This is a genomic window from Noviluteimonas lactosilytica, from assembly GCF_020866925.1.
GTDB classification, from domain to species: Bacteria; Pseudomonadota; Gammaproteobacteria; order Xanthomonadales; family Xanthomonadaceae; genus Noviluteimonas; species Noviluteimonas lactosilytica.
This window is the reverse complement of sequence record NZ_JAJGAK010000002.1, coordinates 113656-169584: the sequence shown is the minus strand read 5'-3', so window position 1 is coordinate 169584 and position 55929 is coordinate 113656. Positions and strand designations below refer to the sequence as shown.

56 protein-coding genes (2 of these 56 cut by a window edge) are annotated in these 55929 nt (G+C 67.7%); 29 read left to right on the top strand and 27 right to left on the bottom strand.

The genetic code is table 11. The features are described 5' to 3' along the window. The 3 genes from kynU to LK996_RS09995 form a co-directional block, all read right to left on the bottom strand. Window positions 1-612 carry the 5' portion of a kynureninase gene (gene kynU / locus LK996_RS10005; RefSeq protein ID WP_230527038.1) on the bottom strand. 684 nt of this gene lie to the left of the window's left edge, so only the first 612 of its 1296 coding nucleotides appear in the window; it begins with the start codon at window positions 610-612; the stop codon falls past the left edge of the window. Between the two features lie 13 nt (window positions 613-625). Beyond that, window positions 626-1642: an amidohydrolase family protein gene (locus tag LK996_RS10000; RefSeq protein ID WP_230527037.1), complete on the bottom strand. Its 1017-nt coding sequence runs from the start codon at window positions 1640-1642 to the stop codon at window positions 626-628. A gap of 169 nt (window positions 1643-1811) precedes the next feature. Then, on the bottom strand, window positions 1812-2156 hold the full coding sequence (locus tag LK996_RS09995) for a hypothetical protein (protein ID WP_230527036.1): 345 nt from the start codon (window positions 2154-2156) through the stop codon (window positions 1812-1814). A gap of 104 nt (window positions 2157-2260) precedes the next feature. On the opposite strand from LK996_RS09995, the gene LK996_RS09990 reads away from it, so the two are divergent. The 3 genes from LK996_RS09990 (at window position 2261) to LK996_RS16690 (ending at window position 5799) form a co-directional block, all read left to right on the top strand. Beyond that, window positions 2261-2509: a FitA-like ribbon-helix-helix domain-containing protein gene (locus LK996_RS09990; protein ID WP_230527035.1), complete on the top strand. Its 249-nt coding sequence runs from the start codon at window positions 2261-2263 to the stop codon at window positions 2507-2509. After that, window positions 2506-2916 (top strand): type II toxin-antitoxin system VapC family toxin, encoded by a 411-nt coding sequence (locus LK996_RS09985; RefSeq protein WP_230527034.1) that lies wholly within the window; start codon window positions 2506-2508, stop codon window positions 2914-2916. The genes LK996_RS09990 and LK996_RS09985 overlap by 4 nt, the downstream gene beginning before the upstream one ends. Before the next feature lie 279 nt (window positions 2917-3195). Continuing rightward, window positions 3196-5799, top strand: coding sequence for a winged helix-turn-helix domain-containing protein (locus tag LK996_RS16690; protein ID WP_230527033.1), 2604 nt, complete (start codon window positions 3196-3198; stop codon window positions 5797-5799). A gap of 40 nt (window positions 5800-5839) precedes the next feature. On the opposite strand, the gene LK996_RS09975 is transcribed toward LK996_RS16690, so the two are convergent. After that, on the bottom strand, window positions 5840-6067 hold the full coding sequence (locus LK996_RS09975) for an HAD family hydrolase (RefSeq protein WP_230527032.1): 228 nt from the start codon (window positions 6065-6067) through the stop codon (window positions 5840-5842). A gap of 189 nt (window positions 6068-6256) precedes the next feature. Between LK996_RS09975 and LK996_RS09970 the strand changes: the two genes are divergently transcribed. From LK996_RS09970 to LK996_RS09955, 4 genes are all read left to right on the top strand, one after another. Beyond that, entirely contained in the window at window positions 6257-9733 is a 3477-nt protein-coding gene (locus tag LK996_RS09970) for a cytochrome c peroxidase (protein WP_230527031.1), read from the top strand. A gap of 243 nt (window positions 9734-9976) precedes the next feature. Next, window positions 9977-13462, top strand: coding sequence for a cytochrome c peroxidase (locus tag LK996_RS09965; protein WP_230527030.1), 3486 nt, complete (start codon window positions 9977-9979; stop codon window positions 13460-13462). Window positions 13463-13477: 15 nt separating this feature from the next. Next, the gene (locus LK996_RS09960) at window positions 13478-14056 is read left to right on the top strand and encodes a hypothetical protein (protein WP_230527029.1); all 579 of its coding nucleotides are present in this window, start codon (window positions 13478-13480) and stop codon (window positions 14054-14056) included. Between the two features lie 56 nt (window positions 14057-14112). After that, the gene (locus LK996_RS09955) at window positions 14113-15003 is read left to right on the top strand and encodes a hypothetical protein (RefSeq protein WP_230527028.1); all 891 of its coding nucleotides are present in this window, start codon (window positions 14113-14115) and stop codon (window positions 15001-15003) included. A gap of 217 nt (window positions 15004-15220) precedes the next feature. Here the strand turns inward: LK996_RS09955 and LK996_RS09950 are convergent, their stop codons facing one another. From LK996_RS09950 to asnS, 9 genes are read right to left on the bottom strand one after another with little or no spacing between them, the layout of a single operon-like run. Next, complete coding sequence (locus LK996_RS09950) at window positions 15221-15751, bottom strand: 3-hydroxyanthranilate 3,4-dioxygenase (protein WP_230527027.1); 531 nt, start codon at window positions 15749-15751, stop codon at window positions 15221-15223. 2 nt (window positions 15752-15753) lie between these two features. Further along, window positions 15754-16218 (bottom strand): RidA family protein, encoded by a 465-nt coding sequence (locus LK996_RS09945; protein WP_230527026.1) that lies wholly within the window; start codon window positions 16216-16218, stop codon window positions 15754-15756. Further along, a complete protein-coding gene (gene can / locus LK996_RS09940) occupies window positions 16215-16880 on the bottom strand; it encodes a carbonate dehydratase (protein ID WP_230527025.1) in 666 nt (221 codons plus the stop codon). The genes LK996_RS09945 and can overlap by 4 nt, the downstream gene beginning before the upstream one ends. A 10-nt stretch (window positions 16881-16890) precedes the next feature. Next, window positions 16891-18312, bottom strand: coding sequence for an aldehyde dehydrogenase (locus tag LK996_RS09935; protein ID WP_230527024.1), 1422 nt, complete (start codon window positions 18310-18312; stop codon window positions 16891-16893). 10 nt (window positions 18313-18322) lie between these two features. Continuing rightward, a complete protein-coding gene (locus tag LK996_RS09930; RefSeq protein ID WP_230527023.1) occupies window positions 18323-19108 on the bottom strand; it encodes an SDR family oxidoreductase in 786 nt (261 codons plus the stop codon). A gap of 1 nt (window position 19109) precedes the next feature. Continuing rightward, window positions 19110-19748, bottom strand: coding sequence for an FMN-binding negative transcriptional regulator (locus LK996_RS09925; RefSeq protein ID WP_230527022.1), 639 nt, complete (start codon window positions 19746-19748; stop codon window positions 19110-19112). 8 nt (window positions 19749-19756) lie between these two features. Then, entirely contained in the window at window positions 19757-20059 is a 303-nt protein-coding gene (locus LK996_RS09920; RefSeq protein ID WP_230527021.1) for a hypothetical protein, read from the bottom strand. Window positions 20060-20063: 4 nt separating this feature from the next. Continuing rightward, window positions 20064-20369, bottom strand: coding sequence for a hypothetical protein (locus LK996_RS09915; protein ID WP_230527020.1), 306 nt, complete (start codon window positions 20367-20369; stop codon window positions 20064-20066). Next, the gene (gene asnS / locus LK996_RS09910; RefSeq protein ID WP_230527019.1) at window positions 20369-21766 is read right to left on the bottom strand and encodes an asparagine--tRNA ligase; all 1398 of its coding nucleotides are present in this window, start codon (window positions 21764-21766) and stop codon (window positions 20369-20371) included. The genes LK996_RS09915 and asnS overlap by 1 nt, the downstream gene beginning before the upstream one ends. Window positions 21767-21875: 109 nt before the next feature. Between asnS and LK996_RS09905 the strand changes: the two genes are divergently transcribed. From LK996_RS09905 to LK996_RS09860, 10 genes are all read left to right on the top strand, one after another. Next, window positions 21876-22214 (top strand): HesB/IscA family protein, encoded by a 339-nt coding sequence (locus LK996_RS09905; RefSeq protein ID WP_230527018.1) that lies wholly within the window; start codon window positions 21876-21878, stop codon window positions 22212-22214. Window positions 22215-22377: 163 nt separating this feature from the next. Further along, window positions 22378-22800, top strand: coding sequence for a 30S ribosomal protein S6 (rpsF, locus tag LK996_RS09900; protein ID WP_230527017.1), 423 nt, complete (start codon window positions 22378-22380; stop codon window positions 22798-22800). A gap of 11 nt (window positions 22801-22811) precedes the next feature. After that, complete coding sequence (gene rpsR, locus LK996_RS09895; RefSeq protein WP_036164458.1) at window positions 22812-23042, top strand: 30S ribosomal protein S18; 231 nt, start codon at window positions 22812-22814, stop codon at window positions 23040-23042. 74 nt (window positions 23043-23116) lie between these two features. Next, the gene (rplI, locus tag LK996_RS09890) at window positions 23117-23569 is read left to right on the top strand and encodes a 50S ribosomal protein L9 (protein ID WP_230527016.1); all 453 of its coding nucleotides are present in this window, start codon (window positions 23117-23119) and stop codon (window positions 23567-23569) included. Between the two features lie 186 nt (window positions 23570-23755). Beyond that, entirely contained in the window at window positions 23756-25168 is a 1413-nt protein-coding gene (locus tag LK996_RS09885) for a replicative DNA helicase (RefSeq protein ID WP_230527015.1), read from the top strand. A gap of 41 nt (window positions 25169-25209) precedes the next feature. After that, window positions 25210-25401, top strand: a complete 192-nt coding sequence (locus LK996_RS09880) for a hypothetical protein (protein ID WP_230527014.1) — start codon at window positions 25210-25212, stop codon at window positions 25399-25401. Between the two features lie 482 nt (window positions 25402-25883). Next, entirely contained in the window at window positions 25884-26975 is a 1092-nt protein-coding gene (gene alr / locus LK996_RS09875) for an alanine racemase (protein ID WP_230527013.1), read from the top strand. A 102-nt stretch (window positions 26976-27077) separates the two neighbouring features. Continuing rightward, window positions 27078-27782: a hypothetical protein gene (locus LK996_RS09870; protein WP_230527012.1), complete on the top strand. Its 705-nt coding sequence runs from the start codon at window positions 27078-27080 to the stop codon at window positions 27780-27782. Window positions 27783-27836: 54 nt separating this feature from the next. Next, window positions 27837-29288: a WS/DGAT/MGAT family O-acyltransferase gene (locus LK996_RS09865; RefSeq protein ID WP_230527011.1), complete on the top strand. Its 1452-nt coding sequence runs from the start codon at window positions 27837-27839 to the stop codon at window positions 29286-29288. Between the two features lie 103 nt (window positions 29289-29391). Further along, window positions 29392-30078, top strand: a complete 687-nt coding sequence (locus LK996_RS09860) for a YiaD family glycine zipper/OmpA-like lipoprotein (RefSeq protein ID WP_425493740.1) — start codon at window positions 29392-29394, stop codon at window positions 30076-30078. A gap of 133 nt (window positions 30079-30211) precedes the next feature. On the opposite strand, the gene LK996_RS09855 is transcribed toward LK996_RS09860, so the two are convergent. After that, window positions 30212-32305 carry a M13 family metallopeptidase gene (locus LK996_RS09855; protein ID WP_230527010.1) on the bottom strand — a complete coding sequence of 698 codons (2094 nt, stop codon included), beginning with the start codon at window positions 32303-32305 and terminating at the stop codon, window positions 30212-30214. Window positions 32306-32519: 214 nt separating this feature from the next. On the opposite strand from LK996_RS09855, the gene LK996_RS09850 reads away from it, so the two are divergent. From LK996_RS09850 to LK996_RS09830, 5 genes are all read left to right on the top strand, one after another. Next, entirely contained in the window at window positions 32520-33557 is a 1038-nt protein-coding gene (locus LK996_RS09850) for a diguanylate cyclase (protein WP_230527009.1), read from the top strand. Window positions 33558-33578: 21 nt separating this feature from the next. Beyond that, window positions 33579-34013 (top strand): DUF2946 family protein, encoded by a 435-nt coding sequence (locus tag LK996_RS09845; RefSeq protein ID WP_230527008.1) that lies wholly within the window; start codon window positions 33579-33581, stop codon window positions 34011-34013. Between the two features lie 64 nt (window positions 34014-34077). After that, window positions 34078-36144, top strand: coding sequence for a TonB-dependent receptor family protein (locus tag LK996_RS09840; RefSeq protein ID WP_230527007.1), 2067 nt, complete (start codon window positions 34078-34080; stop codon window positions 36142-36144). Between the two features lie 94 nt (window positions 36145-36238). Then, window positions 36239-36622 carry a hypothetical protein gene (locus LK996_RS09835; RefSeq protein ID WP_230527006.1) on the top strand — a complete coding sequence of 128 codons (384 nt, stop codon included), beginning with the start codon at window positions 36239-36241 and terminating at the stop codon, window positions 36620-36622. 32 nt (window positions 36623-36654) lie between these two features. After that, entirely contained in the window at window positions 36655-37380 is a 726-nt protein-coding gene (locus tag LK996_RS09830; protein WP_230527005.1) for a glycerophosphodiester phosphodiesterase, read from the top strand. Window positions 37381-37442: 62 nt separating this feature from the next. On the opposite strand, the gene LK996_RS09825 is transcribed toward LK996_RS09830, so the two are convergent. Genes LK996_RS09825 through LK996_RS09815 form a run of 3 tightly spaced genes read right to left on the bottom strand, consistent with a single transcriptional unit; the run spans window position 37443 to window position 38607 of the window. Next, entirely contained in the window at window positions 37443-37721 is a 279-nt protein-coding gene (locus LK996_RS09825) for a hypothetical protein (protein WP_230527004.1), read from the bottom strand. Window positions 37722-37724: 3 nt separating this feature from the next. Continuing rightward, a complete protein-coding gene (locus tag LK996_RS09820) occupies window positions 37725-38114 on the bottom strand; it encodes a hypothetical protein (RefSeq protein ID WP_230527003.1) in 390 nt (129 codons plus the stop codon). 49 nt (window positions 38115-38163) lie between these two features. Beyond that, window positions 38164-38607 (bottom strand): GNAT family N-acetyltransferase, encoded by a 444-nt coding sequence (locus tag LK996_RS09815; RefSeq protein ID WP_230527002.1) that lies wholly within the window; start codon window positions 38605-38607, stop codon window positions 38164-38166. Window positions 38608-38651: 44 nt separating this feature from the next. Between LK996_RS09815 and LK996_RS09810 the strand changes: the two genes are divergently transcribed. Then, entirely contained in the window at window positions 38652-39221 is a 570-nt protein-coding gene (locus tag LK996_RS09810) for a hypothetical protein (RefSeq protein WP_230527001.1), read from the top strand. A gap of 3 nt (window positions 39222-39224) precedes the next feature. Here LK996_RS09810 and LK996_RS09805 read toward each other — a convergent pair whose 3' ends face one another. The 3 genes from LK996_RS09805 to LK996_RS09795 all read right to left on the bottom strand — a co-directional run bounded on the left by LK996_RS09805 (window position 39225) and on the right by LK996_RS09795 (window position 41800). Then, the gene (locus LK996_RS09805) at window positions 39225-39986 is read right to left on the bottom strand and encodes a TerC family protein (protein WP_230527000.1); all 762 of its coding nucleotides are present in this window, start codon (window positions 39984-39986) and stop codon (window positions 39225-39227) included. A gap of 168 nt (window positions 39987-40154) precedes the next feature. After that, window positions 40155-41321 carry a zinc-dependent alcohol dehydrogenase gene (locus LK996_RS09800; protein WP_230526999.1) on the bottom strand — a complete coding sequence of 389 codons (1167 nt, stop codon included), beginning with the start codon at window positions 41319-41321 and terminating at the stop codon, window positions 40155-40157. 74 nt (window positions 41322-41395) lie between these two features. Beyond that, window positions 41396-41800, bottom strand: a complete 405-nt coding sequence (locus LK996_RS09795; RefSeq protein WP_425493739.1) for a KGG domain-containing protein — start codon at window positions 41798-41800, stop codon at window positions 41396-41398. A gap of 563 nt (window positions 41801-42363) precedes the next feature. On the opposite strand from LK996_RS09795, the gene LK996_RS09790 reads away from it, so the two are divergent. Then, a complete protein-coding gene (locus LK996_RS09790; RefSeq protein ID WP_425493762.1) occupies window positions 42364-44388 on the top strand; it encodes a catalase in 2025 nt (674 codons plus the stop codon). A gap of 16 nt (window positions 44389-44404) precedes the next feature. Here LK996_RS09790 and LK996_RS09785 read toward each other — a convergent pair whose 3' ends face one another. Together LK996_RS09785 and LK996_RS09780 are read right to left on the bottom strand one after the other, a co-directional pair. Further along, window positions 44405-45301: an SDR family NAD(P)-dependent oxidoreductase gene (locus LK996_RS09785; protein ID WP_230526997.1), complete on the bottom strand. Its 897-nt coding sequence runs from the start codon at window positions 45299-45301 to the stop codon at window positions 44405-44407. Window positions 45302-45313: 12 nt separating this feature from the next. Further along, window positions 45314-45523: a hypothetical protein gene (locus tag LK996_RS09780; protein WP_230526996.1), complete on the bottom strand. Its 210-nt coding sequence runs from the start codon at window positions 45521-45523 to the stop codon at window positions 45314-45316. A 226-nt stretch (window positions 45524-45749) separates the two neighbouring features. Here LK996_RS09780 and LK996_RS09775 point away from each other — a divergent pair, with 226 nt between their 5' ends. Beyond that, a complete protein-coding gene (locus LK996_RS09775) occupies window positions 45750-45989 on the top strand; it encodes a hypothetical protein (RefSeq protein WP_230526995.1) in 240 nt (79 codons plus the stop codon). 31 nt (window positions 45990-46020) lie between these two features. Here LK996_RS09775 and LK996_RS09770 read toward each other — a convergent pair whose 3' ends face one another. From LK996_RS09770 to LK996_RS09755, 4 genes are all read right to left on the bottom strand, one after another. Beyond that, a complete protein-coding gene (locus LK996_RS09770) occupies window positions 46021-46692 on the bottom strand; it encodes a DUF6766 family protein (protein WP_230526994.1) in 672 nt (223 codons plus the stop codon). Window positions 46693-46714: 22 nt separating this feature from the next. Beyond that, window positions 46715-47236 carry a hemerythrin domain-containing protein gene (locus LK996_RS09765; protein WP_230526993.1) on the bottom strand — a complete coding sequence of 174 codons (522 nt, stop codon included), beginning with the start codon at window positions 47234-47236 and terminating at the stop codon, window positions 46715-46717. Window positions 47237-47350: 114 nt separating this feature from the next. Further along, on the bottom strand, window positions 47351-48460 hold the full coding sequence (locus tag LK996_RS09760; protein ID WP_230526992.1) for a PAS domain-containing sensor histidine kinase: 1110 nt from the start codon (window positions 48458-48460) through the stop codon (window positions 47351-47353). A gap of 8 nt (window positions 48461-48468) precedes the next feature. Further along, window positions 48469-49014: a DUF4142 domain-containing protein gene (locus LK996_RS09755; protein ID WP_230526991.1), complete on the bottom strand. Its 546-nt coding sequence runs from the start codon at window positions 49012-49014 to the stop codon at window positions 48469-48471. 194 nt (window positions 49015-49208) lie between these two features. Here LK996_RS09755 and LK996_RS09750 point away from each other — a divergent pair, with 194 nt between their 5' ends. Continuing rightward, on the top strand, window positions 49209-49772 hold the full coding sequence (locus LK996_RS09750) for a cysteine hydrolase family protein (protein WP_230526990.1): 564 nt from the start codon (window positions 49209-49211) through the stop codon (window positions 49770-49772). Here the strand turns inward: LK996_RS09750 and LK996_RS09745 are convergent. Next, window positions 49769-50167, bottom strand: a complete 399-nt coding sequence (locus LK996_RS09745) for a low affinity iron permease family protein (RefSeq protein ID WP_230526989.1) — start codon at window positions 50165-50167, stop codon at window positions 49769-49771. The genes LK996_RS09750 and LK996_RS09745 overlap by 4 nt on opposite strands. Before the next feature lie 143 nt (window positions 50168-50310). On the opposite strand from LK996_RS09745, the gene LK996_RS09740 reads away from it, so the two are divergent. The 3 genes from LK996_RS09740 to LK996_RS09730 form a co-directional block, all read left to right on the top strand. Then, complete coding sequence (locus LK996_RS09740; RefSeq protein WP_230526988.1) at window positions 50311-52077, top strand: YbhB/YbcL family Raf kinase inhibitor-like protein; 1767 nt, start codon at window positions 50311-50313, stop codon at window positions 52075-52077. Window positions 52078-52248: 171 nt separating this feature from the next. Continuing rightward, on the top strand, window positions 52249-55326 hold the full coding sequence (locus tag LK996_RS09735; RefSeq protein WP_230526987.1) for a YadA-like family protein: 3078 nt from the start codon (window positions 52249-52251) through the stop codon (window positions 55324-55326). Window positions 55327-55353: 27 nt separating this feature from the next. Then, window positions 55354-55929, top strand: partial view of a S8 family peptidase gene (locus LK996_RS09730; protein ID WP_230526986.1) — the start only. 1209 nt of this gene lie beyond the right edge of the window; 576 of the gene's 1785 nt are visible here — the first part of the coding sequence; its start codon is at window positions 55354-55356; its stop codon lies beyond the right edge, outside the window.

Here is a 55929-nt window from a genome sequence, read left to right as displayed (position 1 = left end):
CAGGTCGAACGCCTGCCCGGTGCGGTACTGCACGCCGGGCCAGACGATGGCAGCGAGGCGCGGGCCGTGTTCGGCGATCGCGCGTTCGATCGCGGCCATCGAGATCGTGCCGTCGGGTTCGTCGGGCTGCAGTTCGATCAGGTCGGTCGCAGGATCGAAACCGTGGAAGCGCACCTGCGATTCGAGCGCATGCCGGTCGGACGGAAACGCGCCGGCCTCCATCAGGATCGCGGGGCGCTCGCGCGTCGGCCGATAGAAACTCACCAGCATCAGGTGCAGGTTGGCCGTCAGCGAATTCATCGCGACGACTTCCGACGACTGCGCACCGACGACTTCGGCGAGCGCATCGCGCACGAGTGCGTGATACGGCATCCACGGCGCGGGTTCGAGGAAGTGGCCTTCGACCGCTTCGTTCGCCCACTTGTCGAGTACTTCCGTGACCATCGCGCGCGCGCCCTTCGGCTGCAGGCCGAGCGAGTTGCCGCAGAAATACGCCTGCGGCGCACCCGCGTGCACGGGGATGTGGAATTCGTTGCGGAAGTCGCGCAGCGGATCGGCGGCGTCGAGCGCGCGGGCGCGGTCAGCGTCGAAAAGGTTCGAGTGATCGGTCATCGGTGCGAGTGCGTCAGGCGTTGTTGAAGCGCGAGGCGTGCAGCCCCAGCCATTCCAGCGCGGTGCCGTGGTAGAGGCGGGCCTGCTGGGCGTCGTCCAGGTCGAGCGCGGCAATGCCGGCGCCCGGTTCCTGTTCGCCCAACGGGAAGGGATAGTCGGTGCCGAGCATGATGCGGTCGGCGCCGCAGGTGTCGATCAGGTAACGCAGCGCGCGCGGATCGGCGACCCACGAGTCGAAGAACAGTCGCGACATGTATTCGCGCGGGTTGCGGAAGTTGTCGGTGGCGACGAGGTCGGGGCGCATGTTGAAGCCGTGTTCGATGCGGCCGATCGTATACGGGAAGCTGCCGCCGCCGTGCGCCAGGCAGATGCGCAGGTTCGGCAAGCGTTCGAGAACGCCGCCGAAGACCAGGCAACACGCCGCGCGCGATTGCTCGGCCGGCATGCCGACCAGCCACGGCAGCCAGTACTTCGGCATCGATTCGCTGCCCATCATGTCCCACGGATGCACGAGGATCGCCGCGCCGAGTTCGCTCGCCGCCTCGAAGAACTCGAACAGTTCCGGCGCGTCGAGGTTCCAGTCGTTGACGTGCGAACCGATCTGCACACCTTGCAGGTCGAGTTGGTCCATGCAGCGTTCGAGTTCGCGCACGGCGAGCGACGGCGACTGCAGCGGCACCGTGCCGATGCCCGCGTAATGCTTCGGATAGGCGCGGCACGCTTCGGCGGTGTGGTCGTTGAGCGCCTGGTGCAGTTCGAGCGCATGGTGCGGCTTCGCCCAGTAACTGAACATCACCGGCACCGTGCTGATCACCTGCACCTGCACGCCGAAGCGCGCGTAATCGTCGAGGCGGATCTTCGGATCCCAGGTCTTCGGCCAGATCTCGCGGAAGAACTTGCCGTCCTTGTAGATGCGGTGCCGCCCGTCGTCGCCGTGGTGGATCACGGGGAACCGGTTGTCGCCGTACTTGGCGGCGAGGTCCGGCCAGTCGCGCGGCAGGAAGTGGGCGTGGGTGTCGATCTTCAGCATTGCGGCGATTAATCTCTTCAAATCATGCGTTTGCGAGCGCTTTCTCGCGTGGATCGGCATCCAGCTTTCGATCCCGCGGTGCGCCTCGCGTGTCCGCCGCACAGATTACCGGACGCGCGACATCCCCGGCGCGCCCACGGCCGCGATGCCGGCTTCGACAACGCCGGCTTCAACAACGTCGATAGAGGACCGTCTCGTTGCGTTCGCACACGGGCAGCATCACCGCGCTGCGCCAGCGCACCGTGCCCGGGAACGCGGCCGTCATCGCTGCTTCGAGATCGACGAACCCGATGCACGCTTCGCTCACCGCGATGCAGCCGTCGCCGACGAAGAACCCGATGAACGCCTCTTCGGCCTTCGCCCGATCGCACTTCCACGCGCGAATTTCGGCCACCGCCTGCCAGGCGACGAACGCATTGCCGAGCGTGAATCCATGCGCCGTGACGATGACGGGGGCCGCGTGCTGGGCCGTGGGTGATGCGTGGTGGGGCTTGAGGTAGTGGACGGTGCCCATGGGTGTTCCTGCCTTTCGATCCTGTGACGGAATCGGGGCCGCGCATCGGTCAGCCGGTCTGCTAGCATTGCTGTCATCGCTAGCAATGCTTGCCGGAGGCCGCCATGACGACGCTCACCATCCGCAACCTCCCCGATGACGTGAAAACGCGCTTGCGCCTCTCGGCGGCGGCGAACGGGCATTCGATGGAAGAAGAAGCCCGCGCCATCCTGAGGCGTGCGCTGACGACACCCCAAGCCAGTCGCGGCGGTCTCGGTCAACGCATCCATGCGCGATTCGCGAAGCTGGGCGGCGTCGAACTCGAAACACCCGCGCGACGCGAACGCCCGCGTGCGCCACGCTTCGGCGCATGATCGCGCTCGACACCAACGTCGTTTCGGAATTGATGCGTGCGACGCCCGACCCGCGCGTCCTGCGTTGGGTCGACGCGCAAGCGAGCGACACGCTCGTGGTGACCGCGGTGACCGTCGCCGAACTGCTCTACGGAATCGCGCGACTGCCGGCCTCGCGCAAGCGCTCGCAACTGGAAGCCGCCATCGCGGCCACGTTCGACGAAGACCTGGTCATTTTGCCTTTCGACGACGCGGCCGCCGTCGATTACGCGACGATCGCGGCTTCGCAGGAACTGCGCGGCCGCACGGTGTCGATGGCGGACGCGATGATCGCGGCCACGTGCATGGCGGCGGGCGCTGCGCTCGCCACGCGCAACACGAAGGATTTCGCGGACCTCGGCATCGATCTCGTGGATCCGTGGCGCTGAACTGAATCGCGCAACCGAAAAAAATTGGCCCGCATCGTTTCAGGACCGATGCGGGCCAGGGGCCTCCCGCTCGCGACGGCGGCCAAATGACGGCCAGTGGTCCCCCAACCCCTGGCCGTCCGGGGTTCGCCGCCGACCATGCCGCGCGCACGCGGCCCTGGCTCCCCCCCGCGGTGGGGGGTGCGGGCACGCGCGCGTCGCGCGACCGTTGTCGCTTTACCGCGCCTGCCATCGTCGTGACCGGAGTCGCCCACCGTCCCCGTCGTTTGGGACGTGAACGTGTCTGAATTCGTGCTCAAGGCCACCCCGCCGCGGATGCCGCGCGCGGCGCTCGAGCGCGCGCACCTGCACGACGCGTTCCGGCATCGCCACGACCGCACGGCGCTGACCGTCGTCGCGCCCGCGGGCTTCGGCAAGACCACGCTGCTGCTGCAATGGCGGCGCTGGTGGCACGACGCCGGCACGCGCGTGGCATGGCTCACGGCGGGCGAGGACGACCGCCCCGCGCGGTTCACCCTCGCGTTGCAGCACGCGTTGCGCCTGGGCGGCGTGCTCGGTGAAGCGAACGACCAGCATGCACCGCGGCGCGACACCATCGCCGAACTCACGACGCTGCTCGCCGCCATCGCGGCCCTCGGCGTCGACGTGGGCGTGGTGATCGACGAAGCCGAACGCCTGCCCGAGGACACCGTGCGCGGGCCGCTGCAGTACCTGCTGCTCAACGCGCCGGCGAACCTGCACGTCGCGATCGGCACGCGCGTCGCGCTGCCGCTGCTGTTGTCCGAACTCGCGGCGAAAGACCAGTCGTTCGCGCTGAAGACCGAAGACCTGCGCCTGCGCCTGGAAGAATCGCTCGCGATCCTCGATGCGCGCCTCGGCGATCGCCTCACGCTCGACGAACGCGCGCGTGTGCACGGCATCGCCGACGGCTGGGCCATCGGCCTGCAACTGGCGATCAGCGCGATCGAAAGCGAACCCGATCCCGCCCGCGCCGTGCAGCACCTGTCCGCGCGGCACGGGGCGATGCAGGAGTACTTCGTCACGTCGTTGTTCGCGCGCCTGCCGCCCGAGACCTCCGCGTGCCTGGTGCGCGCCTCGATCCTCGAACACTTCGACGCGCGCTTGTTCCAGTCGGTCACCGGTTGTCGCCAGCCGCAGGACATGCTCGACCGCCTCGCGCGCGAAACCCCGATCCTCGCCGCGGGCGAGGGTACGCAATGGATTCGCCTGCATCCGCTCGCGCGCGACTTCCTCCTCGGCAAGTTCGAGAAACTCCCGCCGCGCGAACGCTCGGCGCTGCACACGCGCGCCTCGTCGTGGTACGCCGAGTGCGAACGCTGGCACGAGGCGGCGACGCATGCGTTCGCCGCCGGCGACGACGCGCTCGCGCAAACCTACGCCGCACGCTCGCTGTGGGCATTGAGCACGATCGGCAAACTCGCCGAGGCGCGCGAATGGCTCGAACGCCTGCCGCACGCGATGGTCGCCGGCGACACCGACCTGCGCCTGGTCGCGGCCGCGGTGCTCGCGTTCAGCGATCGCAACGGCGAAGCGCTGGCGTTCGCGCAGGACGTGCTGGCCGATCGCGAAGCGACGGCGCCGGCGCGCGCGCATGCATTGCGCATCGCGGCCGGGTCGGCCGCGTTCGGCGATCGCCTCGGGCTGCTGCCCGCGTTGGTCGATCGATGGCCCATGTCGCACGACGCCGGCGGCGGTCCGCTGTCGACCCTCGCGGGACTGAACACACGGGCGCTGAGCGCGCTGCACACGGGCGACGGCGGGCAAGTGCGCGCGTACGTCGCTGCGCAGCAACCCCATGGCGACGCCGGCACGTTGCGCCTGGCGGCGGCGCTCGGTCGCATGCTCGGCGCGCTGAGCCACCTGTGGGAAGGCCATCCCGTGCGCGCGGAAGCCGCGGTGCTGCCAGCGCTGCTGCACGCCGAACGCGATGGCCGGCGCGGCATGATCGCGTGCCTGTATGCGTCCGTCGTCGCCGCGGCGCGTTACGAACGCGGCGACGCCGCGCAGGCGCAGGCGCTGCTCGCCGATCGCCTGGACGTGATCGAACGCCACGGCTTCCCGGACAACCTGGTCTGCGCCTATCGCACGCTGGCGAACATCGCATTGGAAGCGGGCGACGAAGCGGGCGCGCTCGCGGCCCTGCACACGCTCGAGAGCCTGGGGGCGCGTCGGGGCGCGCCGCGCCTGCAGGCGATCGCGCTCGCGCACCAGGTGCGCGTGCATGCGATGAGCGGCCGCAAGGAAACGGTCGCGCGCACGCTGGACGCGCTCGACCACCTCGACCCCGCGTTCGACGAACCCGACATGCAACCGCTGCGATCCGAATATCGCCTCGCCGTCGCGTTCGCGCGCGCACGCGCCGCGCTCATGCACGAGCGCCTCGACGCCGCGGAACTCCACCTCGCCGACGCCGACCTGCTCGCCGAAACCCTCCAGCGCGGCAACGACGTGCAACGCGTGAAGGTATTGCGCGGCATCGTCGCTTCGCGTCGCGGCGACCCGAAGGCGATGACGCTGCTGCGCGAAGCGCACGACCTCGCCGCGCTTGCCGGCAACGCGCGCCTGGCCGCCGACACGCATCCGCTCGCCGCGCGCCTGCTGGAAGAAGCGCTCGACACGCCGCCGCCGCCCGCGCAACCGAAGTCGCGCGATCGCCACGCCCGCGCCGCGTTGCTCACGTCGAAGGAAGCCGAAGTGCTCGACCTGCTCGGCAAGGGGCTGCCGAACAAGGCGATCGCCCGCGCGCTCGACGTCAGCGGCGAAACGGTGAAGTGGCACCTGAAGAACCTGTTCGTGAAGTTGTCCGCTGGTTCCCGCAGGCACGCGGTCGAGCGCGCGCGGATGCTGGGCCTCGTGACCTGACGACGCCGGCGGCAGAAACAGGGGTCAGCAGAAACAGGGGTCAGAGCACCATTTCGTCGAAATGGTGCTCTGACCCCTGTTTCTGCCCCAAGATCGACGCCCCGCATTCGACATGCGCGAAGCGTGCCATCACGTCTTCGCCGAGGATGCGGCGGCAGTTGTCGGTGCCGTTGGAGGTGACCAGCGCGAGCCGCGCACCGTCGTCGTACAGCCGCTGCAACGCCGATGCGTGCGGAACGATGTTTGCGCGCGAGCGCGTTCTCCGCATCGACGAAGAACGGAAACGAATCGGCGAGCGTGCCGTCGAAGTCGAAGATGATGAGGTCGTAGCGCATTCACGCGCAGATTAACGGTTCACGAAAGCGGGTGTCACCCGCCATTCAGCGTGAACATCAGGCGCCTATGAATTCCAATTGGCGGCAGCGCGTCGGCTGCTTCCGCGCGCAGGAGCGAAGCAATGGAAACCCGGCGTGGCGTGGTCGCATTCTCGATGATGTGCGGCGTGGGCGTGCTGTTGGCGGCGGCGGGCGACACGCTGGTCGCGCCGAGCACCAACCTCGTGGCGGACTTCGTCGTTCGTCCGAGCATGCCGTTCCAGTCGTTGAAGCAAGTACCGACCTGGAACGAAGTCGAACGCCTACTCGATTCGCCGACCGCGATCGGCGCGTGCACGGAGAGCGGCATCAGCGGTAACGCGCAGGGGTATGCCGCGCGCTGTGCGACGGTCGCGCGTCGGCGATCGTTCCTGCCGGCGGGCTGCACGTACGATCCGTCGACCGGGTTGCCGCCTTGCGACGACGCGTTGTTGCCGCGCCTGATCGTGCATCCGCTCACCTACAACCCGATGACGGGCGAACAATCGCGCCTGCTCGATCCCGCGTTCCCGGGCGTGCCGAGTTTCGCGAGCCGCGGGCCCGTGTCGTCGGGTGCATCGCGCATTCCCGACGGCGCGCGCCCCGTGATCGACTACAACAGTCCGCTCGTCGACGACGGTGGCGATCCGGGCGAACCCGCGGGGTATTCGGCGGCGTCGGTGTGCGGCAACGACGCGCTCGCGAACTTCACCGAATCGCGCGCCACGTGCGACAACAACACGGGACGGTTGATCGATCCGACGCGCCTGGGCAACGGCAATCCGCGCGGGCTCGTCGATTCGCTGCGCAAGCCCACGGTCGGCGGCAACTTCCTGGTCAATTCGGTCGCCGCGCTCAACGGCAACCAGGCGGCGCTGGTGCCGTCGAATCCGAACGATTACATTCGCGACCGCGCGATGGCGCAGGTCCTGGGCAAGGCATTGTTCTGGGACATGCAGCTGGGCAGCGACAGTGTGCAGGCCTGTGCGTCGTGCCATTTCTCCGCGGGCGCCGACACGCGCCGGCGCAATTCGCTCAATCCGAACCACCTCGGCGGCGACACCGCGCTCGAGTTGTTCCGCAATCGCCATCTCGCGACGCCGCCGACCGCGGCGGACCAGGACGTCAACCGCGACATCCTCGCGAGCGATTTCCCGACGCACCGCCTGACCGACCAATCCCGGCCCGGCGAACCGCTGCTCAACCCGACCAACGTCATCCGCGAGACGAACGATGTCATCGGTTCGATGGGCATCCGGTTGCGCGGCTTCTCCGACATCCGCATCCCCGGCACGGCGGCCTTCGCGCCCGAAGTCGGCGGCATCCGCGTGTTGTTGCCGGACATCGGGTCCGGCGTGACCGACGAGATCCCGATCTATCGCGGCCGGCGTCGCGTCGAACCGCGCAACACGCCGACGATGGTCAACGCGGCGTTCAACTACGACCAGTTCTGGGACGGCCGCGCGAGCCACGACTTCAACGGCGGCAGCGTGTTCGGTGCGAGCGATCCGCAGGCGCACGTGTTCGTCGTCTCCGGCAGCAACCTTGTCGCGACGCGACAGATGATCCGTTTCTCCAGCATCGCCTCGCAGATCGTCGGTCCGCCGTTGTCGGACTTCGAAATGTCGTTCCGCGGCCGCAGCTGGCCGAAGATCGCCAAGCGCATGCTGCAGGGCGACGGGAGCGCGACGCTGCCCAACGTCGTGCCGCTCGCGAACCAGCTCGTGTCGGTGAACGACAGCGTGCTCGGTCCGTTCTCCAGCCAGGGCGGCAGCCAGTGCGTCGCGCTGAATCGCACCGTCGCCGTGGGCCGGCCCGGCCTGTGCCTGACGTATCGCGAGATGATCCAGCAGGCCTACGACCCCGCGCTGTGGTCGAACACCACGCAGCGCCTCAACGGCGCGATCCGGCGCTGCACGAGCGCGGTGAATGGTGTGGTCTCGCCGGCGGGGTGCGACCCGTTCGACGGATTCGTGCTGACCATCGCCGCGGGCGCGGCGTCGCCGACCAACCGCCTGCAGTTCACCCAGATGGAAGCGAACTTCACCTTGTTCGCGGGCCTGGCCATGCAGGCCTACGTCGAGATCCTGATCTCCGACGACACGCCGCTCGATCGCTTCCTCGACCGCAATCCGCAGGCGTTCCGCGGGTTCAGCCAGACGCTGGTGCTGTGCACGACGAACGGCAACGTGCAGCCGTGCCTCACCCAGGTCGAAGGGTTCCAGCGTGCGACGCCGCCCGCGGGCACGCCCGACCGGTTGCTGGGCATGGACCTGTTCTTCGGCACCAACCTCACGGGTCGCAACAACAACTTCCGGACCGCGCGTTGCGGCAACTGCCACAGTGGCGGCCTGCTCAGCAGCAACAGCTGGCAGCAGACGTCGCGCCTCGTGGTGCCGGACTTCGTGCGCGAGTTCTCGACGCCGGGCACCAAGCTCGCGCGCAAGGGACTCGGCATGCCGCGCCTGGCGACTGGCTTCCTGCTCGAGGACATGGTCAACCGCAACGCGGCAGGCGCGATCCGCCGCGATTTCATCCAGCAGGATTTCACGACGACGCGTCCGACCGGCTCGGCGATCTTCGACACCGGCATGTACAACATCGCGGTGCGCCCGACGTCGGAAGACGCGCTGCGCGGCGGCAACGATGCGTGGGGCTGGCCGTTGTCGGCGACCGCGCTGCAGCTGAAGAACCTCGGCGGCATCAACTTCGTGCCCGGCACCGCGTTGCCGACCTTCGATCCGGAGGCGCAGAGCGACTGCACGCCGCGTTGCACGACCGGCGGGTTGTACGCGCGCACCGCGCAGGACCAGAACATCAACCCCGGGTTCGGTTCGACGATCGTCAATCCGTTGCTGCCGACGACGCTCGCGCGGTGGATCCCGCCGCTCGTGATCGGCAATGCGCATCCGGTCGTCGACGAAACCGACGTCGGCCCCAACACCACGCTCGACGTGCCGATGCAGGATGGCTTCCTCGACGTGCTGGGCCCGTTCAATCCGCAGGCCGACCTCAACCAGCAGACCAACGCGGCGAACGGCCCATTGATGGGCACGTTCCCCAACGTCAACCGCATGGGCGGCACGGGCGGCGCGAAGGTGCCGGGCCTGCGCAACGCCGAGCTGACCGGGCCGTACTTCCACAACGGCGGGAAGCTCACGCTGCGCCAGGTCGTCAACTTCTACTCGCACGGCAGCGACTTCCCGATCACCAACGCCGCGCACCGCGACGCCCACATCGTCGAACTCGACAGTGCGCCGCAGGCCGCGCTCGTGTCCGCCGACCGCATCGCGCTGACCGCGTTCCTGCTCGCGCTCACCGACGAGCGGGTGGCGCGCGAACAGGCGCCGTTCGACCGGCCGGAATTGTTCATCGCCGTCGACGGCCGCGCGCCCGACAACACGCTGGGCCGCGACAACCTGGTGTTGCGGACGACGACCACGAGCACGTGCGGCGCCGCGATCTGTTACCGGCGCCTCGTGCCGATCGGTGCGGAAGGCAACGCCGCACGCCTGCCCGCGTTCCTCAACGTCGCACGCGTGGTCACCGCCGGCGCGAACAACGACCACTTCGACCAGTAGCACCGCAACCGGAGCGACGCGTTCGCTCCGTGCTTTTCGCATTCAGGCGGCGCATGCGTGAGGCATGCGCCGCCGGTCGTCCGCCGTGTCCGCAGGGAACGAGTCGCCCCGTTCGCACTCGGTAGAAGCAGTACGCGCCGAACAAGACGCCGCACGCGCCCCGCGCATTGGGTTTCATCGTGATCCCGTGAATGCCGTCGCCGCGCCTGCGAGCATCGCGCTGGCGCGCGCAAGGAGCACGGCATGGACACCCGACGGAACGCGTTGGCGTTTTGCCTGATGTGCGGGGCGGGGGCGTTGCTTGCAGCCGCGGGGGATACGTTGGTCGCGCCGAGCACGGGGATTCCCGCGGACTTCGTGATGCGCCCCGCGATCCCCTTCCAGTCGCTCAAGCAGATGCCGACCTGGAACGAGATCGAACGTTTGCTCGACACGCCGAACGCCGTCGGCGCCTGTCCGTCGGGGCAGGCCATGCTCGGCAATGCGCAGGGTTATGCGGCGCGTTGCGCGACCGTGCAGCGCAGGCGTTCGTTCCTGCCCGCGGGATGCACCTACGATGCGTCGACCGGGCTGCCGCCGTGCAACGACGCGCTGCTGCCGCGGCTCGTCGTGCATCCGCTGAACTACAACCCGGCGACGGGCGAGCAGTCGCGCCTGCTCGATCCTGCGTTCCCCGGCCTTGCGAGTTTCGCCAGCCGCGGACCCGTGTCGTCGGGGGCTTCGCGCATTCCCAACGGTGCTCGACCGGTCATCGATTACAACAGTCCGCTGCGCAACGACGGCGGCGACCCGGGAGAACCCACGGGCTATTCCGCGGCCGCGGTGTGCGGCAACGATGCGCTCGCCAACTTCACCGAGACGCGCGCGGCCTGCACCGGCAACACCGGCCGCCTGATCGATCCCACGCGCCTGACCAACGGCAACGCGCGCGGCCTGCCCACGAGTTTGCGCAAACCGAGCATCGGCCAGAACTACCTCGTCAATTCGACTGCCGCGCTATCCGGGCGCGCGTCCGCGCTCACCGCGTCGAATCCGAACAACTACATCCGCAACCAGCAGTCGGCGATCGCGCTCGGCAAGGCGCTGTTCTGGGACATGCAGCTCGGCAGCGATGGCGTGCAGGCCTGCGCGTCGTGCCATTTCTCGGCGGGCACCGACACGCGCGTGCGCAACTCTCTCAACCCGAACCACCTCGGCGGCGACACGCAGCTGAGCCTGTTCCGCAATCGACATCTCACGACGCCGCCGACGACGGCCGACCAGAACGTCAACCAGGACATCGTCGCGAGCGACTTCCCGACCCATCGCCTGGTCAACCAGGCGATCCCCGGTGAGCCGCTGCTCAATCCGACGAACGTCTCGCGCGACAGCAACGACGTGGTCGGTTCGATGGGCGTGCGCCTGCGCAGGTTCACCGACATCCCCGTGCCCGGCACGACTGCGTTCGCGGCGCTGAACAACGGCGTGCGCGTGCTGCTGCCCGACATCGGCGCGGCGGTGACGGACGAGATCCCGATCTATCGCAACCTGCGTCGCGTGGAGCCCCGCAACACGCCGACGATGATCAATTCGGCGTTCTACTACGACAACTTCTGGGACGGCCGCGCGAGCCACGACTTCAACGGCGGCAGCGTGTTCGGCGCGACCGATCCGCAGGCGCACGTGTTCGTCGATTCCGGCGGCACGTTGCAGGGGACGCGGCAGCTGATCCGTTTCTCCAGCATCGCCTCGCAGATCATCGGGCCTGCGCTGTCGGACTTCGAGATGTCCTTCCGCGGGCGCAACTGGCACAAGATCGCGAAGAAGCTGTTGCAGGGCGACGGCAGCGCGGCGCGGCCCAATGTCACGCCATTGGCGAATCAATTGGTGTCGACGAGCGACAGCGCGCTCGGGCCGTTCTCCAACCAGGGCGGCAGCCAGTGCCGTGCGCTCGGTCGTCCGGTGGCCGCGGGGCGGCCCGGCCTGTGCATGACGTATCGCGAACTGATCCAGCAGGCTTACTTCCCGACGCTGTGGCAGAACACCGCGGCGCACCTCAACGGTGCGGTGCGCAACTGCACGAGCGCCAACAACGGCATCCTGTCGCCGACGGGCTGCGATCCGTTCGATGGGTTCGTGCTGACGATCGCGGCGAACACGGCGTCGCCGACCGACCGCCTGCAGTTCACCCAGATGGAGGCGAACTTCCCGTTGTTCGCGGGCCTGGGGATGCAGGCCTACATCGACATCCTCATCTCCGACGACTCGCCGCTCGATCGCTTCCTCGATCGCAATCCGCAGGCGGTGCGCGGGTTCAACCAGCTGATCCCGCTGTGCACGGCGAACGGGAACACGCAGCCGTGCCTGACGCAGGTGGAAGGATTCAATCGCGCGGTGAGCACGACCGACCGGCTGCTGGGCCTCGACCTGTTCTACGGCACCAACCTCAGCGGACGCAACGCGAACTTCCGCGCGGCGCGTTGCGCGAACTGCCACGGCGGCGGGCTGCTCAGCACCAACAACTGGCAGATGGTGAGTCGCCTGACGATGCAGGATTTCGTGCGAGAGTTCTCGACGCCCGGCACCAAGCTCGCGCGCAAGGGACTCGGCATGCCGCGCACGGTGACCGGCTTCATGCTCGAGGATCTGGTCAACCGCAACGCATCGAGCGCGATCCGGCGCGACTTCATCAACCCGCGCTTCGACCTCGACGCCGACGGGCGAGCGCGTCCGCAGGGCGCGGCGTTCTTCGACACCGGCATGTACAACATCGGCGTGCGTCCGGTCGGGGAAGACGCGTTGCGCGGCGGTCGGGACGGATTCGGCTGGCCGCTGTCGCACGTCGCGATGCAGCTGAAGAACCTCGGCGGCCGCAACTACGTGGCCGGCACCGCGTTGCCGACGTTCGATCCGAACGCAGAGGCATCGTGTTCGCCGCGCTGCACCACCGGCGGCCTGTACGCGCGCACGGCACAGGACCAGAACATCAATCCGGGCTTCGCGCCGATCGTGCGGCGTCCGTTGTTGCCGACGACCCTGGCGCGCTGGGTGCCGCCGTTCGTGCTCGGGACCTCGCACCCGGTGTACGACGAGATCGACATCGGTGCGAACACCGTCATCAACGTGCCGATCCAGGAGGGCTTCCTCGACGTGCTGGGTCCGTTCAATCCGGAAGCGACGCTCAACATGCAGACCAACGCGGCGCAGGGGGCGTTGATGGGGACGTTCCCGAACGTCAATCGCATCGGCGGCATGGGCGGCGCGAAGGTGCCGAGCCTGCGCAACGCGGAACTGACGGGGCCGTACTTCCACAACGGCGGCAAGCTGACGCTGCGCCAGGTCGTGAACTTCTACGCGCACGGCGGCGATTTCCCGCTGACCAGCGGCGCGAATCGCGACTTCAACGTGGTCGACCTCGACCACGAAATCCAGACGGTGCTGGGTCCGGCGGACCGCGTCGCGCTCACGGTGTTCCTGCTCGCGCTCACCGACGAACGCGTCGCGCGCGAACAGGCGCCGTTCGACCGGCCCGAGCTCTTCATCCCGAACGACGGCCGCGCGCCGGACAACACCACCGGCCGCGCGAGTATGCTGGCGCAGAGCACCGCGACCAGCAGCTGCGGTACGACGATCTGCTTCCGCCGCCTCACCGCGGTCGGCGCGGCAGGTCACGCGGCGCGACTGCCGGCGTTCCTCAACGTCTCGCGCACGGTGATCGCGGGCACCAACAACGACCACTTCGACCAGTAGACGAGGGCAGGGAACATGCGCACGTTGGGGAAAGTGGTCGTCGGGATCGGCCTGCTGGTCGTCGCGCTCGGACTGGCGAATGCGATCCGGACGAAGGACGTGCCGCCATCGCTGGCGTCGCCGCCCGCGGCCACGCGCGATGCAGGGGCGGATCGCGCGGCGCCGGGCGATCGCGCGACGGCCTCGCCGTCGGGGAGCGCGACCGCGGCCACGCCCGCGCGCGAAAAGATCGTCGTCGCCTTCAAGCTCGATCGCGACATCACCTCCGGCCACTACCTCGGCGAACGCTGGGTCTCGCCGGCGACGTTCGCGTTCGCGCAGCCGGGCAAGCAATACACGACCTACGCGAAACTGCAGAAGGTCGGCGACGACGGCACGACCATCGACCTCAGCGGCGACTGGTCCACGAGCGATCCGAAAATGATCGCGATCAGCCGCGACGAACCGGGGCAGGTGACCATCGTCGTGCGCGAGCCCGGCGAAGCGCAGCTGGTCGCGAGCGCGGGCGGCCAGCGCAAGGTCCTGCAGGTGCGCGCGACGCGTCATCCCGACGCGATGGAAGTCGCCTTCGTGCAGTCGCCGCCCGTGCAGTAGACTCGGGTCGCTCGATTCGATCGGGCTCGATCAACCAAGACCCTGGGGAGGGTTGCATGGCGACTCGCATGACTTCGCCGCTGGCCGGATTCGGCTGGCTGCGCAACGCGGTGAACGTAGGTGCGCGCAAGCCGGGCACGTTGCTGCTCGCGGCGTTGCTGTTGTTCCTCGTGTCGATGATTCCTTCGCTGATCACGATGCCGATCCAGCTCGGCATGCCGGGCGACATGATGGCGTTCGTCGGCGCGATGGTGATCGCGTTCATCGCCGGACTCGCGTTGTCGCCCGTTCTCGCCGGTTTCCTGCAGGTGGTCGATGCGATCGAACGTGGCCAGCCCGTGCGGGCGCGCGACGTCTTCGCGGCCTACCGCAACGGTGTTGCGATGCCGAGCATCGTGTTCGGGCTGGTCATGATGGTCCTGTATGTCGTGGTGATCGCGGTGGCGATACTCACCGCGGCGACGGGCATCGGCGATTTCTTCCTGAGCCGATTCACCGACGGCGCGATCGCGGCGCCGCAGCTCGAGCCGGAAGTCGTGCAAGCGGGCATGTGGCGCATGGTCGGCACGATGTTCGCGTTGATGCTCCCGGTGTCGGGCATCTGGGCGATCGGCTTCGGCCAGATCGCGATCGGCCGCCGCGGCGTCGGCGAGGCGCTCGTGGATGGCGTCACCGGCGCGTTCAAGAACCTGGTGCCGATGCTGATCCTCGCCCTCGCGATCACCGTCGGCGGCATCGTGCTGGTCCTGCTGTTCGGACTCGTGCTGATCGTGCTGGGCGCCATCGCCAGCTTCGTCCACGAGTACGTGGCCTTCGCCGTGATCGTGCCGCTGTACTTCGCCTTCGCGATGGCGGTCTACGTGGTCAGCTTCGCGCTCGCGTACTTCTTCTGGCGCGATGTCTGCGCAGCAGACGCCGGCCCGGACCTGGCGACCGCGGAAGTCTGATCAAGCACTGCGCTGTTGCTTGTCACCCGATGAAGTGGGGGCAACGAAACGTCAGTGAGGAGGGGCATGCACACGCATATTCCCCTCCGAGCACGGCCATGGATGGCCGTGCGCACGGGCCTTGGCTGGCCATGGATGGCGCGCGCCAGGACCGGCGGAGGGGAATATGCGTGTGCATGTCCCTCCGCCCTTCCGAAGCTACGTTGCCCGACAGTCGTCAGGTATCAGGCATCACGTACTTGGCAGGCGCAGGATTCAGATGCCCGCACTGCTTGCACGTGCGGTGCTCGGCCGACGAGTAGAAGCGATCGAAGACGACAGGAAAGTCGTTTTCGATGTCGACGAGCTTGAAGAATTCTTCGTACAGCTTCGTGTTGCACTGCTCGCAGTACCACAGCAGGCCGTCGAGCTCGTGGTCCAGGCGCTTGCGTTCGATGACGATGCCGACCGAGTCGGGCATGCGCTGCGGCGAGTGCGGCACGCGCGGCGGCAGCAGGAAGGTCTGGCCGGCGCGGATCGGGATGTCGCGCACGGCGCCATCCTCCTGGATGCGCAGGACCATCTCGCCTTCGAGCTGGTAGAACCACTCGGCGCCTTCGTCCCAGTGATAGTCGGTGCGCTGGTTCGGGCCGCCGACGATCATCACGATGAAGTCGCCGGAGAACACGACCTTGTTGCCGACCGGCGGCTTGAGCAGGTGGCGGTGTTCCTCGATCCAGGCCTGCAGGTCGAGCGGTGCGGGCAGCATGGTCAATCCTCCGGTCGGCGCAGGCTCGCGACGCACTTGAGCTCGATCGCGATCGGCGTCGGCAGCGCGGTGATGCCAAGCGTGGTGCGGCACGGGGCGGTCGACGGGTCGGCGAAGTGTTCGGCCCACACGGCGTTGTACGCCTTGAAGTCGCGCCCCATGTCGGTGAGGTACACGGTGACGTCGACGAGGTCTTCCCACCGCGCGCCGCTGGCTTCGAGGACCGCGCGCACGTTGGCGAACACCGCGCGCGTCTGCGCGGCGATGTCGTACTTGCGCACGCGGCCGTCGGCGAAATACTCGTTGCCGGCGATGTCGTTGGTCGCCGGATCGCGCGGGCCGATGCCCGACAGGAACAGCAGGTCGCCGACGCGGCGCGCGTGCGGATACACGCCGACCGGCTTCGGCGCCGTGGACGCCTGGATCACGCGGTTCTCGATCAAGCCGTTCTGGTTCGCGTCGCTCATGCGCGGGCCTTCGAATTTCGGATGCGGGCGAGGGCGGCGTCGTACGCGGGCTGGAGTTCCTCCGGCCCCGCGACGCCGAGTTCGAGATCGTTGACGCGCCCGTCGAGCAGCGAATAACACCAGCCATGCACGGTGAGCGTCTGGCCGCGCGCCCACGCGTCCTGCACGATCGTCGTCTGGCACACGTTGGTGACCTGCTCGATCACGTTGAGTTCGCAAAGACGCGCATGGCGCATCGATTCGAGTTCGACTTCCTCCAGCAGCGCCGCGTGCTTCATCGCCACGTCGCCGACGTGGCGCAGCCAGTTGTCGGCGAGGCCGACGCGCGCGCCGGTCATGCTCGCGTGCACGCCGCTGCAGCCGTAGTGACCGGTGACCAGGATGTGTTCGACCTTCAGCAGGTCGACCGCGAACTGGATGACCGACAGGCAGTTGAGGTCCGCGTGCACGACCACGTTCGCGATGTTGCGGTGGACGAAGACTTCGCCCGGGTCGAGCCGCATGATCTGGTTCGCCGGCACGCGCGAGTCGGAGCAGCCGATCCACAGGTACTTCGGCGACTGCTGGCTCGACAGGCGCTTGAAGAAGGTCGGGTCGTCGCGGCGGACCTGTTCGGCCCACTCGCGGTTGTTGCGCAGCAGATCGTCGAGTTTGCGGCTCATGGCATCTCCGTCAAAGCGCAATCCCGACGTTGCGGGCTTCGGTAAAGAATCGCATCGCTTCCAGTCCGCCCTCGCGGCCGAGGCCGGATTGGCCCATGCCGCCGAACGGCGTGCGCAGGTCGCGCATCAGCCACGTGTTGATCCACACCATGCCGGTGCGCAGTTGCGAGGCGACGCGATGTGCGCGATTGAGGTCGCGCGTCCAGACCGACGCGGCGAGGCCGTAGTCGCCCGTGTTCGCGCGGGCGATCGCATCCTCGTCGTTCTCGAAGTGCTGCAGCGTCGCGACCGGTCCGAAGATTTCGTCGTGGTTGGTCGCGCAGTCGGGGCCGAGACCGTCGATCACCGTCGGTGCGACGAACCAGCCCGGACGCTTCAATGCGACGCCGCCGCAGCGCACCTGGCCGCCTTCGGCGCGCGCACGCGCGATCGCGCCGACCACCTTGTCGAAGTGCGCCTGCGACACGAGCGGACCGAGGTCGTTGTCCTCGTCGATCGGATCGCCGATGCGCAGCGCGAGCGCGCGTTCGACGAAGGCGTCGCGGAATTCGGCGTAGATGCGCCGTTCGATCAGCAGGCGCGATCCGCACAGGCAGATCTGGCCGCTGTTCTGGAACGCGGAGCGCACGATCGTGTCGAGGTGCCGTTCCCACTCGCTGTCGGCGAAGATCAGCGTCGGGTTCTTGCCGCCGAGTTCCAGCGAGGTCTTCTTCAACAGCGGCGCCGCGAGCGAGGCGATGCGCTTGCCCACCGCGGTGCTGCCGGTGAAGGAGATCGCCTTGGTGCGCGCATCGACGACGAGCGGTTCGCCGACGTCGGGACCCAGGCCGTGCACGATGTTGAGCACGCCTTTCGGGAATCCGATGTCCGCGGCGAGCTCGGCGAGCATCGTTGCGGTATGCGGCGTGATCTCCGACGGCTTGGCGACCACCGTGTTGCCGGCCGCGAGCGCGGGCGCGATCTTCCACGTGAACAAGTACAGCGGCAGGTTCCAGGGCGAGATCGTGCCGACGATGCCGAGCGGCTGCCGCAACGTGTAGTTGAGGCCGGCCTGGCCGTGGTGCGATTCGCTGGAGAACTGCGTCGCGGCGTGCGCGAAGAAGCGCAGGTTGCTCACCGCGCGCGGGATCTCGACGTCGCGCGCGAGGCGAATGGGCTTGCCGCCGTCGCGCGATTCGGCATGCGCGAAGTCTTCGAGCCGCGCTTCGAGCGCATCGGCGAGGCGCTCCATCCACCGCGAGCGCTCGCTGTTGGGCAGCGACGACCACGCGGGGAATGCGCGCTGCGCCGCGGCGAGCGCGGCCTCGACATCGCGTGCGTCGCCGGCGGCGACCTGTGCATAGGGTTGCGCAGTCGCGGGGTCGAAGACATCGAGCCAGCGGCCGCTGGCCGCTGCGCGTGCTTCGCCATCGATCCAGTGCGTCAGCTGCATGCGCGCAAGCTTACAGGGACTTGGTGCGCCCGCCGTCGACCGGCAGGTTCACACCGTTGATGTAGCCCGCCGCGGGCGAGCACAGGAACGCGATCACCGCGCCAAGCTCGGCGGCGTCGGCGAAGCGCCCCGCGGGCACCGTCGCGAGCATGCCCTTGGCGATCGCGTCTTTGTCCTTGCCGGTGGCCTTCGCGCGGTCGCCGAGGATCTGGTCGAGGCGTTGCGTGCGCGTGTAACCGGGCAGCACGTTGTTGACGGTGATGCCGTCGCCGCCGACTTCGGTGGCGAGCGTCTTGGCCCAGCTCGCGACCGCGCCGCGGATCGTGTTCGACACGCCGAGGCCCGCGATGGGTTCCTTCACCGACGTCGAGATCACGTTGACGATGCGGCCGAAACGCGCGCCGCGCATGCCGGGCAGCACCGCCTGCGCGAGTGCCTGGTTGGCGAGCAGATGCTGGCGGAACGCGCGCTCGAACGCATCGCTGTCCGCCGCATGCACCGGGCCGCCCGGCGGGCCGCCGGTGTTGTTGACGAGGATGTGCACCGGCTTGCCGGCGGCGAGCGCCTGCGCCTGCGCGCGAAGGCGATCGGTTTCGAGTGCGTCGGCGGAGAGCCAGCCGTGTTGCTGGCCGTCCCTGCACGGCAGTTCGGCGGCGAGCCTTTCGAGCACGTCGGCGCGGCGCGCGAGCAGCGTGACGTCGGCGCCGAGCAGCGCGAGCTCGCGCGCGGCGGCGCGGCCGATGCCTTCGGAAGCGCCGCATACGAGCGCGTGCTTGCCGGTCAGGTCCAGGTCCATGTCAGTCTCCTGCGGGGGTGCGGTTCGCGTCGAGCGCGTCGCGCATCAGGCGGGCGAGGGCGCGCGCGTCGTCGGACGGTTGCGCTTCGAAGTTCGCGATCACCGCTTCGCGATTCGCGGCGGGGTGGTTCTGGCTGAGCTTCGCCTTGATGTCGAAACGTTCGACGTGCAGGCGGAAGCCGACGATGCCGCGCAACTGCGAGCGGTGCGCATCGTCGTCGATATAGCGCCAGCCCTGGCCGACGCGCGGCTCATGCTGGTCGCCGAGGTCGGACACGATCGACGCGAGGTCGTCGGTGTCGGTGAGTCGTTCGAGCGTGCCGTGGAGATGCGCGACGACGTAGTTCCAGGTCGGCACGCGGTGCTCTTCGACCTTGTCCGGATACCACGACGGCGACACGTACGCGTGCGGGCCGTGCACGATCGCGAGCGCGGGGCCGGTGTGCGTGGACTGCGGATTCGGTTTCGCCCAGTGGCCGCGCAGCGTGACGCGATCGCCGTCGCGGTGGTAGAGCACCGGCAGGTGGCTCACGCAGGGCGCGCCGTCGACGACGGTGACCAGGGTGATGAAGTTGTCGGCGTTGAACAGCGCGTCGAGCGCGGCGGGGTCGTGCGAGGCGAAGGCGCGCGGCAGGTACATGCGGGGCGTCAGTGGCGCGGTGGCAGGACGGTGACCATCAACGGGCGCAACTGCTCGTCGTGTTCGGCGCGCGGCGGAGCGACTTCGTCGATGTCGAAGCCACGCTCGATGGCGTCTTCGCGATCCAGCCCGTCGTATTCGACGAACTCCGCGTCGAGCAATGCAGCACGCGCGCTGTCTTCGCTGTCGTAGGCGAGCGTGTTGCCGTCGCTGTCGAAGACTTCCGCCGTGCCCGCTTCACGCACGCGCAGGCGCGCCCAGACGATCGTGCGGCCGAGCGTCGCCAGCCACCAGTGCGCCGGTTCGTTCATCGACTCACCCATAGGCCTGCGCCCACAACCAGAGCATGCCCGCGAGCGCCAGGCCCGCGATGATCACCATCAGCGAGATGCGCGCGGGCGTCGCGAGCCCGCTCAGGCTGCGATCCTGCGCGTCGCGATAATCGCCGCGCAGCAACCACCCGAGGGCCGCCGGCTTGAGGAACGCGCCGGCGCCGAGCTGCGCACCGATCTCCGGATGCCGGTCGCGCACGTGCACGAGCGCGAGCGGCCAGAAGATCACGAACGCGGTCGCGCCGGCGATGGCGAGCGCGACGAACAACAAAGCGAAGAACAACAGCATCAATACTCCGCGTTGCCCGGCGTACGCGGATACGGAATCGCGTCGCGGATGTTCGACAAACCGCAGACATACACGACGAGGCGTTCGAAGCCGAGGCCGAAGCCCGCGTGCGGCACCGTGCCGTAGCGGCGGAAGTCGCGGTACCAGCCGTAGTGCGCCGGATCCAGGCCGAACTGCGCCATGCGCGCGTCCAGCACGTCCAGGCGCTCTTCGCGCTGCGAACCGCCGATGATTTCGCCGATGCCCGGCGCGAGCACGTCCATCGCGGCGACGGTCTTGCCGTCGTCGTTGAGGCGCATGTAGAACGCCTTGATGTGCTCGGGGTAGTTCATGACGACGACAGGGCGGCCGACGTGCTGTTCGGTGAGCCAGCGTTCGTGTTCGGTCTGCAGGTCCAGGCCCCATTCGACCGGGAAGTCGAACTTCACCTTGCTCGCCTGCAGCAGCTTGATCGCATCGGTGTAGTCGATGCGCTCGAACGGCGCGTTGACGAACGTCTCCAGGCGCGTGATCGCATCCTTCTGCACGCGCTCGGAGATGAAGGCCATGTCGTCCCCGCGTTCGGTCAGCACCGCGCGGAACAGGTACTTGAGGAAGTCCTCGGCCAGCTGCGCGTCGATGTCGAGGTCGGCGAACGCGATCTCCGGCTCGATCATCCAGAACTCGGCGAGGTGGCGCGTGGTGTTGCTGTTCTCCGCGCGGAACGTCGGCCCGAACGTGTACACCTTGCTCAGCGCCAGGCAGAACGCTTCGACGTTGAGCTGGCCGGACACCGTGAGGAAGGTTTCCTTGCCGAAGAAGTCGCGCGTGTAGTCGACCTTGCCGGCCGGATCGCGCGGCAGGTTGGCCATGTCGAGCGTGGAGACGCGGAACATCTGGCCCGCGCCTTCGGCGTCGGACGTGGTGACGATCGGCGTGTTGACCCAGTAGAAGCCCTGCTCGTGGAAGAAGCGGTGCACCGCCTGCGCCAGGCAATGGCGGATGCGCGTGACCGCGCCGAACAGGTTGGTGCGCGGGCGCAGGTGCGCCACGTCGCGCAGGAATTCCAGCGAGTGGGCCTTGGGCTGGATCGGATAGGTTTCCGGATCCTCGACCCAGCCGACGACTTCGATCGACGCGGCCTGGATCTCGTAGGACTGGCCCTTGCCCTGCGAGGGCACGAGCGTGCCGCGCGCGACGACCGCGCAACCGGCCGAGAGGTGCTTCACCTCGTCCTCGTAATTGGCCAGCGTGTTGGTGGCGACGACCTGGATCGGCGCGAAGCACGACCCATCGCTGACGTGGACGAAGCTGAGCGGGCCGGCGTCGCGCCGGGTGCGCACCCAGCCGCGGACCGTGACTTCGCCGCCGGCGGGCATCTTGCCCGAGAGCGCGTGTTCGACGCTGACCACCGTCATGCCTTGATTCCTCGAGAGTGCGAAACCACCTTCCTGAACCGACAAGTGTATCCGACCGGCACTGTCGATCCGCCCCATCTACAATGTCGCCACGATCCCGGAGACCCGAATGGCCGTCACCCTCGCTCCCGCCGCCCTCGAACGCATCCGCGGTTACCTGCAGACCGCACCGGCCGTGCTCGGCCTGCGGTTCGGCGTGAAGAGGACCGGCTGTTCCGGCTGGGGCTACCTCGCCGACATGGCGAAGGACGAACGCCCCGGCGACACCGTGTTCGAACACGACGGCGTGCGGATCTATGTCGACGCCGAAAGCCTGGCCTTCGTCGACGGCACCGAGATCGACTTCGTGAAGCAGGGCCTCAACGAGCAGTTCGTGTTCCGCAACCCCAACGCGACCGCCGAATGCGGCTGCGGGGAGTCCTTCACGACCAAGGCCGACGCCGCGTAAGTTGGGATTTCGGCGGGGAAGTTGCTCCAAGCCCCTGATTCCCCCATAATTTCGCGCCCCGCGGAAAGCCTGCGGGTTTCTTGCTCCATCGGGTGGCTGTATCGCAACACTCCCCGAGGAGCTGTCCGGCCTGACAAACAGGCCACATCCACAAGGAACGACCATGCGTCATTACGAAATCGTGTTCCTGGTCCACCCGGACCAGAGCGAACAGGTGCCGGCGATGATCGAGCGCTACAAGTCGCTCATCGAAAACGGCAACGGCAAGATCCACCGCCTGGAAGACTGGGGCCGCCGCCAGCTGGCCTACCCGATCGCGAACCTGGTGAAGGCGCACTACGTGCTGCTGAACATCGAGGCCGGCCAGGAAGTGCTCAACGAACTCGTCGACACGTTCCGCTTCAACGATGCGGTGCTCCGCCACCTCGTCATGAAGCGCGACGACGCCGTGACCGAGCAGTCGCTGATCATGAAGAACAAGGACGAGAAGGGCGACAAGCCCGAGCGTGGCGAACGCCGTCGCCGTGACGAAGAAGGTTCGGTCGGCTCGGCCGATACCGACGACAACGCCGCCGAAGCCGCATAAGGAACGCACCCATGTCCAAGTTCTTCCGCCGCCGCAAGTTCTGCAAGTTCACCGCCGAGGGCGTCAAGGAGATCGATTACAAGGATCTCAACACCCTCCGCCAGTACCTGACCGAGACCGGCAAGATCGTGCCGAGCCGCATCACGGGTACGAAGTCGAAGTACCAGCGCCAGCTGCAGTCGGCCGTCAAGCGCGCCCGCTTCCTGGCCCTGATCCCGTACACCGACAACCACAACGCGTAAGCGTCACGTCCATTCGGACAGCAAACAGTTGCGGCGCGCCGGGTGCGCGCCGCTAACGAATCGGAGCAATTGAAATGGATCTGATCCTCCTGCAGAAGGTCACGAACCTCGGCAACCTCGGCGACAAGGTCAAGGTGAAGCCGGGCTTCGGCCGCAACTTCCTCGTGCCGCAGGGCAAGGCCGTGCCGGCGACCGCCGCCAACGTCGCCGAGTTCGAAGCCAAGCGCGCCGAATACGAAGCCAAGGCCAAGGCCTCGCTCGACGGTGCCGAAGGCCGCAAGGCGCGCCTCGAAGGCGCGTCGGTCACGATCGCAGCGAATGCGTCGACCGAAGGCAAGCTCTACGGTTCGGTCGGCCCGCGCGACATCGCCGACGCCCTGACCGCCGCCGGCCTGCCGGTCGAGAAGTCGGAAGTCGTGATGGGCGAAGGCCCGCTGCGCAACATCGGCGAATACGACGTGCTGGTGCACCTGCACGCCGACATCGAAACGACCGTCAAGGTCGTGATCGTCGCAGAAGCCGCGTAAGCCACGCTTCGAAGCAATCGAACGGGCGCCCCTCGGGGCGCCCGTTTTTTTGTGCGCGATGCGCGCACGTTTGCCGTGCGATCTCAACTTGTGCGATTTGCACCGGTTATCCACAGACTTGTCTGCAACGGTCATCGCCCGACCGGGACTAGCATCGCCGGCCAGGGCAGGGGAGATGGATCACCGATGAGCGTACGCCAAGGGTTGCGTTCGGACGCCGCATTCGCGACGCGCAACGACCACCGCATCGAACAACTGCGCGTGCCGCCGCAATCGGTCGAAGCCGAACAGGCCGTGCTCGGTGGATTGATGCTCGCGCCCGATGCGTACGACCGCGTCGCCGACACGCTCGTCGAAAACGACTTCTATCGCCGCGACCACCAGTTGATCTGGCGCGCGATCCGCGAACTCGCCGAACGCAGCAAGCCGTACGACGCGGTGACGCTCGGCGAATGGTTCGAGTCGATGGGCCTGGCCGAACAGGTCGCCGGCGGCGCGTACCTGATCGAACTCGCGAGCACCACGCCGTCGGCCGCGAACATCAAGGCCTACGCCGAGATCGTGCGCGACAAGGCGGTGCTGCGGCAGCTGATCGACGTCGGCACCGGCATCGTCAACGACGGTTTCATGCCCGAAGGCCGCGACAGCAGCGAGATCCTCGCGAAGGCCGAGCAGGACGTGTTCGCGATCGCCGAAGCCGGCGCGCGCGGCCGCACCGACTTCACGCCCGTCAACAAGGCGCTGTCCGAAGCCTTCGACGTGCTGCAGAAGCGCTACGAGAACGGCGGCAGCGTCACCGGCGTGCCGACCGGCTACACCGAATTCGACGAGATGACCGCCGGCCTGCAGCCGACGGACCTGTTGATCCTCGCCGCGCGTCCCGCGATGGGCAAGACCACGCTCGCGCTCAACATGGCGGAGTTCGCCGCGTTGAAGACGAAGAAGGCGGTCGCGGTCTTCTCGATGGAAATGTCGGCCTCGCAGCTCGCGTTGCGCCTGATCTCCTCGGTCGGCCGGGTCAACGCGACGCGCCTGCGCACGGGCCAGCTCGAGGACGAGGACTGGAGCCGCGTCACCGGCGCGATCCGCCAGTTGCGCGAAGCCAAGGTCTTCATCGACGACACGCCCGCGCTGTCGCCCGACATCCTGCGCGCCAAGTCGCGCCGCCTGAAGCGCGAGCACGACCTCGGCCTGATCGTCATCGACTACCTGCAGCTGATGCAGGTGCCCGGCAACAGCGAGAACCGCGCGACCGAGATCTCCGAGATCTCGCGCTCGCTCAAGGCGCTCGCCAAGGAACTCCACGTTCCCGTCATCGCGCTCTCGCAGCTCAACCGCTCGCTGGAAACGCGAACCGACAAGCGCCCGGTGATGGCCGACCTTCGCGAATCCGGCGCGATCGAGCAGGACGCCGACGTGATCGTCTTCATCTATCGCGACGACTACTACAACAAGGAAACCTCGCCGGACAAAGGCCTGGCCGAAGTGATCATCGGCAAGCAGCGTAACGGTCCGACGGGGTCGATCAAGCTGAAGTTCTTCGGCGAGTACACGCGGTTCGACAACCTGTCCCACGACTCGGTGGGCAGCTTCGAATAGACCAGGGGTTCATCAGGGGCCAGCGAGAGGAGTCACCGGCGATGGCGTACGTGTATGCGGTGGAATTCGTCCTGTTCGATCCAGCGGGGACGCAGGACGCGGTCCGAAAACACATCCTCGCCGACGACCGCTACGAGGCGGTCCAGCTCGCCCGACAACTCCTGGCCATGCAGGAACCGTGCATCGATGCCGAGCGCATCGATTGCTGCAAGGTAGTACGCCTCGGCGCGTAGCTCCCGCGCGTGTAAAAGCAGCAGCGCGACACAAGATGGACGACCCGGCGCATGTTGCATGGGCGCGCCCATCGGGTGGTGCGGAAGCCGCATCCTGCGTCCTCACACCCGCCCGCAAGGCCATCCATGGCCTTGCTTTGGTCGCGCCCATGCAACATGCACCGGGTCTCCCCGCAACTTGATGCCGCTCCGCTGCTCCTGCACATGCAGAAGCGGCAAAGCGGTGCCCATCCGCGCGCGGAGCGGTGCGGCCTTCCATGCCGAAGAGGTGCGACACCCAGTTCGCGGTGAAGGCTGGCCGTGCGCATGAAGCCCCTGTCCTGAAGCAAGGCCATGGATGGCCTTGCGGGCGGCGTGAGGACGCAGGACGCGGCTCCCGCACCGCCGCCAGGACAGGGGCTTCATGCGCGCGGCCAGCCTCCATCGGATGTCGCGCTTTTCGGGATGCCATTGGATGCCGTGCATCTGCGAAAATAACGCGTATGGCACGACCGACTTCCGCGACGATCCACAACGATGCGCTTCGGCACAACCTGTCGCAGGTGCGGGGGCGTGCGCCTGGCAGCCGCGTGATGGCGGTGGTGAAGGCCGATGGCTATGGCCACGGCCTCGAGCGTGTGGCGCGTGCGCTGCAGGGTGCGGATGCGTTCGGTGTCGCGGCGCTGAGCGATGCGGAGCGGTTGCGGGCCGCCGGTCTTTCGCAGCCGATCGTGTTGTTGTCGGGGTTCGATGCGGCGGATGACATTCCGCAGTTGCGGCGGTTGAACGTCGAGACCGTGGTGCATCACGCGACGCAGCTCGCGATGCTGGAGCAGGCGGTCGAGGGGGATCCGATTCGTTGCTGGCTGAAGGTCGACAGCGGGATGCATCGGCTCGGGTTTGCGCCGGAAGACGTGCGCGATGCGTATGCGCGGTTGCGCGCGATGTCGTCGGTCGCGGACGGACTCGTGCTGATGAATCACTTCGCGAGCTCCGACGAATTCGCCGATGCGCCGGGCAGCGGGGCGCAGACGAAGGCGCAGATGCGGTTGTTCTCCGATGCGACGGCGGGGCTCGATGGGCAGCGTTCGCTCGCCAACTCCGCCGCCGTGCTCGGTTGGCCCGATGCGCACGCCGACTGGGTGCGACCGGGTGGCGCGCTGTACGGGATCTCGGTCGTCGATGGCACGACGGGCGCGGACTTCGGCCTGCGACCGGCGATGACGCTCGGCACGCGGCTGATCGCGGTGAACCACGTGAAGCAGGGCGAACGCGTCGGCTATTCGGCGACGTGGGTCTGCCCGGAAGACATGCGCATCGGCGTGGCCGCGATCGGGTATGGCGACGGTTATCCGCGGCATGCGCCGTCGGGGACGCACGTGTTGCTCGATGGACGCCCCGCGCCGATCGTGGGCCGCGTTTCGATGGACCTGATGACGCTCGACCTGCGCGGTCATCCCGAGGCGAAGCCCGGCGACCCGGTCGTGTTGTGGGGCGAAGGCCTGCCGGTCGAGGCGATCGCGGCCGCGGCGGGCACCATCGGCTACGAACTCGTCTGTTCGATCACGCGCCGGGTTCGATTCGTCGAGGCATGACGGTCGAGGCATGACCGTCGAAGCCTGAAGGTCGCAACGCGACTGCAACCGGCGCGCGACTGCGCGCATCCGATGCGGGGTCGAAGTTCGAGAGACCCTGCCATGGGCACGTATCGCTTCCCGCTGGACACTCGCAGCCTGATCGCCCTGGTGGCGGTGGCGTGGCTCGCGTCTTTCGCGCACGAATTCACGCACCACGCGACCGGCGCCTGGCTGTGCGGCGCGCCGGGGCGGATGAGCCTGTCGCTGTTCGCGCTCGATGCGGCGTGCGGCGAACGCTGGCCGTGGACCACCGCCGCAGGCCCCGCGCTGAGCTATGCGTTGATGTGGATCGGCATGGCGTGGGTCGTGCGCGCGCAGCGACTCGGCGGCGATCCGTGGTGGGGGTTCGCGCTGGTGATCGCGAACAAACCGTTCCTGCGCCTGCTCACCGCGGCGATGGGAGGCGGCGACGAAGGCGTGTTGTGGGATCTGTTGTCGCCCGACATGGGCCGATGGATCGCAACCATCTCCGTGCTCGCGCTGTCGCTGCCGCCGATGGTCGTCTGCTGGCGTGCGCTCGTGCCGCGCAATCGCGGGCGGGTGTTCGCCGCGGCCTTCCTGCTGCCGATGGTGCCGCTGCTGCCGGTGCCGTTCGTCGATCGCGCGTTGTATGGCGCGTGGATCGATGGGCAGGCGACGCTGCCCGCGTTGTTCGGCGTGCCGTGGTCGACGTGGGCCACCGAAGCCGCGATCGTCGCGCTGCTCGTGCTCGCCCTGCATGCGATGCCGCGTCGTGCGGCCGCGCAGGGCGCCGTCGCGCGTTGACCCTTTCGCACCGGGCGTGATTCACTCCCCGGCAATCCGGTGGAGGAAGGTCGCATGGCCACGAAGGCCCGCCGCAGGCGTGGTGCACGGCGCGAACCGATGTCGCGGGTCGACACCGCGTGGCTGCGCATGGAGCGCGGCACCAACCCGATGATGATCACCGGCGTGCTGATGTTCGCCGAGCCGATGTCGCTCAAGGCGCTGAAGCAGGTCGTCAGGCAACGCTTCCTCGAATACGCGCGCTTCCGCCAGAAACCCGTCGACACGCCCGCGGGCGCGTACTGGCAGGACGACGAACACTTCGATCTCGACTGGCACGTGCAACACGCCGCGTTGCCGGGCAAGGGCGGCAAGCGCGCGCTCGAACGCTTCGCGAGCCAGCTCGCGTCGAGTCCGCTGGATGCGAGTCGCCCGCTGTGGCAGTTCCATCTCGTCGACGGTTACGAAGGCGGCTCCGCGCTAGTCGCGCGCATCCACCACAGTTACGCCGACGGCATCGCGCTCGTGCAGGTACTGTTGTCGCTGACCGATACCTCGCCGACCTCCGTTAAAGGCAGCGACCTGGGCAAGGCGTGGCTCAAGGAAGAAGGCGCGCCCGTCGCCGCGCGTGTCGGCGCCGCGCAACGCGCGATGAAACTCGGCGGGAAGATGCTGGGGCAGGGCATGGCGATCTATCGCGATCCTTCGCTCGGTGCGCTGCTCGCGAAGGAAGGCGGCGAGATCGCGCGCGAACTCGTGCAGGCGCTCGCGCTGCCCGACGATCCGCAGACGCTGCTGCGCGGCCCGCTCGGCACGACCAAGCGCGTGGCGTGGGCCGAACCGCTCGACCTCGACGAAGTGAAAGCGGTCGGCCGCGCGAGCGGCTTCACCGTCAACGACGTGCTGATGGCCGCGGCCGCCGGCGCGTTGCGCAGCTACCTGCTCGAACGCGGCGCGGACGTCGACGGCGTGACCCTGCGCGCGACCGTGCCGGTGAACCTGCGCCCGCTCGAACACGCGAAGAAACTCGGCAACCACTTCGGCCTGGTGTTCCTCGACCTGCCCGTCGGCGAAGCCAACCCGATGCGCCGGCTCGAATTCGTCGGCGAATGCATGTACCAGTTGAAGGCATCGCGCCAGGCGATCGTCGCGTATGGATTGCTCGCCGCACTCGGCATCGCGCCGCCCGCACTGCAATCGCTCGCGCTCGAACTCTTCTCGCGCAAGGCCACCGCCGTTGCGACCAACGTGCCCGGTCCGCAGCAACCGCTGTACATGGCCGGCTGCATGCTGCGCGAAATGATGTTCTGGGTGCCGCAGACCGGTTCGATCGGCGTGGGCATTTCGATCCTCAGTTACAACGGGCGCGTGCACTTCGGCCTGATCGCCGACGCGAAGCTGATCCCGGATCCCGACGCGGTGATCCGCAGGTTCGGACCCGAGTTCGACAAGCTGGTGTATCTCGCGTTGATGGGGAATTGGGAGCGCGATCTCGACTCGGTCGGTGCAGAAGCGTTGATGGGCTGACTCGCGCTTGAACGCGAGAAGCGCCGAATCACCCATCACCCACGGGTTGCTGTTTAGCTTGGTCGCCGCATTCAGCGGACGTCCCCCAAGCAAGGAGCACCACATGAAGATTTCGATGTTGACCGGCTTCATCGCCGCCGGCCTCGCCATGACGGCGTCGGGCTGCGCGTCCTACACCGGCCAGACCACCGCACCCGACGATCCGAACCGCACGCAACGCGGCGCGTTGATCGGCGCCGCCATCGGCGCGGCCGCGGGCCTGCTCACCGGCGACAGCGCGGTCGAACGTCGCCAGCACGCCCTCGTCGGCATCGGCATCGGCGCGCTCAGCGGCGGCGCGATCGGCGCCTACCAGGACAAGCAGGAAGCCGAGCTTCGTCGCCAGATGGCCGGCACCGGCGTCGACGTCGTGCGCCAAGGCGACAACATCACGCTCAACATGCCGAGCAACGTGACCTTCGACTTCGACAGTTCGTCGCTGAAGCCGCAGTTCTCGCCGGTGCTCGACGATGTCGCGCGCACGCTCAGCCAGTACAACCAGACCGTCGTCGAAGTCGCCGGCCACACCGACAGCGTCGGCACCGACCAGTACAACCAGGCGCTCTCCGAGCGCCGCGCCAACTCGGTCGCCGCGTACCTCGGTTCGCATGGCGTGTTGCAGCAGCGCATGATCACCGTCGGCGCGGGCGAAACGCGTCCGATCGCGAGCAACGATTCGGAAGCGGGCCGTTCGGAGAATCGCCGCGTGGAAATCACGCTGGTGCCGATCGAAGGACAGCAGGGCGGCTAAGCAGTAAAGCGGGAAACGGAAAACGGGAAACGGGAAACGGGAGATCAAGTTCCGCTTCGGCCGATGTACCGTCGGCCGAAGTGGAGCCCGTCTCCCGTTTCCCGCTCTTTGTTTCCCGTTTCCCGAGCTTCCGTTACCAGACCTGCACGCGCTTGTCCGGCGCCAGGTACAACTTCTGCGCCGCCTGCACGCCGAATGCGTCGTACCAGCTGTCGAGGTTGCGCACCGTCATCGCGCGATAGCGGCCCGGCGCATGGCCGTCGCCGATGATCTGCGCGCGCAGTGCGGCGTCGCGCACCTTGCCGCGCCACGCCTGCGCGTACGCGAGGAAGAAGCGCTGGTCGCCGGTCAGGCCGTCGATCACCGGGGCTTCCTTGCCGCCGAGCGACTTGCGGTAGGCCATGTGCGCGGCGGTCAGGCCCGCGACGTCGGCGATGTTCTCGCCGAGCACCTGCTGGCCGTTGAGGTGCAGGCCGGGCAGGGGTTCGTACGCGTCGTACTGCTTGACCAGCGCGTCGCTGGCCGCCTTGAAGTGCGCCATGTCTTCCTTCGACCACCAGTTGCGCAGCGTGCCGTCGGCATCGAACTCCGCGCCCATGTTGTCGAAGCTGTGGCTGATCTCGTGGCCGATCACCGCGCCGATCGCGCCGTAGTTGGCGGCGGCGTCGGCCTTCGCGTCGAAGAACGGCGGTTCGAGGATCGCGGCCGGGAAGTTCAGCGCGTTCTGCAGCGGCAGGTTCACCGCGTTGACGGTCTGCGGCGTCATCCACCACTCGCCGCGATCCAGCGGCTTGCCGAGCTTCGCGAGCTGCCAGTCGTATTCGAACTTCGAAGCGCGCAGCGAATTGCCCAGCGCATCGTCCGGCTTGACCTCGAGCGTCGAGTAATCGCGCCACGTGTCGCCGTAACCGACCGACACCTGCATCGCCTTGACCTTCTCGCGCGCCTTCGCCTTGGTCGGCGCGGTCATCCAGTCGAGCTTCTCGAGGCGCTCATCGAAGGCTTCGACGATCCCCGAGACCATCGACTCGACCTGCTGCTTCGACGAGGCCGGGAAGTACTGCTTGATGTAGATCTGGCCGACGGCGTCGCCGAGCGCGTTGTTGGTCGAACCCACGGCGCGCTTCCAGCGATCGGACTGCTTCGGCGTGCCCTGCAGCGTCGTGCCGTAGAACGCGAAGTTCTCGTCAGCGTACGCCTTCGGCAGCAGGCCGGCGCCCTGGTTGATCGTGTGGAAGCGCAGGTAGTCCTTCCACGTCTGCAGCGGTTCGGACGCGACGAGCGCGGAGAGCTTCGCGATCGCCTCCGGCTGCCACGCGAACACGATCGGCTGGCCCGACAGCTTCGCCGCTTCGAAGAACGCGTTCCAGTCGATGCCCGGCGCCTTCTTCGACCAGTCGGCCATCGTCCACGGGTTGTTGGCCTTGTGCACGTCGCCGGTGTCGATGACGTTGGCGTGCGCGTTCGCGATCTTCGTTTCGAGATCGAAGATGGCCTTCGCCTTCGCCGCGGCATCCGGCGTGCCGGAGAGCGTCAACAGCTTTTCGATGTGCGCGACGTACTTGTCGCGGTTGGCCGCCATCTCGGCGTCCTTGGCGAGGTAGTAGTCGCGGTTGGGCATGCCCAGGCCGCCCTGCATGATGTAGGGCACCTGCGGCGCGGCCTTGTTCAGCGGCTGCGAGACGAACACGCCGAACAGGTTCGAGGTGTCGTAGTTGGTGGAGTTGAGCGGATCGACGTCGGCGCGCATCTGCGCACCCAGCGCCTTCGACAGCGCGGTCTTGTCGGCGATCGCATCGACGGCCTTGAGGTCGGCGTCGATCGCGGCGAGGCCGCGCTTCTCGATCGCGGCTTCGTCCATGTACGCGGCGTAGTAGTCGGCGATGCGGCGTGCATCGGTGCCGGCGGCCGGGTTGTCCTTGCCGGCGTTCTGGATCAGGTCGGCGTTGCGCTTCTCCGCCACTTCGAACACTTTCAGGAACGTGCCGGTGCTCGCGCGGTCGGCCGGGATCTCGGTGGCCTTGCGCCATGCGCCGTTGGCGTATTCCTCGAAGTCGTCGCCCGGCTGCACGGCCTTGTCGATGCCCGCGAGGTCGATGCCGATGGCCGGTGCGGCGGTGGTCGATGCGGCGGGCTGCGTCTTGCCCGCTTCGGGCGCGTTCGGTGACTGCGCCGTGCAGCCCACGATCAGTGCGGTCGTCAAAATCCAGCCGATGCGATGCTGCATGGGTGGTGTCTCTCTCCGGGTGGAAGGCCGCCATCACAACCGGAAGGGCGCGCGGGCGCATGGACCGAACGTCATGCCCGGGCCGTCGCGCCGGTCGTCTGACTGAATGGCCCGCGCGTGAACATTGCGACGGGTGCCCGGTATGAACGTCACTTCGCCTTTGCATTGGGCAACTTAGGGTGAACGACCTACCGCCCACCTGATCCCCCGCAACGTGGACGAAGCGCCGACATCCCCGCAGGACGCGGACCCCGCACTTGCGCGCCTGGAACGCGAGCTCAAGGCCTGCCACCAGCAGAGCCGGTTCGCGGACGCCGCCCTGCGCGCGATTTCGGACGCGGTCGTCATCATCGACCTGCAGGGCAACATCACATTGCTGAACCCCGTGGCCGCGCACCTCACGGGCTGGACCGAGCCCGAATCGCTGGAGCGGCCCCTGGGCGACGTGGTCCAGTTCGTCGACGAGCAGGGCAACGGGATCGATCCGCTGACGCCCGATGCGGCATGGCACTTCACCATGCTGCGCCGTCGCGATGGACACGTGGTGCTGGTCGACGGCAACGTGTCGAGCATCATCGACGATCAACGCCGCGCGCTCGGCTCGGTGATCACCTTCCGCAACGTCACCGCGGCCAAGCGGCTCACCGACGAACTCACGCATCAGGCGCACCACGATCCGCTGACCGGCCTGCCGAACCGCCGCGCCTTCGAATCGCGCCTGCGCCGCGCGGTGCAGAGCGCGAAGGAGATGGGCTCGCGGCACGCGCTCCTTTACTTCGACCTCGATCATTTCAAGCCGGTCAACGACACCGCGGGCCACGCCGCGGGCGACGAACTGCTGCGCCAACTCGCGAAGCTGCTGCGCGGACAGCTGCGCGAACACGACGCGCTCGCGCGCCTGGGCGGCGACGAGTTCGCGATCCTGATCGAGGACGTGTCGGCAGAGCAGGCGGGTTACGTCGCCGAGAAGGTGCGTCGCGGGATCGCCGCGTACGAATTCGAATGGCAGGGCGAGATCTTCCGCATCGGTGCGAGCATCGGCCAACTCGAGTTCGGCGACGGCAAGCTGAGCGCGTACGAACTGCTCTATCGCGCGGACGAGATGTGCTACCTCGCCAAGTCGCGCGGACGCGATCGCGTGGTGTCCTTCTCGCGCGAGCGCAACCGCACGGGGAACGTGCCGAAGAACGTCGCGGCCCTGCGCAGCAATCGCCAGCGCATCCGCCGCCCCCGCACGCCTGCGCGGCAATAAGCGCGTAAAATGCGCCCCCGCATGCGCGCCAAAGCCTTCCAACGCCTGATGCACCGCCTCGCGCTGGTCGCGACGCTGGCGCTGGTGCTGGTTCCGGCGCTCGGGCGCATGGCGCAGGGCTGCGAGGACACCGCGGCCCCCGATGCGTTCGCCGCGATGTGCACCGCGGCCGGCCTGGTGGTCGAGGCGCCCGCGCCGTCGCACGCGCATCCGCCTTCGCACCACGCATCGCACCACGAAGCACCGCCGCTTCCGCAGACGCCGATGCCGCACCACGGCGACGGCGATTGCGATTACTGCCCGCTGCTGTTGTCGATGGTGGCGCCGAAGCCGCCTGCGCTCGTTACACCCGCCATCGCGATGCAACCCGCGCCGATGCCCGTCGTGGCTTCGGCGCCGCCGCCGTACGCGCATCCCACCGGCCTGCTGTCGCGCGGGCCGCCTTCGATCTCCTGACGTCACCGCAATCGCCAGTCCGCGCCTGCGTGCGCGCGACCTTCTCCATCGTCAGGAGTTTCCAATGTCTTCCCAGTTTTCCGCGCCGCGCGCGGCGACGCCGCGTTGCGTCGCCTGCGTGGCGTCGACGCTGTTGCTCGCCTGCGCGCCGACGTTCGCGAGCGATCCGCAGAACCCCGAACAACTCGACACGGTGACCGTGCAGGGCACGCGCCCGATCCGCACCGTCGACGATCTGTCCAACGCACGCCGCAAGGCGAACGAACGCACCGGCGCCACCGCCGTCATCGATGGCGAGTCGTATCGCGATCGCCGCGCGGGGACGCTCGTCGATGCGCTCGGTTTCGCGCCGGGCGTGTTCGTGCAACCGCGCTTCGGCGCGGACGAGGCGCGCATCTCGATCCGTGGTTCCGGCTTGCAGCGCACCTTCCACGGTCGCGGCCTGGTCGTGTTGCAGGACGGCGTCCCGCTGAACCTCGCCGACGGTGCGTTCGACATGCAGGCCATCGAGCCGCTCGCCGCGCGCTACATCACGGTGTATCGCGGTGCGAATGCGCTCGAATACGGCGCCGCGTCGCTCGGCGGCGCGATCGACTTCGTCTCGCCGACCGGCTACGACGCCCCCGCGTTCACGGGACGCGTCGAAGCCGGCGCGTTCGACTTCCGCCGCGGACAGATCGCGGTGGCCGACGTGAGCGGACGCGGCGACGTGTATGCGACGGTCACGGGCACCTCGCAGGACGGCTATCGCGACCACGCCGTGCAGGAAACCTATCGGCTGTTCGGCAACGCGGGGTTCCGTTTCGACGAATCGCTCGATGGGCGCGTGTACTTCACCAAGGTCGACACGCGCTCGCAGTTGCCGGGCAACCTCACATTCGCCGAATACGAACGGGATCCGACGCAGGCCGCGCCGGGCAACGTCGCGGGCGACCAGCGCCGCGACTTCGTGCTCTCGCGTCTGGCTGGGCGCCTGGCGTGGTCGCCGAATGCGAACGACCAGGTCGCGTTGTCGCTGTCGGTGTCGGACAAGGAACTGCACCATCCGATCTTCCAGGTGCTCGAACAGGAATCGCGCGACATCGGCGCGGATCTGCGCTGGCGCCACGAATCGGATTGGAGCGGCCATGCGGCGGTGCTGATCGCGGGCGTGCGCACGACCAATGGTTCGATCGACGACGATCGCTTCATCAACGTCGGCGGCGAATCCGGCGCACCGACGAATGCCTTCGACCAGCATGCGCGCGACAGCGTCGCGTATCTTGAACAGCAGGTCGCACTCGATGCACGCTGGACGCTCGCGGTCGGTGCGCAGGGCCTGCATTCGGTGCGTCGTTCGTACGACCGGTTGATCACCGGCGGGCGCGACGAGAGTTTCGAGAAGACCTACACGGGCATCAGCCCCAAGCTCGGCGTGCGCATGCAGGTGGGCGAGGGCGCGCAGGTGTTCGCCAACGTCAGCCGGAGCCTGGAGCCGCCGAGTTTCGGCGAGCTCACCGGCGGGCCGGGCGTCACCCAGGTCGACATGCAGGAAGGCACGACGTTCGAAGTCGGCACGCGCGTGCAGCACGCGAAGGGCTGGGTCGACGCCGCGCTCTACCATGCGCGCATCGACGGCGAGCTGCTCGCGCTCAACGATGCGAACGGCAATCCGCTCGGCACCACCAACGCCGATCGCACGGTGCACCAAGGGGTGGAGCTGGGCGCTGCGTGGGACTGGTCGTCGCAATGGCGCACCAGCGTGCAGTACTTGTTCAACGATTTCCGCTTCGACGGCGACGCGGTGTTCGGCGACAACGACCTCGCCGGCGTGCCGCGCCAGCAGGTACGCGCGGAACTGCGCTTCTCGCCGATGCAGCACCTGCACATCGTGCCCGGCGTGGAGTGGAACGACGCGACGTGGATCGACCACGCCAACACCTTGCAGGCCAAGGGAGCGACGGTCTGGAACCTGCGCGTCGGTGGCGAAGTGGCGGGTCGGTGGTCGTGGTTCGCGGACCTGCGCAACGTGTTCGACAAGCGCTGGATCGCGAGCACCAACGTGGTGGCGGATGCAGGCGGCGTCGATGGACGACACCTGCTGCCCGGCGACGGGCGTGGCGTGTTCGCGGGCGTCGAACTGCGGCTCTGACGTCCGCGCGTCGTCCGCGAACGGGATCGCGCCGCGCGCACGGTGGAGTTTTGCCTCTTCCGCGACGCGCGGCGCGCTGCGTAACGTGCGGCGCATGGCCGATCCCGCGACGCTGCACGAAGACGACACCTTCACCGATCTCGCACGCTGGCTCGACCACGACGCATCGCGCCTGCGGCGCATCGTGGCGGCCTTCCATCGCGCGACGGTGCGCGACGTCCTCGCGATGGAACACGCCGCGGCGCGCGGCGCATGGCAGGACGTGCGGCGCCTGGCCGATCGCATCGCCATCGGCTGCGCGCAGATCGGCGAAGCGCGCGCCGCCGATTGCCTGGCGCCGCTGCGCGAAGCGCACCAGGAAGTCACGACGAAGGCGATGTTCTTCGCGTGGTATGGCGCGCGGCGCGGCGAACTGCTCGGCCTGATCGACCGCGCGGCGGAAGTGGCGATGGCGGAGGCGTTCGCCGACCCGTTCTAGCGACGCGGCATGCGCGGGGTTACGCTGCCCCGATGGAAATCCCGCTGCCGTCGCTCGATGCCGCAACCCCGCAGTCGCCGCTGTGGATCGCGCACCGCGGCGCGGCGGCATTGGCGCCCGAGAACACGCTCGAGGCCTATCGCGCAGCGTGGGCTTCCGGATTGCGCGCGCTCGAACAGGATGTGCGCGTGCTGGCCGACGGCACGCTCGTGGTGATGCATGACGCGACGGTGGATCGCACGACGACGTCGCAAGGCGCAGTCGACGCGATGGACGTCGATGCTTTCCGCAGGTTGCGTGTCGACGTGCGCGCGCATCCGGCGTTCGGTCACGACATCGCGCCGCCATTGTTCGCGGACGTGCTCGCCGAGTTCCGCGGGCGCGCGTTGTTCGTGCCGGAGGCGAAGGCGCCAGGAAGCGGCGCTGCCCTCGTCGACGCGTTGCGCGATGCCGGCATTCCGACACGCGAAGCCCTCGTGCAGGCGTTCGCGCTGGACGACCTGTTGCCCGCGGTTGCGGCGGGGTATCCCGCGATCTTCCTCACTGCGCGCAGCGACGCGATCCACGAGGCGCGCGATGCCGGCGTGCGCTGGGTCGGCCTCGATCGACGCGCACCGGACGCGGTGTACGCAGCGTGGCGCGAGGCGGGCTTCAGGATCGTCGCGTGGACGGTGAATACACCCGCGGACCGCGACCGCGTGTTGCGACTCGGCGCATGCGGCCTGTTTTCGGACGATCCAATCGCGCTGGCGCGGTGAGCAAAAACAGGGGTCAGAGCACCATTTCGCGAAATGGTGCTCTGACCCCTGTTTTTAGCCCTTCAGCCCTTCGACTCGTTCTCGACCGCCTTCTTCACGATGTCCTCGTACAACTGCACCAGCCGTCCCGCGAGGCTGTGCAACTCCGGGTGGCGCGCGATGAACTGCTGGCTGAGTTGCGCGTCGTCGAGCAGGTCCTTCAGGAACTCGAGGTCCGGATCGGTCAGGCGCTCGCCCGCGTCGACGCGTTCCTTGAGTTCGAGCGTGCGCGGCAGGCGCGTGTGCACCAGGCGGTCGAGCAGGGCCTGGCTGGTGCCGGTGTCGGTGGGGTCGTGCGACAAGGTTTACTCCTTGTCTGGCCGGATGCGCAGCCCGGTCGTGTTGCGCTCGATGACGACGTTGAAATCGGGCGTGCCGCGCTTCGACTTGATCAGCACGTCCTCGCCGTCGTCGACTTCGGCGTGGATGTGCGCGTCGCCGAACTTCGCGCGGATCGCGCCCACGACGAGCTTCGCCGCGCGGTTTTCGCCGGTGCCCTTCGGGATCGTCACGACGACGTGTTCGCCCTGGCCGTCCTTCGGTTGCAGGATCAACTCGATCTCACCGTCGGTGTCGGCGTCGCCGCTGAATTGCAGGCGCCACTTGTTGGATTCGTCGGCCGCGGCGAGCGGCAACGACACGAGGAGGACGCACGCGAACAACAACGCGCGGAGCCGCGAAGAAGACCTGTCCATGACCGCCTGCCCATGCGGATGCCGGGAGGCTATCGGAGGGCAGCGCGGGTTAAGGCGGCGTGACCGCGTCGAAGGCGAGGAGGTGGTGGCGCCCGAGGTCGTCTTCGCCATGCGCGACGAACCGCCAGCCCTTCGCACGATAGAAAGCCAGCGCACGCGCGTTGCGCTCGACGCACTTGAGGCCGGCGGGGCGACCGATGCGCTGCAGGGCGCGCTCGAGCAGTTGCGTGCCGACGCCGAGCCCCTGGTAAGCAGCGTCGACATAGAGATGGTGGATGAAATGGGCGGGCATCCACACGCTGACGAAGCCGACGGGCTCGCCGTCGTGCAGCGCGACGTCGATGACTTCTCCGTCGGTGTCGGCTTCGAAGTCGTGCAGCGCGAAGCGACCGGGCGGCGCCCAGTGGAAGGTCGCCTTGCGCGCGGCGAGGTAGAGCCGCGCGAGGGAAGGCGCGTGCGCTGCGTCGAAGGGAACGACCACGGCTTGGGTCATTGCGTCACTATAGGGCGAACGGGGACGACGAGGGGCCGCGCGCAGTGACATCGTTTCGCCGCATCGCACTGATCGTCGCCGCCATCGCCTGGTGGTGGGCGATGTCCGTGTTCACGCCGTGGGCGCCGTCGTTGGCGCCGCGGCTGTGGTTGTTCGACGCGCTGTACTACGGATGGTTCGTGTTGCTCGCATGGGCGCTGGTGGAAGCGGGCCTCGCGTGGCGGCGTTGGCGCGATCGCGGTGAGCGCGCATTCGCGTGGTTCGTCGCGCTGATCGCCGTCGTCTGCGTTGCGTGGATGTATGAGCGAACGGACCTCGGCCTGCGCGCGAAGGTGCGTTTCAGCGACGCGGCATTGCGCGCGAGCGCATCGCTGCCGTACGACACGCCACGCCATCGCGCGGGCCATTTCCTGATCGACACCGTGCGCGAACCGATCGCGGGGCAACCGTGGTTGTGGCTCGGTCGGCCGTATGGCGGCGGTACCGGCACGCGGCGCGCGCTCGTGTTGGTGCGGGGCGCCGGGGGTGAAGGGGGCGTGGCCCCCTCGCACCCTCGCGGAACGTATGCGTTCCGCCGCATCGCCGGCGAGTGGTGGCTCGCCGAGATGCGCTGAGCCTTACTCCGCGGGTTCCTCGACGAGCCGCTGGGACACCTGCCTCTCCGCGGCCCTGCGCTGGCGCCCGCGGATCGCGAGGTTGATCAGCTCGACGAACACCGAGAACGCCATCGCCGCGTAGATGTAGCCCTTCGGGATGTGCTGGCCGAAGCCGTCGGCGATCAGCACCAGGCCGATCATGATCAGGAAGCTCAGGGCGAGCACCTTCACCGTCGGGTGGCGTTCGACGAACTCGCCTAGCGGGCGCGCGAAGGCGAGCATGAAGACGATCGAGATGACGATCGCCGCGACCATCACCCAGCGTTCGTCGACCATGCCCACCGCGGTGATGATCGAGTCGAGCGAGAACACGATGTCGAGCACCATGATCTGCGCGATCACCGCGCCCATCGTCGCCGTCGCGGCCGCGACGCCGCCGGCCGGTGCGCTCGCGCCTTCGAGTTTCTGGTGGAGCTCGTGCGTCGCCTTGCCGATCAGGAACAGGCCGCCGCCGACCAGGATCAGGTCGCGCCACGAGAACGCGTGGTCGAACACGGAGAACAGCGGCGCGGTCAGCCCCGCGATCCACGCCATGAGCATCAGCAGGAGCAGGCGCGTGCCGGCCGCCGCCGCGATGCCGATCCTGCGCGCCTTGTTGCGCTGTTCCGGCGGCAACTTGCCGGCGAGGATCGAGATGAAAATGATGTTGTCGATGCCGAGCACGAGCTCGAGCGCGGTCAGGGTCGCCAGCGCGATCCAGATTTCGGGGTTGGCAAGATCCATGGGCGACTGCGGGGGGAATGGACCCGCATCCTCTCATGCCCGTGGTAAGGGCAGGTTGCATCACGGGGAAACCGCGTCCCGATTCAGACGCGGCCCGATTCAGATGCGGCAGATTCAGATACGGCAGATTCAGATACGGCAGATTCAGAGTGCGACAAGCTCTCGACGTCAATGCGGCCGCAACACGACCTTCCGGCAATCCTCTTCCTTCTTGTCGAAGATGCGATACCCGTCCGCCGCTTCCGTCAGCGGCATGCGGTGCGTGATGATCATGTTCGGCGCGAGATCGCCCGCCATGATGTGGTCGAGGAGGGCGGGCATGTGCTGCTGCACGTGCGTCTGCCCCATGCGGAAGGCGAGCCCCTTGTCGAATGCATCGCCGAACAGGAAGCCGTGCAGGAAGCCCGAGTACACGCCGGGCACGCTCACCGTGCCCCCGCGCCGCGTCGCCGCGATGCACTGGCGCAGCGATTTGCCGCTGCCGCCTTCGAGCTTGAGGTTGGCCATCGTGGTCTCGACGGTGCTGCCCTTGGCCTCGAAGCCGACCGCATCGATCGACGCATCCACGCCGCGATAGTCCATGCGCTCGACGATCAGTTCCGCGGGATCCTCGTCGATATCGAAGTTGATCGTCTCCACCCCCCACGCATCGCGCGCGAAGGCAAGCCGATAGTCGTGGTGGTCGATGAGGAAGATGCGCTCGGCGCCCTGCATACGCGCGCACGCGACGGCCATCATGCCGACGGGTCCCGCGCCGAAGATGGCGACGGTCGATCCCTCCACGACGCCGGCGTTGAGCACCGCCTGGTAGCCGGTCGGCAGGATGTCCGACAGGAACAACACCTGCTCGTCCTCCACGCCGTCCGGGATCTTCAACGGGCCGACGTTGCCTTTCGGCACGCGCACGAATTCGGCCTGGCCACCCGAGTAACCGCCGTACAGGTGCGTGTAACCGAACATGCCCGCGCCCGGGCGGATCTCCTTCTTGTTGAGGATCGCACCGCGGCCGGGGTTGGTGGTCTCGCACGCGGCGTACAGCGATCGTTCGCAGAAGAAGCAATCGCCGCAGGAAATGGTGAACGGAACGACGACGCGATCGCCCTTGCGCAACTTCGTCACACCGCGCCCGACGTCTTCGACGACGCCCATGAACTCATGGCCGAGGATGTCGCCATCCTTCATGCCCGGCACCTTGCCGCGATACAGGTGGAGGTCGGAGCCGCAGATCGCCGTGGCGGTGACGCGCAACAGGATGTCGTCGTCTGCTTCGAGCGTGGGGTCGGGGACGGTTTCGACACGCACGTCGTGCGCGCCCTGGTAGGTGAGTGCCTTCATCGCGTGTCTTCCTTGTGCTTGTGCCGGGGGACGCCGCCCTTCGGCGCCGCAGCGTCCCCGCCAGTCCCTCGACGTCAGATCGTGCTGTTGCCCTGGTTGGAACGCCCGCCGCGGCCGCGCTCGTCGTCGCTGGTGAATTGGCCCTGTTCGTCGCGTTCGCGACCCTGCGCCTGCTGGCTGCGGTTGTCGCTGTCGCTTTCGTTGTCGCGGCCGCCGGCCTGCATGTCGCCGCCTTGCATGTCGCGATCGCTGGACTGTCCACCCGACTGACTGCCGCGCGACTGTCCGCCCTTGCGTCCGGCCTCGCGCGCTTCCTCCGAATCGAATTCATGCGCCGTGCCTTGCGCATGCGCCGCGCGCCCGCCTTCGGCGGCGATCGCGCGCTGCTTGTCGTCGTCCATCGATGCGAATCCACGGGCGTTCCCGCCCTGTTCGCGACCGCCCTGGTCGCGTCCCTGTTGTTGGTCTTGCCGTGCCATGTGCTGCTCCGCTTGCATGTGTCGAGCGATTTCGACGAAAGCAGCGTGCGATGCGTGCAATCAATGTCGCGACAAGGCGGCCGTGGCGTCGCGGCACATCAGTGAAAGGATTTCCCCATGCGCGTCGCTCTCATGCGTGGATCACGACGCGCTTCGTACGTTGTGTCGATTCATCGAGGAGCACGCGCATGGCCAGCCGCAAGAAACCGCAATCCACCTCCACCTCGCGCACCGGCGGACGCGCCGCGGCCCGCAATACCGACAGCGCAAGCGCGCGCGGCGTGCCCAAGGGTACGGGCGATCGCATCGCCGAGCGTGCCGCCGACGTCGATGCCACGGCTGAGGCGATGCCCTTCAACGCCAACAAGCGATTTGAATACGGCTACGACAACGCGCACGCGCCGCTGGAAGGCGAGGGCGTCGAGGCGCCCAGCGACGACGTCGGCGCGAGCACGCTCAGCGAGATGAACGAATCCGACAAGCTCGGCACCCGCGCCGCGGCAGGCGAGCCCGTCGCGGTCGGACCGCTCGATCCCGTGCGAACCGATGCCACCGCGCGGCGCATGACGACCAACCAGGGCGTGCCGGTTTCCGACAACCAGCACTCGCTGAAGGCCGGGTTGCGCGGTCCGGCGTTGCTCAAGGACTTCATCCTGCGCGAGAAGATCACGCACTTCGACCACGAGCGCATCCCCGAGCGGGTCGTGCATGCGCGCGGCAGCGGCGCGCACGGTTTCTTCGAATGCTACGCACCGTTGACGAACCTGACGCGCGCCGCCCCGTTCCAGGCGAAAGGCAAGGTCACGCCGGTGTTCGTGCGTTTCTCCACCGTGCAGGGCGAGCGTGGCTCGAAGGACACCGCGCGCGACGTGCGCGGCTTCGCGGTGAAGTTCTATACGGACGAAGGCAACTGGGACCTCGTGGGCAACAACATGCCGGTGTTCTTCATCCAGGATGCGATGAAGTTCCCCGACCTCGTGCATGCGGTGAAGCCCGAACCGCACCACCAGATGCCGCAGGCCGCATCCGCGCACGATACGTTCTGGGATTTCGTGTCGCTGATGCCGGAAAGCACGCACATGCTGATGTGGCTGATGTCCGATCGCGCCATCCCGCGTTCGTTCCGCATGATGCAGGGATTCGGCGTGCACACGTTCCGCTTCGTGAATGCGCAGGGCGAATCGCGCCTCGTGAAATTCCACTGGACGCCGAAGCTGGGCACGCATGCGCTCGCGTGGGAAGAAGCGGTCAAGATCGCCGGGCCGGATCCGGACTTCCACCGACGCGACCTGTGGGAAGCGATCGAGGCGGGCGAGTACCCGGAATGGGAGCTTGGCCTGCAGGTCTTCACCGAAGAGGACGCCGATCGCTTCTCCTTCGACGTCCTCGATTCCACCAAGATCATTCCGGAAGAGCTGGTGCCGGTGCAGCCGGTCGGTCGCATGGTGCTCAACCGCAATCCCGACAACTTCTTCGCCGAAACCGAGCAGGTCGCCTTCTGCACGGCGCACGTGGTGCCCGGCATCGACTTCACCAACGATCCGCTCCTGGCCGGTCGCATCCATTCGTACGTCGACACGCAGATCACGCGACTGGGCGGGCCGAACTTCCACGAGATTCCGATCAACGCGCCGGTGTGTCCCGTGCACAACAACCAGCGCGACGGGGCGCATCGCCAGGCCGTGCATCGCGGGCGCGTTGCGTACGAACCCAACAGTCTCGGCGGCGGGTGTCCGTTCCAGGCGGGCGCTGCAGGATTCGTGTCGTTTCCCGAGCCGGTTGCGCAAGATGAATTGCGTGGGCATCCGGAGAAATTCGCGGAGCACTACAACCAGGCGACGTTGTTCTACGACAGCCAGTCACCCGAGGAGCAGGCGCACATCGCAGGCGCGTTCCGATTCGAGCTGAGCAAGGTGACGGTGCCGGCCGTGCGCGCGCGCATGCTGGCAGGATTGGCGAATGTGTCGGCCGATCTCGCTGCGCAGGTGGCCGACGGATTGGGCATGGAGGTGCCGGAGCCGATGCCCCGCGCGATCGCGCGCGTGCCGAAACCCGAAGTGCGTACGTCCGAAGCACTGTCGATGTTGGCGCGCCCCGGCGACCCGGGCGTGCGGACGCGCCGATTCGCGATCCTCGTCGCCGATGGCGTGGATGGCGCGACGGTGGAAGCGGTGCAGGGCGCGCTGCTCGATGCGGGCGCGGTGCCGCGCTTGATGGGCGTGCGCATCGGCGTGTGCGCGACTGCCGAAGGCGGCGAACTGGATGCGGATGCGTCGCTCGAAAACGAACCGGGCGTGCTGTTCGACGGCATCATCGTCCCCGGCGGCGACGGCAACATGGCCGCGTTGCGCCAGGATGCACGCGTGCTGGATTACCTGAAGGAGCAGTACCGCCATTGCAAGGCGTTGCTGGTGTTCGGCGATGGCGATGCGATGCTCGAGGCCGCCGGCATCGACGCGACGCTGCCCGACGGCAGCGCGGACCCGGGCATCGTGTTCGGCGACGATGCGCGGCGCGCGATCGCGAGCTACATCGCGGTCGCCGGTCGACGCCATTGGGCGCGCGAAACGGATCCACCCCGCGTTTGAGCGGGGTGGTGCTTGGTTACTGCATCCGACCGCGCAGGCTGCCGACCAGTCCCGTGCCGATCATCACCGGCGCGTGGAGGTTGCCTTCCGTGACGGGGGCCAGCGGCGCGCGGTTCATCTGCAATTCGTGCGTCGCCATCGACGTGATGCTTTCGGTGAGCCAGGGCGCGACGCGCTGGCTCAGCGTCGCCATCGTCGCAGGCAGTCCGACGGTGACTTCATCGCGTGGATTCGCCACCGCATGCACGATCGCCGCCACCACGAGTTCGGCTTGCAGCACGGGGTAGGGCAACAACTCGTGGCCGCTGTAGTTCGCGGCGTGGTCGTAGAACGTCGTGTCGGCGGCCATCGGCATGACCGTGCAGATGCGGATCGCGTGGTCGCCGCGTGCCCGCAGTTCCTGCCGCAGCGACGCGGAGAGGCCGACGATCCCGTATTTCGAAGCGCAGTACGTCGCGTAATAGGGAGCGGGCGTCGTGCCGAGCATCGACGCGACGTTGATCAGCGTCCCGGTGCCTCTCGTGCGGAAATGGTCGAGCGCGACGTGCGCGCCGTTGATCGTTCCGACGAGGTTGGTTTCTATCACGCGTGCATGGTCGCGCAGCGGGATCTCGTCGAAGGGGCCGATGGCCGCGACGCCCGCGTTGTTGATCCACGTGTCGATGCCCGGGAAGCGCGAGAGCGCAGCCTCACGCAGGTTCTCCACGTCGTTCGGGTCGGCGACGTCGGTGGTCACCGCCATTGCGTTGGGCCCGCACTCTTCCGCGAGATCACGCAGGGCTTCGGCACGGCGTGCCGCGACCACCACGTTCGCGCCCAGTTCCGCCAGCGCCAGCGCGACACCGCGGCCGATGCCGCTCGAGGCGCCGGTGATGACGATGGTCTTGTCGGCGAGCGAGCTGTGCAATGTCATGCGCTTCCTCCTTCAGTCGATCCAGGCTTCGCGCACGAACTCGCGGATTTCCACCCACATCGGGCCGCGCGCCGCCGAGATCTGGTACCACGCTTCTTCGGCGTACGGCTCCAGGTCGCGCCACGCGTACATGCAGGCAACGCGGTGGAGCGCGAGGGTGAATGACGCGACCTGGGTGCACTGCCGAAGCAGGTCCTGGCATGCGAGCGTGTCTGTATCCATGCGTGCGGGGCGAACACCGACGGTTTGTCGGTGTGGCGAATGTGCGATTCGACGAATCGATGCTGCGTGAGCGGCCGTTGATGGAAGCGGAAAAACTTGCGCGCATGAGTCCTGCCGCGCCACGTCGGACTACACCTGAATCAGTCAGCCACGCGCATCGCATCGACGCGTTTCCTACACGCGGCACACGTTCCAATGCCGCCGGAATCAGACGCGGAGAACAACGATGTTGCCGGAAGGATTCGTGTGGCGCCGCCATGGCTCCACCTGGGGAAAGGAAGAGTGGTTGCTCGCGCACGGTCGGCCGGTCGGCATCGTGAGTGTGCTGGGTGACATCTGCTACCTGTCGCATCCTGCGAGCAATGCGCGCGAAGGATGGACCACGCAACGCGCGGACTCCCCCGAGTTGGCGGCGGCCACGGTCGAACGCTGGGCCCTGGCCCACGCGCGGCGGCCTGCCCAGTAGGCGCCGGGCAGACCGCGACCGCGGCAAGCGGTCAGGTGCCTGTCTGCGAGTGCGGCGCCTCGAGCGGTTTCGATTGCGGCGAATCCTTCTGCCGCAACCAGATGCTCAGCACCACGAGCGACAGCACCGCGAGGAATTCGCTCTGCCAGTTCTGGAAGGACTCGAACCAGAAGTCCGCACTCTGCAGGTAGGCGAGCAGTCCGATCGTGGGTTCGTGGCGCGCGACGCGTTCGATGGCGTCGCGACGCCAACTGCCGTCGGCATGCAACGCGAAGGAAACGAAGAACATCGCAAAGAACGCGGCGGCGAGCGAATGCGCGTAGAGCGCCTTCCAGATCCCGCCCGCGCGCACGGGCCACGGCTTCGGCCCACGCTCGATGCGCGGATCTTCCTGGGATTTCGACATCGGCCGGGATTCGGCGGAGCCCTTCTGCCGCAGCACGACGGTAAGCATCACGAACATGCCCATCTGCAGGAACTCGCTTTCCCAGTTCTCGAACGTCGCGGACATCGCGTGGCCGCTCGTGAGGTACGCACCCATGGTCAATGGCAGCAGACCGAGTTCCAGACGCTCTGCGTTGTAGACGCGATGCCCCGCGAGGAGCTGGCCCGCGAGCGAGACCAGCACCAGCGCGAGGGCGACGAGCGAGAGTGCGTTGTGCCTGAGGAATCGTCGGAACGGGTGCTCGTTGGTACGCGCCATGGCGACCTGTTCCTCGGGAAGCTTACTGGCGCATGGCGCCGGCGCTGCTCTTCGCGACCGCCTTCGCCTTCTCCGCCTGCACCATGCGTTCGGCGTCCGGGGAGGCCTTCCACTGCTCGTACTCCTCGTCCATCTGCGCGCGTTCCTCGGCGCTGAACATCTCGCGCGCCATCTTGAACATCGTCTTCTCTTCTTCCTTCGCGTGGTGGTCGATGAACTCACCGAAGACCTTGGTGCGGCCCGCGAAATCGGGCGTGCCCGGTTCGGCGGCATGGACTTCGGGGATCACGGTCTGCTCGACCGCGTGGTGTTCGGCGAGCGCTTCGGCGTGCGTCTGCAGTCCGTCGCGGTCGGCGCGTTCCTTGAAGGCGGGGTAGAACACCTTCTCTTCCCACTTCGCGTGCGGGATGAGGTTCGCTTCGATTTCCTCGAGCAGGTCCGCGCGCGTCTTCACCGCGCGGTCGGTGGTCGACTTCATTTCCTCGAACAACTTGCGCAGCTTCTCGTGTTCGTCCTTCAGCGTTGCCAGGATGTCGCGTGCCATGGGGCCTACTCCTTCGTTGGGCTGCTCGGATGTTGGCGTCGCCGCGGTGGAGGTCGCGTAAAGCGCGGCGCGCCGGTCGGCCGCTGTCACCCCGCCGTCATCGCGCAATGCGGATCACCCGATCGCGGCCGGCGCGGCGTCGGGGGATGGTTGCCGGATCGGCAAGGTGACGAGGAACTTGCTGCCGTGGCCTAGACCATCGCTTTGCGCCTGCACGCTGCCTCCGTGCAGTTCGACGATCTGTTTCACGAGGGCCAACCCGATGCCCAGGCCACCGGAGAATGTCGCATCGCTGGCCTGGCTGAACATCTGGAACACATCGACGAGGACTTCCGGCGTCATGCCGATGCCGGTGTCCTGCACCTTGACGAGCAGGTTGTCCTCCAGCGCGACCGCGGTGACCCAGACCCGGCCGCTCGACGGCGTATAGCGCAACGCATTGCCGACCAGGTTGACGAACACCTGCTGCATCCGCAGCGGATCGGCTTCGATGCGCCCGGGCGCATCGGGCAGGAACAGATCGACGCGCCGCGGCGTGCGCGCCCGTTCCTGCGCGGTACGGATCGCCGTGCGCAGCATTTCGTCGACGGCGATGGACTCGACGTGCACCCCCATCTTGCCGGTCGCCCCGCGAGACGCATCCAACAGGTCTTCGAGCAAGCGCGTGGCCTCGCCGACATTGCGTCCCAGGATCGCGTACGTGCCCGCGATGCGGTCATCGCCCGTCGGCAGGCGTTCGAGGAGGTGGCCACAGGCCTTGATCGAGGCGAGCGGATTGCGCAACTCGTGCGCGAGCGTCGCCATCGCGGTCTCGCAGTGGCGCGAATGACGCGCGCGCTCCTCGTACTGGTTGCGCAATGTTTCCATCGCCATCTTCTGCGTGGTGCGATTGCGCAACAGCTTCACGAATCCGCCACGTCCGTCCCTGAGCGCGACCGTGGCGCCCTCCGCCCAGAAGCGCGAGCCATCCGCGCGGCGCATCCAGCGATCGTCTTCCATGAGGCCGGATGCGCGCGCGATCGTTCGCTCCATCTCGGGAATGCCGGCTTCGACATCTTCTTCCGCGAAGCATGCGGACACGTGGCGACCCACCAGGCCGTTATCGCTGAAGATCACGGCTGCGGCGGGGTTCGCCCATTCGATCGTGCCGTCCTCCGAAAGGAGCAAGGCGGCATGTTCGGGCGTATCGTCGAAGAAGCGACGCGCGCGGTCGGCGGGGTGCACCTGGAGACTCAGCGCGCGGCCTGCAACGACTTCGCGTGGTCGAGGTGCGTGGACACCGCGGTCCGCGTCTTCTGCAGGTGCGCCTTGACGTCGGCGTCCTTCGCGTTGGGAATGAGCTCGTTGTCGAGTTTGGCCAGGACTTCCGTGTGGCCTTTCACCATCGCGTCGACGTAGGCCGCCTGGTACTCGGCGCCGTCCAGCTTCCCGATCCTCGCGAGCGTCGCGGCATTCTTGTCGTGCACCTGCTTCGCGTCGGCCGACATCTCCTTGCCGCCCTGTTTTGCCAATGCACGCGTTGCGTCGAGATTCGACTTGTGGTCGCGCTCCATCATGCGGGCGTAGTCCATCGCGCCTGCGTCGAGTTTCTTGCCCTGCGCCTGCTTTGCGGCGGCGATTTCGTCCTTGTCGACGGTGGCGACGATCGACAACGCGTCGGCGTCGGCGGACACGTCGCTTGCCGCGGTGGCCGGTGTCTCCGATGCCGTCACGACGGGCGCGGCCAACAGTGCCGCCAGCGCAGCGGCGAGCGAAAGGGATTGCATGTCGCGGTTCATGTTCGTTCCTCCTTGCAGTGAACGCGTCCACGGTGACGCGGCGCATGTGGGCATCGCACGAAAGCAGCCGTACGCGCATCGCGTCGCGCGGAAACTTGTTCCCTGACGAGCCGCCCGGTCGGGCGAGTGTCACCGCGATTGCACGCGTCGCCGCTTCACGCCGTGTTGGCGCGCGGGCCACGAGGTTGTGTCGCATGGCACGCAAGACGACGCGCAAGCGCGCTGGCACCACCGCGCTGGTGATCATCGACATGATGAATACGCTGGACTTCCCCGAGGGTTCGCGGCTGGCGAAGCGCGCGACCCCGGCGGCGCGCCGCATCGCGCGATTGAAAGCGCGGTTCGTGTCGCGCGGGCTGCCGGTGATCTACGCGAACGACAACTTCGGCGCGTGGCACATGGATTTCCGCGAACTCGTCGATGCGTGCGCGCAGGGGCCGGGCAGGGCGCTCGTCGAAGCGTTGCGGCCCGACGACACCGACTACTACGTGCTCAAGCCCCGCCATTCGGTGTTCTTCGAGACGCCGCTTCGCATGTTGCTCGCACAGCTGGGTGTGTCGCGTGTCGTGCTCTGCGGCGTCGCGACGGATGCCTGCGTGCTCGCGTCGGCCATCGACGCGCACATGCACGGGTACGTCACGATCGTGCCGTCGGACTGCGTGCAGGCGGAAACCACCCCGCGCAACGCCGGTGCGTTGCGGGTGATGCGCGTGTCGTTCCAGGTCGACACGACGCCGTCGTCGCGCCTGCGTCTCTAACGCGCGCCCCGCGCGGGCCCGCGTCGCTGCCGACTCTTCTCCGCGAGCGCCTCGTACGACTTGCGCAACTCGTCCAGCTCTTCCTCTTCGAGTTCCTCCAGGTCGAGCAGTGCGTTGTTCGCCGGCCGATGCGAACGCAGCAGTTCGTCGAGCTTGATCTGGATCGCCTCGGTATCGCGGTTCTGCGTGTTCTGGATGAGGAAGACCATCAGGAAGGTGATGATCGTCGTGCCGGTATTGATGACGAGTTGCCACGTTTCGCCGAAGCCGAACAGCGGCCCGGTCAACGCCCAGGCGACGACGATGCCGAATGCGACGGCGAAGCACGTCGCCGATCCCGTGAATCGCGCCGCACGCTTGGACAGGCGCGTGAACAATTTCGCGTGGGCGGCCATGGGAAGCCTCGGGCGGGGACTTCGATCCTGTCGCTCGCGCGGTGAATGCGGCGCATCCGGAACGGTTTTCCCCGATGAGGCGCGTCGCGTCACCACGCGTGGACTCGCGACTTTCCAGCATCGAACGCCTTCGGAGAATCGCCATGAAACGGAATGCCCTGCAACGGAACCTGATCGGCATCGCATGCGCGCTCGCGTGCACGGGCGCATGGGCGCAGGACGAGAGCGCGAAGCAAGCGATCGAAACGCACGTGGTGAAGCCCGCGAAAGTCGACGCCACCCCGGAGCGCATCGCAGCGCTCGAGGTCGCCGATGGTTATCGCGTCGGGGTGTTCGCGAAAGACCTGAAGAACGCACGCATCCTCCAGGTCGCGCCGGACGGCACCGTGTACGTCAGTCGTCGCGACCAGGGCGACGTGCTGATGCTGAAGGACGCCAATGGCGATGGCAGGGCCGACGGTGCGCCCGTGCAGGTCGCGCATCGCGCGGGCGCGCACGGGCTCGCGATCCACGACGGCAAGATCTACATCGCGACGGTCAAGGAAGTCTTCGCGGCCGACATCCAGCCCGACGGCACGCTCGGCCCACTGGACATGCTGCTCGGCGATTTGCCCGATGGCGGGCAGCACGGCAACCGCACGCTCGCCTTCGGCCCCGACGGCATGCTTTACATCAGCGTCGGCTCCACCTGCAACGCGTGCAACGAAAGCAATCCCGAAGCCGCGACCCTGCTGCGCGCCTCGCCCGACGGCAAGTCGCGCACGGTGTTCGCCAGCGGCCTGCGCAACACGATCGGCTTTGCCTGGAATCCGTCGACCGGCGAGTTGTGGGGCGTCGACCACGGCATCGACTCGCTCGGCGACGATCTCCAGCCCGAAGAACTCAACAAGCTGGAGAAAGGAAAGAAGTATGGCTGGCCGCACGCGTACGGGGACAACGCGATCAACGTGCAGGGCGCGCCGCCACCGGGCGGCATCACGCGCGAACAGTGGGCGAAGGACAGTGTGCCGATGGTGCTCGGTTACACCGCGCATGCCGCGCCGATGCAGCTCGTGTTCGCGCCAGACGGCGATGCCTACGTGACCATGCGCGGTTCATGGAATCGCGAGCCCCCGTCTGGCTACGAAGTGGTACGCGTGGACTTCGAGGACGGGCAACCGAAGTCGATCACCCCCTTCCTCACGGGCTTCCTCGTCGACGATGGACGCGCGCACATCGGCCGGCCAGTCGGCCTCGCGGTCGCGAAGGACGGCGCGTTGCTCGTCGGCGACGATGCGAACGGTGTGATCTACCGCGTCGCGCAGGCGAACACGCAGGGCGCCGGCTCGCAGGCCACGCCACCCGCGGGCCCGATGCAGGCGCAGGCGAAGCAGGGCATCGGCGTTCCGGTCGCGATGCAACGTCCGGAAACGAAGGCGACCGGCACGATCGAAGTCTCGTCACCGACGATCAAGCCCGGGGCCGCGATACCGAAAAAGCACAGCGAGTACTACGACGGCGTGTCGCCCGCGATCGCGTGGTCCCGCGTCGACGGCGCCAGGTCGTACGCCATCATCATGGAGGACCCGGACGCGAAGCCCATCACGCCGTTCGTCCACTGGGTCGCCTGGAACATCCCCGCGACGACGACCTCGCTGCCGGAAGGATTGCAGGAACAGCCGCGCCTGACCGAACCGGAAGGGCTGATGCAAGGCGCGACGAGCAAGGGCAACACCGGCTACCTCGGGCCGCGCCCGCCCGCGGAGGACCCGCCGCACCACTATCACTTCGCGGTGCTCGCGCTCGACACGACGCTCGAACTGCCGCCCGGTGCGGATCGCGACGCGGTCCTTGCGGCCGCGAAAGGCCATGTCATCGCGAAAGGCGAACTGGTCGGAACCTACGACCAGGATCAGAAGCCGATGAAGTAGACAGCGCGCTGTTGCGCGCTTGTCATCGAAATGTGATCGACCGGCGGGCGATTGTCATCGCCCGCTCAAGCCGGCGTGCCTGTCGCCGGGCGAGGTTGCGGGTCGGGGAGTTGGCCGGGGGGCGGTGTCGCCGCGGAGCCGTCCCCGGCCACCTTCCTTCGAGACCGTCACATGCGACCCAATCGTCCACTGCAACGCCGCGTCCTCACCCTTGCGCTGATGTCGGCGCTCACCATGCCCGCGCTTTCGACCAGCGCGATCGCCGGCACCAACTGCCAGCTCGTCGACCAGGCCACCGGGCTTCCGCTGACCGTCGACAGCAGCGCGCCGGGCGCCGATGCGCTGGCGTGCGGTCCGCGCGCCAAGGCGAACGGCAAGGGCTCGGTCGCCGAAGGCGTCGAGACCACCGCGACCGGCGACAACACCACGGCGATCGGGTCGTGGATCGACCTCGACGCCGACGGCGCCGTCGATGCCAACGAAATCACGTGGGCCAACGGCGCGAACGCGACCGCCATCGGCGCGGCCGCGCAGGCATTGGGCACGGGCACCGTGGCAGTGGGCGTGCGCGCGGTGGCGACCGGCAACAACAGCGTCGCGATCGGCAACGCATCGCAGACCCAGTCGCTGAACACGACGACGACCAAGACCACCGTGCAGGGCACGCCGAACACGGTGACCACGACGTCGACGACGACCAACGGCCCGGCCAGCAATGCCAACGGCATCGCGATCGGCAACGCATCGCGCGCCAACGGCAACAACAACATCGCGCTGGGCAACGGCGCGACCACCGAGAACGTCATCAACGGCATCACCGCGACGACCACCGCCGGCGTCACGACGATGGTGCAGACGACGATGGCGACGCCGTCGTCGAACGCGGTCGCGATCGGCACCGGCGCGCGTGCGAACGGCAACGGCACGATCGTGATCGGCCAGGGCGCACGCGCCGAGGCGAAGGTCGGCACGCTCGTCACCGGCTTCGGCGACGTGAGCCCGTTCTATGCCGCGGGCCTGGCGACGAACTCCACGGTCATCGGCACGGGCGCTGCGTCGCAGGGCACGAGCAACGTCGTGATCGGCGCGGGTGCGTCCACGCAGGGCGACGTGATCCTGCCGAACGTCAGCGACGCCGGCGTTCCGATCAAGGATCCGGTCACCGGCTTCACGACCTACCTGCCGACGTACAAGGACCAGAACAGCACGGTCATCGGCTCGTCCGCCGCGACGGTGCGCGGTTGGGGTACCGCGATCGGTTTCGGCGCGATCGCTTACGGCAACCAGTCGATGGCGCTCGGCACGTACACGTATGCGGTCGGCAAGGGCTCGAGTGCGGTCGGCGGTTATCTCGACTACGGCCTGGCATTCGGCGCGACGCCGCGTCCGAATCCGAGCTTCTCCGGCGCGTACGGTCGTTCGACCGCGCTCGGCATCGGCGCGCAGGTGTTCGGCGCGGCAGGCTATGCGTGGGGCAACTACGACACGGCCGTCGGTCCTGCCGCCGCCACGAGCGACTTCGACAGCCGCCTCGGCGGCACCGGCCAGTTCAATTCGCTCGATCCGACCGTGATCAACGGTTCGGCCGCGCTCGGCTTCGTCGCCGATGCGCACGGCCACCAGAGCGTCGCGATCGGCTATCGCACCGAAGCGCACGACGCATTCGCGATCGCCAACGGCGCCGACAGCGTGGCGTGGGGTATCGACAGCGTCGCGCTGGGCCACGGCGCCATCGCGGCATGGCACGAAGACATCGCGATCGGCACGAACGCGCAGGTGCTCGGCGGCTTCGGCACGACGAACATCGCAATCGGCGTGGACGCGCTCGTCGACAACCTCGCCGACGGCGACACCAGCAACGCGATCGCCTTCGGTAGCGGCGCTCAGGCGATGTCCGACAACGCCGTCGCGTTCGGCGCCGGTGCATCGGCGACCGGCCTCAATGCGATCGCGAGCGGCAACGCCAGCATCGCCTCCGGCGAATCGGCCGCGGCCTACGGCGACAACGCGCAGGCGCTCGGCCAGTACGCCGCCGCGCTCGGCGCCTATGCCTACGCGGAAGGCGATTACTCGATGGCGTCGGGCACCAACGCCTTCGCGCTCGGCATGAATTCGTCGGCGCTCGGCTACAACAGCATCGCGATGGAAGACGACAGCGTCGCGCTCGGCGCGAACTCGGTCGCCGACCGCGCGAACACCGTGTCGATCGGTGCCGCGGGCAGCGAACGCCAGCTCACCAACGTGGCCGCGGGCACGCAGGACACCGATGCGGTGAATTTCGGGCAGCTCAACTCGGCGCTCGTCGAGATCGGCGCGAACAGCGCGGCGCAGCTCGGCGGGATCGCGGCGGCGTTCGGCGGCGGCGCGATGATGGGATCCGACGGCCTGTTCGCGATGCCGACGTACGACATCCAGGGCGGCGCGTACTCCGATGTCGGCAGCGCGTTCGGCGCGGTCGACAGCGCGCTGGGTTCGCTCAACGCCTACGTCAGCACGCTGGACACCGCGATCACGACGCTGGGTTCGCGCATCACGACGCTCGAAACCACGCCGGGTGGCGGCATGCCGATGGGCATGGGCGACGGCCTCGCCATCGGCAACGGCAGCAACGCAACCGACACGACCGACACCGCGATCGGCACGAATGCGAACGTGACCGCCGACAGCGGCACCGCGATCGGGCAGGGTGCGACGGTCACCGCGCAGGGCGGCGTCGCGATCGGCGCAGGCTCGGTCGCCGACCAGGCGAACACCGTGTCCGTCGGTTCGGCAGGCCACGAACGTCGCGTCACCAACGTCGCCACCGGCACCGCCACGACCGATGCCGCGAACGTCGGCCAGGTGCAGGCGGGCGATGCGGCGACGCTCGCCAGTGCGAACACGTACACCGACACGCGCGCGACCGCGACGCTCAACAGCGCCAACGCCTACACCGATGCGCGCATGCAGGCGTTCGGCGACCAGATCACCGCCTTCAGCGACGACTTCAACCTGCGCCTCGGCAAGCAGGAAGAACGCATCGACCAGCAGGGCGCGATGGGCGCGGCGATGTTGAACATGGCGATCAACGCCGCGAACAGCCGCAGCGAGAACGGCCGCATCGGCGTCGGCGCGGGCTGGCAGAACGGCGAAAGCGCGCTCTCGGTCGGCTACTCGAAGCAGATCGGCGATCGCGCCTCCATCAGCATCGGCGGCGCGTTCAGCGGCAGCGATTCCAGCGCCGGCGTCGGCTTCGGCATCGACCTCTAACCGAACACTTTTCCAGGAACCACACAGATGATCCTTCGCAATTCCCTGTTGTGCCTCGTGCTCGCCGGCGCATGCGCCCCGGCGTTCGCGGGCGCCAAGATCGACTTCTCCGCCATCAACGACGCCACCACGTCCAAGGCGCCGCGTTTCATCGTCAAGTACCGCGCAGGCAGCCCGGAACGCCTGCAGCCCGCCGCGCGCCAGAAGTCGCTCGACGCGGCCACCGCACGTGCACAACCGCAGATCGCGATGAAGGCCGATGCGTCCGGCAAGAAAGCCGGCCTGCGCGTGAGCACGATGCGCGCGACCGCGGGCGGCAACATGCACATCGTGCGTGCGTCGCAGCGACTGACGAAGCTCGAGGCCGAAGCGCTGATGCGTTCGCTCGCCGCCGGCGCCAACGTCGAATACGTCGCGGTCGATGGCCGCGTGCATGCCGATGCGCTGCCGAACGACCCGGTGCTCGCCACGCACCAGATGTGGCATTACGGCACCGGCACTGGCGGCGCGCGCGTGACGTCCGCGTGGGACCTCGGCGCGAAGGGCGCGGGCGTCGTCGTCGCGGTCGTCGACACCGGCGCGACGCACCACCCCGATCTCGAA

Excerpts from the sequence above, each read along its gene's own strand:
- LK996_RS10000 (WP_230527037.1), bottom strand. The coding sequence starts at position 1,642 with ATGCTGAAGATCGACACCCACGCCCACTTCCTGCCGCGCGACTGGCCG.
- LK996_RS09995 (WP_230527036.1), bottom strand. The coding sequence starts at position 2,156 with ATGGGCACCGTCCACTACCTCAAGCCCCACCACGCATCACCCACGGCC.
- LK996_RS09990 (WP_230527035.1), top strand. The coding sequence starts at position 2,261 with ATGACGACGCTCACCATCCGCAACCTCCCCGATGACGTGAAAACGCGC.
- LK996_RS09985 (WP_230527034.1), top strand. The coding sequence starts at position 2,506 with ATGATCGCGCTCGACACCAACGTCGTTTCGGAATTGATGCGTGCGACG.
- LK996_RS09975 (WP_230527032.1), bottom strand. The coding sequence starts at position 6,067 with ATGCGGAGAACGCGCTCGCGCGCAAACATCGTTCCGCACGCATCGGCG.
- LK996_RS09970 (WP_230527031.1), top strand. The coding sequence starts at position 6,257 with ATGGAAACCCGGCGTGGCGTGGTCGCATTCTCGATGATGTGCGGCGTG.
- LK996_RS09965 (WP_230527030.1), top strand. The coding sequence starts at position 9,977 with ATGGACACCCGACGGAACGCGTTGGCGTTTTGCCTGATGTGCGGGGCG.
- LK996_RS09960 (WP_230527029.1), top strand. The coding sequence starts at position 13,478 with ATGCGCACGTTGGGGAAAGTGGTCGTCGGGATCGGCCTGCTGGTCGTC.
- LK996_RS09955 (WP_230527028.1), top strand. The coding sequence starts at position 14,113 with ATGGCGACTCGCATGACTTCGCCGCTGGCCGGATTCGGCTGGCTGCGC.
- LK996_RS09950 (WP_230527027.1), bottom strand. The coding sequence starts at position 15,751 with ATGCTGCCCGCACCGCTCGACCTGCAGGCCTGGATCGAGGAACACCGC.
- LK996_RS09945 (WP_230527026.1), bottom strand. The coding sequence starts at position 16,218 with ATGAGCGACGCGAACCAGAACGGCTTGATCGAGAACCGCGTGATCCAG.
- can (WP_230527025.1), bottom strand. The coding sequence starts at position 16,880 with ATGAGCCGCAAACTCGACGATCTGCTGCGCAACAACCGCGAGTGGGCC.
- LK996_RS09935 (WP_230527024.1), bottom strand. The coding sequence starts at position 18,312 with ATGCAGCTGACGCACTGGATCGATGGCGAAGCACGCGCAGCGGCCAGC.
- LK996_RS09930 (WP_230527023.1), bottom strand. The coding sequence starts at position 19,108 with ATGGACCTGGACCTGACCGGCAAGCACGCGCTCGTATGCGGCGCTTCC.
- LK996_RS09925 (WP_230527022.1), bottom strand. The coding sequence starts at position 19,748 with ATGTACCTGCCGCGCGCCTTCGCCTCGCACGACCCCGCCGCGCTCGAC.
- LK996_RS09920 (WP_230527021.1), bottom strand. The coding sequence starts at position 20,059 with ATGAACGAACCGGCGCACTGGTGGCTGGCGACGCTCGGCCGCACGATC.
- LK996_RS09915 (WP_230527020.1), bottom strand. The coding sequence starts at position 20,369 with ATGCTGTTGTTCTTCGCTTTGTTGTTCGTCGCGCTCGCCATCGCCGGC.
- asnS (WP_230527019.1), bottom strand. The coding sequence starts at position 21,766 with ATGACGGTGGTCAGCGTCGAACACGCGCTCTCGGGCAAGATGCCCGCC.
- LK996_RS09905 (WP_230527018.1), top strand. The coding sequence starts at position 21,876 with ATGGCCGTCACCCTCGCTCCCGCCGCCCTCGAACGCATCCGCGGTTAC.
- rpsF (WP_230527017.1), top strand. The coding sequence starts at position 22,378 with ATGCGTCATTACGAAATCGTGTTCCTGGTCCACCCGGACCAGAGCGAA.
- rpsR (WP_036164458.1), top strand. The coding sequence starts at position 22,812 with ATGTCCAAGTTCTTCCGCCGCCGCAAGTTCTGCAAGTTCACCGCCGAG.
- rplI (WP_230527016.1), top strand. The coding sequence starts at position 23,117 with ATGGATCTGATCCTCCTGCAGAAGGTCACGAACCTCGGCAACCTCGGC.
- LK996_RS09885 (WP_230527015.1), top strand. The coding sequence starts at position 23,756 with ATGAGCGTACGCCAAGGGTTGCGTTCGGACGCCGCATTCGCGACGCGC.
- LK996_RS09880 (WP_230527014.1), top strand. The coding sequence starts at position 25,210 with ATGGCGTACGTGTATGCGGTGGAATTCGTCCTGTTCGATCCAGCGGGG.
- alr (WP_230527013.1), top strand. The coding sequence starts at position 25,884 with ATGGCACGACCGACTTCCGCGACGATCCACAACGATGCGCTTCGGCAC.
- LK996_RS09870 (WP_230527012.1), top strand. The coding sequence starts at position 27,078 with ATGGGCACGTATCGCTTCCCGCTGGACACTCGCAGCCTGATCGCCCTG.
- LK996_RS09865 (WP_230527011.1), top strand. The coding sequence starts at position 27,837 with ATGGCCACGAAGGCCCGCCGCAGGCGTGGTGCACGGCGCGAACCGATG.
- LK996_RS09860 (WP_425493740.1), top strand. The coding sequence starts at position 29,392 with ATGAAGATTTCGATGTTGACCGGCTTCATCGCCGCCGGCCTCGCCATG.
- LK996_RS09855 (WP_230527010.1), bottom strand. The coding sequence starts at position 32,305 with ATGCAGCATCGCATCGGCTGGATTTTGACGACCGCACTGATCGTGGGC.
- LK996_RS09845 (WP_230527008.1), top strand. The coding sequence starts at position 33,579 with ATGCGCGCCAAAGCCTTCCAACGCCTGATGCACCGCCTCGCGCTGGTC.
- LK996_RS09840 (WP_230527007.1), top strand. The coding sequence starts at position 34,078 with ATGTCTTCCCAGTTTTCCGCGCCGCGCGCGGCGACGCCGCGTTGCGTC.
- LK996_RS09835 (WP_230527006.1), top strand. The coding sequence starts at position 36,239 with ATGGCCGATCCCGCGACGCTGCACGAAGACGACACCTTCACCGATCTC.
- LK996_RS09830 (WP_230527005.1), top strand. The coding sequence starts at position 36,655 with ATGGAAATCCCGCTGCCGTCGCTCGATGCCGCAACCCCGCAGTCGCCG.
- LK996_RS09820 (WP_230527003.1), bottom strand. The coding sequence starts at position 38,114 with ATGGACAGGTCTTCTTCGCGGCTCCGCGCGTTGTTGTTCGCGTGCGTC.
- LK996_RS09815 (WP_230527002.1), bottom strand. The coding sequence starts at position 38,607 with ATGACCCAAGCCGTGGTCGTTCCCTTCGACGCAGCGCACGCGCCTTCC.
- LK996_RS09805 (WP_230527000.1), bottom strand. The coding sequence starts at position 39,986 with ATGGATCTTGCCAACCCCGAAATCTGGATCGCGCTGGCGACCCTGACC.
- LK996_RS09800 (WP_230526999.1), bottom strand. The coding sequence starts at position 41,321 with ATGAAGGCACTCACCTACCAGGGCGCGCACGACGTGCGTGTCGAAACC.
- LK996_RS09795 (WP_425493739.1), bottom strand. The coding sequence starts at position 41,800 with ATGGCACGGCAAGACCAACAACAGGGACGCGACCAGGGCGGTCGCGAA.
- LK996_RS09790 (WP_425493762.1), top strand. The coding sequence starts at position 42,364 with ATGACGACCAACCAGGGCGTGCCGGTTTCCGACAACCAGCACTCGCTG.
- LK996_RS09785 (WP_230526997.1), bottom strand. The coding sequence starts at position 45,301 with ATGACATTGCACAGCTCGCTCGCCGACAAGACCATCGTCATCACCGGC.
- LK996_RS09780 (WP_230526996.1), bottom strand. The coding sequence starts at position 45,523 with ATGGATACAGACACGCTCGCATGCCAGGACCTGCTTCGGCAGTGCACC.
- LK996_RS09775 (WP_230526995.1), top strand. The coding sequence starts at position 45,750 with ATGTTGCCGGAAGGATTCGTGTGGCGCCGCCATGGCTCCACCTGGGGA.
- LK996_RS09770 (WP_230526994.1), bottom strand. The coding sequence starts at position 46,692 with ATGGCGCGTACCAACGAGCACCCGTTCCGACGATTCCTCAGGCACAAC.
- LK996_RS09765 (WP_230526993.1), bottom strand. The coding sequence starts at position 47,236 with ATGGCACGCGACATCCTGGCAACGCTGAAGGACGAACACGAGAAGCTG.
- LK996_RS09755 (WP_230526991.1), bottom strand. The coding sequence starts at position 49,014 with ATGAACCGCGACATGCAATCCCTTTCGCTCGCCGCTGCGCTGGCGGCA.
- LK996_RS09750 (WP_230526990.1), top strand. The coding sequence starts at position 49,209 with ATGGCACGCAAGACGACGCGCAAGCGCGCTGGCACCACCGCGCTGGTG.
- LK996_RS09745 (WP_230526989.1), bottom strand. The coding sequence starts at position 50,167 with ATGGCCGCCCACGCGAAATTGTTCACGCGCCTGTCCAAGCGTGCGGCG.
- LK996_RS09740 (WP_230526988.1), top strand. The coding sequence starts at position 50,311 with ATGAAACGGAATGCCCTGCAACGGAACCTGATCGGCATCGCATGCGCG.
- LK996_RS09735 (WP_230526987.1), top strand. The coding sequence starts at position 52,249 with ATGCGACCCAATCGTCCACTGCAACGCCGCGTCCTCACCCTTGCGCTG.